We start from the raw sequence: 46,770 nt of genomic DNA on the forward strand, positions 1-46,770 counted from the left end.
ATCGGCCAGCTTGTAGTGCCTTGTCCCCTCGCACGAAGGGCATCGCTTCATGACCAAATCCTCGTTGATCTGGTCCGGTTTGGCTAGGAATTACCCAAAAGAAAACGCCGGCGCGGGCCGGCGTTTTCCCTGTGCGCATGCGGGATCGGGTCCCGGTCGCGTCGCGATTACTTCTGGATCAGGAACTCTTCCAGCTTGCGGCCCGCAGCCAGTTCCCCGGCCAGCCAGCGCGGCGGGCGCCCGCGGCCGGTCCAGGTTTCCTTTTCGTTCGCCGGATTGCGGTACTTCGGCGGCACCTTGCCAGCGCTACGCTTGGCGGCGGCCTTGCGCGGCTTCTTCGCCGCGGCCGGCACGCTGCTACCGCCGGACTTGCCGTACAGCTCCTCGAAGGTCCAGCCGGCGCTTTTCAGCAGTTTGGCCACCGCGGCCTTGGTTTGCGCGGCGGGCTTGCGCTTGGCCAGCAGTTTCTTGCGCTTGTTGGCGCGCGCGATCAGGGCGGCCAGTTCCTGCGGGCTGAGAGTGTCGATATTCATGCTCATGGTGGGTTTCGACTTTTTGGAATGAAGGGAGTATCCAGTCCGTTGGATGCGCGGATCATACTCCGATTCATTCCATCCGCGCAGATTCTTCCGGGAATCCCGCGGGATTCCCGGAATATGCGTTCAGGAAGCCGTGGAGGCTGGGTTCAGGCGCGGAGCTTTTCCAGCAGCGCGGCGCGGTCCAGCTGTTCGGATTCACTGGCGGTGCGCGCGCGGTATTCGAACGTGCCGGCATCCAGCCCGCGCGCGGAGACCACCACCCGATGCGGAATGCCGATCAATTCGATATCCGCGAACATCGCGCCGGGGCGCAGGCCGCGGTCGTCGAGCGCGGCATCCAGCCCGGCCGCGTTCAATTCCGCATACAGCGCTTCCGCCGCGGCGGTCACCGCCGGGTCATTCTTGGGATTGATCACGCATACCACCACCCGCCACGGCGCCATCGCCGGCGGCCACACGATGCCGGCCGCGTCGTGGTTCTGCTCGATCGCCGCGGCCACGATCCGCGAGACGCCGATCCCGTAGCAGCCCATCGCCGGGGCCACAGCCTTGCCGGCCGCGTCCAGCACGCTGCAGTGCATCGCTTCGGAATACTTGCGGCCAAGCGCGAACACATGGCCGACCTCGATCCCGCGCGCCATCCGCAGCACGCCCTTGCCGTCCGGCGAGGGGTCCCCCTCGACCACGTTGCGGATGTCCGCCACTTCGGGTTCGGGCAGGTCGCGGCCCCAGTTGACGCCGGCCAGGTGGAATCCGGGCTTGTTGGCGCCGACCACGAAATCGGCCATCGCCGCCACCGTGCGGTCGGCGATCACCCGGATCGGCCGGCGCGGCTGCAGCGGGCCGAGGAAGCCCGGTTCGCAGCCGAGGTATTCCAGGATCTCCGCCTCGCTCGCCAGCCGGTAATCGGCCAGCCCCGGCAGTTTCGCCAGCTTGATTTCATTCACCACGTGGTCGCCGCGCACCAGCGCCAGGGTGAATTGCGGCGCGCCGTCGTCGCCCGTGCCCATCACCGCCACCGATTTCACCGTGCGCGCCAGCGGGATGCCCAGCAGCGCGGCGACGTCCTCGCAGGTTTTCTGCGTCGGGGTGGCGACTTCGCGCAGGGGTTCGCCCGCGGCCGCGCGCGGACCAGGCGCCACCGCTTCGGCCAGCTCCACGTTGGCCGCGAAATCGGAGGCATCGCTATAGGCCAGTGCGTCCTCGCCGGAATCGGCCAGGACCTGGAACTCGTGCGAGGCGCTGCCGCCGATCGCGCCGGTATCCGCCGCCACCGCGCGGAACTTCAGCCCCAGCCGGGTGAAGATGCGCGAATAGGCGTCGTACATGTTGCGGTATTCGACGCGCAGCGAATCCTCGTCGATATGGAAGGAATAGGCGTCCTTCATCAGGAATTCGCGCGCACGCATCACCCCGAAGCGCGGACGGATCTCGTCGCGGAACTTGGTGGTGATCTGGTAGAGATTCACCGGCAGCTGCTTGTAGCTGGAGAATTCCTGGCGGAAGAAATCGGTGACCGCTTCCTCGGCGGTCGGGGTGAAGCAGTATTCCTGCTCCTTGCGGTCGCGGATCTTCAGCAGCTGCGGGCCGAACTTCGCCCAGCGCCCGGTTTCCTCCCACAGCTCCTTCGGCTGCACCGAGGGCATCGCCATTTCGATCGCGCCAGCGCGGTCCATTTCCTCGCGCACCACGGCCTCCACCTTGCGCAGCACGCGCAGGCCCAGCGGCGACCAGGTGTACAGGCCGGCGGCCAGCTTGCGGATCATGCCGGCCTTGAGCATCAGCTTGTGGCTGACGATCTCGGCTTCGGCCGGGGTTTCCTTTTCGGTGCGGAGGTGGAACTGCGACAGGCGCATGCGGAGGACTTCGACACGGGGCGGAACGCGCATTTTGCCATGCGCGCGCACCGTGGACCCTGCGAGCGTCCACCCTGGGCCTGCGGAAGGGCGTGCAGGGCGGGTATCCCGTCCGTGGTTCGACAGGCTCACCACGAACGGGATGCGGCTCCCCCGGCGACAGGCGTGTCGCATTCCACGTGCGGGGGTATGGCGCGCCGCGAACGGGGGATGGTCTGTGCGCGAACCGGGCTGGACGGGCGCCCGCGCGATCAGCGCGTGCCGTCGACCTCGATGCCGTCCTTCGGGGTCTTGCGGATGCGCTCGTAGCGGTGGTTCTTCGGCGGTTCGTCGCTGACGTGCAACGTGCCGTCGTCGTCGCGCCAGCGGTACAGCGCGTCTGCGCGCTCGGCCTGGATCGCCGCGGCCTCGGCGGCGGCCTCGCGCTCATGCGCCCGCCGCGGCATCTCGACCGTGTACCACCAGCGGGCCGCGGCCGCCGCGGCCACCGCCAGCAGCACCATCCAGAACCACTGCTTCATACGGGCCTCAGGACTTGCCCGGCGGGCAGAACGCCTTCACCGCGGCCGCGTTCAGCTCGGTCTGGGCCTTGCGCTCGTCGGCGCTGAGGTTGCGGTCGGGCTTGCCGTCGCCGTTGCTGTCGTAGCCGATCGGCTCCCCGCTCTGCAGGCGCTTGAGATTGGCGCGGGCATTGGTGCACTGCTCGCTCTCGGCGGCCTGCTTGGGCTCGCTGGGCGCGGTGGTGCCGGTGCGTACGTCGATGTCGCGGGTCTGGTGGGCGCTGCTGGGCGGGGTGTCGGTGTAGTGGGTGACGCCGCTGGCGTCCTTCCACTGGTACACGCGCTGCTGCTGCTGGGCCGTGGCCGGCGCGGCCAGCGCGGCGGCCAGCACGGACAGGACGAGGAAACGGGCGAGGGTCATGGCGGGCTCCGGGGGAATGCCGGCCGATTGCAGCACCGCGCCGGCTCCACCGCAACCCCGTAAACTGGGGTCATGGATGAAAATCTCGACCCTTCGCCGCGCCCGCGCGGCCGCGGCATCTACCTGCTGCCCAACCTGTTCACCACCGGCGCCCTGTTCGGCGGGTTCTATTCGATCATCGCCGCCTCGCAGGGGCGCATCGAGGCGGCCTGCATCGCGATCTTCATTTCCGCGGTGCTGGACGGGCTGGACGGCCGGGTCGCGCGGCTGACCAACACCCAGAGCGAATTCGGGGTGCAGTACGACTCGCTGTCCGACCTGATCAGCTTCGGCATGGCCCCGGCCATGCTGATGTACCACTGGGCGCTGGTGTCGCTGAAGCTGGACGGGCCCACCCTGGGCAAGATCGGCTGGCTGGGCGCGTTCCTGTACGCGGCCTGCGCGGCGCTGCGGCTGGCGCGGTTCAACAGCCAGGTGGGCACGGTGGACAAGCGCTGGTTCATCGGCCTGGCCAGCCCCGCTGCGGCCGGGCTGGTGGCCAGCTTCGTCTGGGTCTGCCACGAGTTCGGCGCTTCCGGGGTGGAACTGCGCTACGCCGCGCTGGCGGTGGCGGTGGTGGCCGGCCTGCTGATGGTCAGCCGCATCCGCTACAACAGCTTCAAGGGCAGCCGCCAGGGGCCGAAAGCCGACCGCGTGCCGTTCTTCGTGCTGGTGCTGGTGCTGGCGGGATTGATCGCGCTGTGGGTCGCCCCGGCGATCACCCTGCTCGGCGGCACCACCCTGTATGCGCTGTCCGGCCCGCTGCTGTGGTTCAAGCGCCGGCGCCTGCCGCCGGAGGTCGCCGGTTGAGTTGGGATCCGTTCCAGCGCGCGGTGCTGGCCGAGCTCGGCCACGACGCCTACCGGGTGGCCGTGGCGCCGTCGGGCAGCGCGCCGGTTGCCGTGGCGGGGCAATCCGCGCCGGAGGAGGCCGGGTCGGGCGCCGGCATGGAGATCGATGCCCGCGATGCCGCCCTGCTGGCGAAGCTGGCGCAGGCGGCGCGGCTGTCGCCGCAGACGCTGCGGGCGCAGGCCGGGATCGCCGACCTGCTGCCGCGGTTGCGCACCGATCCGGCAGCCAAGCGGGCGCTGTGGCCGCGCCTGCGCGCCCTGCGCCGGGGCCGCGCATGAGCACCGCGGCCGAGGCCTATGCCGCCGCGGCCCAACCCGGGCTGCGGCCCATGCGCGAGGCCGACCTCGAGGCGGTGATGGCGATCGAGCGCCGCGCCTATCCATTCCCGTGGACGCCCGGCATCTTCCGCGACTGCCTGCGCGCCGGCTATGCGATGTGGGTGCTCGAGTGCGCGGACGGCGGGCTGGCCGGCTACGGCGTGCTCAGCATCGCCGCCGACGAGGCGCATGTGCTGAACCTGTGCACCGCGCCCGGGCACGAGGGCCGCGGCCTCGGCCGGCGCATGCTGCAGGCGCTGCTGAAGATCGCGCGCGGCCACGGCGCGCAGCGGGTGTTCCTCGAAGTGCGGCCGTCCAACCGGCGCGCGATCGAGCTCTACCAGCGCAGCGGCTTCAACGAGATCGGGCGCCGCCCGCGCTACTACCCGGCGGTCGGCGGCCGCGAGGACGCGATCGTGATGGCGATGGAGCTGTTGCCGGACTGATCGCGCCGGGTGCGCGGGCCGCGCCCGTTCATCCTTCGACAGGCTCAGGACGAACGGGCTCTCGACTTCAACAGGCTTAGGACGAACGGCTTCGTGCCCCGGCAGGCGCGGGACGAGCGGGCTTCAGCCTCCGACAGGCGCAGGACGCAGGTGTGGCCTGCGTCCCGGGATCACCCCAACCGCGCGCGCTGTTCGGCCAGTGCGGCGAGCTTGGTGCTCCAGTCGGCCAGGCGCTGGCGTTCCTGTTCCACCACCGCCTCCGGTACGCCGGGGCCGAACCTGGCCAGCTTGGCCTCGCTCTTGGCCTTCTCCGCGCCCACCTTGGTCAGCTCCTTGTCCAGGCGCGCGCGCTCGGCGTCGAGGTCCACCAGCCCTTCCAGCGGCACGAACAGCTGCAGCTCGCCGACCACCGCCGGCGCGGCGGCCGGTGGCTCGCCGGTGATCGCCTCGACCCGCTCCAGCTTGCACAGGAAGCGCAGCGGGGCGTCGAAGCGGGCGATGCGCGCCGCATCCTCGGCGTTGCCGCCGCGCACCAGCAGGGCCACCTGCTTGGCCGGCGACACGCCGAGCTCGCTGCGGATGCGGCGAACCGCGCCGATCATCGCCTTCAGCCACTCGATGTCGGCCTCGGCCTGCGCGTAGGCGCCGGCATCGATCGCGCCGGGCTGCGGGTACGGCTGCAGCATCAGGCTGCCCGACTTGCCGAGCCGGGGCGCGACCGCCTGCCACAGCTCCTCGGTGATGAACGGGATCAGCGGGTGCAGCAGGCGCAGCAGGGCCTCCAGCACATAGACCAGCGTGTGGCGGGTGCTGTGGGCGGCCTCGGCATCGTCGCTGTTGAGCGCGGGCTTGGCCAGCTCCAGGAACCAGTCGCAGACCTGGTTCCAGGTGAACTCGTACAGGCACTGCGCCAGCAGGTCGAAGCGGTAGCTGGCGAAATGCGCGGCGGCCTCGGCGCAGGTGCGGTCGAGCTGGGCGAGGATCCAGCGCTCGGCGTCGGTCTGCGGCTGCGGCGCGCCGGCGAACGTGGCCTCGCCGACGTTCATCAGCGCGAAGCGCGTCGCGTTCCACAGCTTGTTGCAGAAGTTCTTGTAGCCCTCGGCGCGCGCGAGGTCGAACTTGATGTCGCGGCCCGGGCCGGCCAGCGCGGCCATGGTGAAGCGCAGGGCATCGGCGCCGTGCGGGTTGATGCCGTTCGGGAATTCCTTGCGGGTGGCCTTCTCGATCTTCTCGGCCATCTTCGGCTGCATCAGCCCGGTGGTGCGCTTGGCCACCAGCGCATCCGCGCTGATGCCGTCGATGATGTCCAGCGGGTCGAGGATGTTGCCCTTCGACTTCGACATCTTCTGGCCGTCCTTGTCGCGCACCAGGCCGGTGATGTACACGTCGCGGAACGGCACCCGGCCGGTGAGCGCGTCGGTCATCATGATCATCCGCGCCACCCAGAAGAAGATGATGTCGAAGCCGGTGACCAGCACATTGCTCGGCAGGTGGGCATCGAACCCGCGCTCGCGCATGGCCTGTGCGTCAGGCCAGCCCAAGGTCGAGAACGGGAACATCGCCGAGGAGAACCAGGTCTCCAGTACGTCCGCGTCCTGCCGCAGCGGCGCATCGCCCAGGCCGTGCTTTGCGCGCACCTCGGCCTCGCTGCGGCCGACATAGATCTTGCCGGTCTCGTCGAACCACGCCGGGATGCGGTGGCCCCACCAGAGCTGGCGGCTGATCGTCCAGTCCTGGATGTTCTCCAGCCAGTGGCGGTAGGTGTTGATCCAGTTCGGCGGGACGAACTTCACCTCGCCGGACTCCACCAGTTCGAGACCACGCTTGGCGAGGCCGTCCATCTTCACGAACCACTGGTCGGTGAGGAAGGGCTCGATCACCTGGCCGCTGCGGTCGCCGCGCGGCACCTGCAGCCGGTGCGGCTTGATTTCGACCAGCAGGCCGGCGGCCTCGAGGTCGGCCACGATCACCTTGCGCGCGTCGAAGCGGTCGAGGCCCTGGTACTTTTCTGGGATTCCGATATCTCCAGCAAGATCAGTTACGGAGAAGGCGCGGTTGCGATTCTCCCATCGATTGCTGGTCGTCATGTTCATGTGCCAGTCGGAAGCGGCATTGCTTACGATCTTGGCTTCTTTTGTGAAGATGTTAATCAGTCCGAGGCCGTGGCGCTGGCCCACCGCGTAGTCGTTGAAGTCGTGCGCCGGGGTCACCTTCACCACGCCGGTGCCGAAGTCGCGGTCCACGTAGGCGTCGGTGATGACCGGGATGCGGCGGCCGGTCAGCGGCAGCCGGATGGCCTTGCCGTGCAGGTCGAGGTAGCGCGGGTCTTCCGGATGCACCATCACCGCGCTGTCGCCGAGCATGGTCTCGGGGCGGGTGGTGGCCACCACCACGTAGTCGCGCACTTCGCGCAGGGTTTCGTGGCCGTCGGCGTCGTGCTCGACGTATTCGAAGGTGGCGCCGTCGGCCAGCGGGTAGCGGATCGACCACAGGTGGCCGTTTTCTTCCTCGTTGACTACCTCGAGGTCGGAGATCGCGGTCTGCAGCACCGGGTCCCAGTTGACCAGGCGCTGGCCGCGGTAGATCAGGCCCTGCTCGTACAGGCGCACGAAGGCCTCGGTGACCGCCGCGCTGGCCATCGGGTCCATGGTGAACACGCTGCGCGACCAGTCGCCGGACGCGCCCAGGCGGCGCATCTGGCGCTCGATGGTGTCGCCGCTGTGCTGCTTCCACTCCCACACTTTTTCGATGAACTTCTCGCGTCCCAGCGAATCGCGGGTCTCGCCCTTGCCCTCGATGGCGAGGTTGCGGCTGACCACCATCTCGGTGGCGATGCCGGCGTGGTCGGTGCCCATCTGCCACAGGGTGCGGTAGCCGCGCATGCGGTGGTAGCGGATCAGCGCATCCTGCAGGGTGTGCTGGAACGCATGGCCCATGTGCAGGGTGCCGGTGACGTTCGGCGGCGGCAGCAGGATGGTGTAGGCCGGGCCGTCGCCCTGCGGTGCGAACGCGCCGCTGGCCTCCCACTGCTGGTACAGGCGGGATTCGAAGGACTTGGGGTCGTAGCCGGGGGCGAGGGATGTCATTGCGGCGGGATTACATGTCGTATTTGTTGAGTGCAAAGCCGAGCGCCTGGTAGTGCTTCCAGCGCGTGCGCAGCGGGCCGCGCGCGGCCGGTTCGGCCGGGACCACTTCCAGCACGCGCTCGAACGCGCCCTGCGGCGGATCGTCGCGCAGGTTGATCAGCAGCGGGCGCAGCGGCGCGTCGATCTCCGGCGGCGCGATCAGGACCGGGGCCTCGTCCTCGTCCTCGTCCTGCCCGGCGATCTGGTGCGGCAGGTATTCGTCCGGATCGAAGGCCCACAGCAGGTCGTCCAGCGCCTCGGCCTGGGCCTGGTCGCGCGCCAGGATGAGGGTGGGCTGGCCGCTGGCATGCGCCTTGCGCGCCAGCTCGCACACCAGCAGCAGCGGCTGCTCGCGGAAGCGCGGCTTGTCGATCAGGTAGAAATCGGCGCGCGGCATCGGCGCTTATGCCACCCGGTCCAGCAGCCACTGGCTGAGCATGCCGACCGGGCGGCCGGTGGCCATGCCCATCTTGCCGTCCTCGGAGGCGCTGCCGGCGATGTCCAGGTGCACCCAGCGCTGGCCCTCGGTGAAGCGCGACAGGAAGCAGCCGGCGGTGATCGCGCCGGCCCAGCGGCCGCCGATGTTGTAGACGTCGGCGAACGCGGAATCCAGCAGCGGCTGGTAGTCGTCCCACAGCGGCAGCTGCCAGCCGCGGTCGTGCGCGGTCTCGCCCGCGTCCAGCAGCTCGCGCGCCAGGTCCTGGCTGGTGGTGGTCATCACCCCGGTGGCGGGCTTGCCCAGTGCGATCACGCAGGCGCCGGTGAGGGTGGCCACGTCGACCAGCGCCGCCGGCTGGAAGCGCTGCGCATAGGTGAGCGCGTCGCACAGGATCAGGCGGCCCTCGGCGTCGGTGTTGCCGACCTCGATGGTCTTGCCGGACATGCTGGTGATCACGTCCGAGGGGCGGTAGCTGTTGCCGTCGATGGCGTTCTCCACCGCCGCGGCGATGCACACCAGGTTCAGCGGCAGCTGCATCTCGACCGCGGCCACGAAGGTGCCGAGCACGCTGCCGGCGCCGCACATGTCGTACTTCATTTCCTCGATGCCGCCCTGCACCTTGAGGTTGACGCCGCCGGTGTCGAAGGTGATGCCCTTGCCGACCAGCACGTAGGGCTTGGCCTCCCCGCCGTTGCTGTACTTGAGCACGATCAGGCGCGGGCGCTGCGCGCTGCCGCGCGCGACCGCCAGCAGCGCGCCCATGCCCAGCGCCTGCATCGCCTCCTCGTCCAGCACCTCGCATTCCACCTTGGCGTGGGTGGCGGCCAGCGCCTGCGCCTGCTCGGCCAGGTAGGCCGGGTTGCAGACGTTGGGCGGCAGGTTGCCCAGCTCGCGGGTGAAGGCCACGCCCTTGGCGATGGCGATGCCCCGGGCCAGCGCGGTGGCGTCGTCGCCGGCCAGCTGCAGCCGCGCCAGCCCCTTGTGCTCGCGCTTCTTGCTGGCGCTGCCGAGGGTGGCGGTGTAGCGGTAGCAGGCGTGGTCGGCGGCGATCACGGCCTGGCGGATCGCCCAGGCGGCGTCGCGGTCCTTCACCGCCACCTCGCACAGGGTGAGCAGGGCGGATTCGACCGGGCCGGTCTTCAGCGCGCGCGCGGCGTCGCCGACCGCCTTGAGGTACTGCGCCGGGCCGAACTTGCCGGCCTCGCCCAGGCCCACCACCAGCACCCGCGGCGCGGCGATGCCGGGCAGGTCGTGCAGCAGGGCGGTCTTGCCCGGCTTGCCTTCCACGTCGCCGCGTGCCACCAGCGCCGCGAGGCGGCCGCCGCAGGCGGCATCCAGCTGCTGGCCGGCGGCGGTCAGGCGGCCATCGGCGAAGGCGCCGACCACCACGCAATCGACGGCGGCAGTGGCGGGGGCGGTCTGGTTCAGGCTGAATTCGAGGCTCATCGATCAACGTACCTGTTGTGTGTGCGGGTCTGCGGGCGGGGTCGTGCGTGGGCGTGCATGGAAGCGAGTGACACCGGGCCCGGTGCGCCGGGCAGGGTGGCATGGGCGGCGTGGCATACAATGCGCGGCCTGCGCTCGGGCGGCGATGCCGCGCGAAAGTGGATTTCCGATTCTAAAGCAACCGGGCCCGATGCCGAAGCTGGACCGCTACCTGAGTGCCGAATTCGCGCGTGCCGTGGTGGCGGCGCTGGTGGTGCTGGGCATGGTGAGCCTGGGCGGGCTGTTCGCCGACCTGATCGGCGAGATGGCGCGCGGCAAGCTGCCGCCGGCGCTGCTGCTGTCGCAGCTGGGCCTGCGCCTGCTCGGTTACCTGCCGATGATCCTGCCGCTGGCGCTTCTGCTGGGCCTGCTGCTGGCGGTCGGGCGGCTGTACAGGGATTCCGAGATGTACGTGCTGGCGGCGGTCGGGGTGGGCCCGGCGCGCGTGCTGCGACCGCTGGCGGGGGTGGTGCTGCCGGTGCTGCTGGTGATCGCGGGCTGTTCGCTGTGGCTGGGGCCGTGGGCCAACCGGCTGGCGCGCGGGATGGTGATCGAGGCCAACAAGAACCTGCTGGTGGCCGGACTGGAGCCGGGCCGCTTCACCCCGCTGTCGAACGGCGGCGTGGCCTATGCCGGCGAGATGTCGAACGACGGTACCAAGCTGGCGCGGGTATTTTTGTTCCGCGAGCGCGGCGACCGCATCGACGTGGCCACCGCGCGCAGCGGTGAGCTGTACCGCGACCACGGCGCGCGCGTACTGGCGCTGCTGGACGGATTCCGGGTGGAAGGCCCGGCGGCTGGCCCCGACCTCGACTACCGGCTGATGCGCTACCGCCGCAACGAGATGGAGCTGCCCACCGCCGACGACACCCGCCAGCTCAACGATCCCGAGCTGCTGCCGACCCCGGCCCTGCTGGGCAACCCGGCCCCGGCGGCGCAGGCCGAGCTGCACTGGCGGATCGCCCCGCCGCTGCTGGCGCTGGCGCTGGCGCTGCTGGCGGTGCCGCTGGCGCGCAGCGGGCCGCGGCAGTCGCGCTACGGCGCGATGCTGCTGGCGTTTCTGGTGTATCTGGTGAGCCTGTTCCTGCTGGTGCTCGGCACCCAGTGGCTGGCGGAAGGGCGGATCCCCGCCGCCGCCGGCCTGTGGTGGCTGCTGCTGCCGCTGCTGGCGCTGGCAGCCTGGCTGTATGCCCGCGACGGCCGCCTGGCGCGCCCGAAGGGGGCGAAGTGAAGCGCTGGCCGCGGCTGCACGATCTCTACCTGGCGCGGGTCGTGTTCGGCGGCGTGCTGCTGGCCTGGGGCGTGCTGCTGGGGCTGGACGTGGTGCTGGCCTTCGTCGGCGAGATGGGCGAGCTGGGCCGCGGCGGCTACACCATCAACCACGCCATCGCCGCCACCGGGCTGACCATCCCCAGCCGCGCCTACGTGCTGTTCCCGACCGCCGCGGTGATCGGCATGCTGCTGGGCCTGGGCCAGCTGGCGGCCACCTCCGAACTCACCATCCTGCGCGCGGTGGGGATATCACGGCCGCGGCTGGCGGCCTCGGTGCTGTCGGCGCTGGCGCTGGTGACCTTGCTGATGGTGGTCAACGGCGAGACCCTGGCACCGTGGGGCGACGACCGCGCGCAGGCGATCAAGGCGGTGCGCCACAGCGACATGGCGGTGTCGCGCTACAGCGGGCTGTGGGCGCGCGAGGGCGACATGTTCCTGAACGCCCACGGCGGCGAGGAGAAGCAGCGCGGCAACGAGCGCTGGCTCGAGCTGCGCGGGGTGCGCCTGTTCCAGTTCGGCGAGGACGGCCGCCTGCTGTCGATCGCCAGCGTGGACATGGCCGAGCACCGCGACGGCCAGTGGCTGCTGCACGGGGTGGAGCGCACCGTGTTCGGGCCGAAGTCGGTGCAGCGCAGCCGGGTGGCGCAGGAGCGCTGGGATTCGAAGCTGGACCAGTCCGTGCTGGCCTCCAGCATCACCCGCCCCGGCAACATGAGCAGCAGCGAGCTGCGCGCCAGCATCGACTACCGCCGCCGCAACCACCTGGATTCGGCCGACTTCGAGAACGTGTACTGGAGCCGCTGGTTCTATCCGTTCAACGTGCTGGCGCTGTGCCTGGCGGCGATGCCGTTCGCGTTCGGCTCGCTGCGCAGCGGCGGTTACGGTAAGCGGGTGTTCGTCGGGATCGTGTTCGCGCTCGGCTTCTGGATGCTCCAGATGATCGCGTCCAAGCTGGCCGGCATCTACCGCTTCGATTTCCGGATCGCCTATGCGTTGCCGCCATTGGCGATGCTGGCGCTGTCGTGGAGCCTGTTCCGCCGCCGCAGCCGTTGAGGCGTGCGCCTCACGCCGCCGGGGATGCCCGCCCGCGCAGCAGGCGCGTGCGGCTGAGGCGGTCGTGCCAGGTCAGGCGGTCGCGGTCCAGCCACGCCCACCAGAAGCCGAGCCCGCCGGCCAGCAGCGACACCCCGCCCAGCGCGTAGCGCAGCCACAGCGCGCGCCAGCCGGGGCGGCCGCCGTCGGCCGCCACCAGGTGCAGCCGCCACGGCCGCATGCCAATGGTCTGGCCGCCGCGGTGCCAGCTCCAGGTCGCGTACAGCCCCGCCACCAGCCACAGCGCGGCGAACTCCAGCAGCCCCAGCGTGCCGCCGCGCACCGCGTCGCCATGCGCCAGGGTGAAGGCCGCAGCGACCACGAACCACAGCGCCAGCGCCGGGAACAGGTCGTATAGCAGCGCCAGCAGGCGCCAGCCGATGAGGGGGGAAGGGCGGTCGGGCATCGCCACAGGATACAGACGGCGCGCGTGGCGGCCGCTACCCTTGGGCGATGCCGAGCGCCGCCGACCGCCGCCGCGACATCCACCGCCTGCCGCCGCTGGACGCGGCGGACGCGCAGGCGATCGAGCGCTTCCTGGACGCGCTGTGGGCCGAGCGCGGGCTGGCCGCCGCCACCCTGGCCGCCTACCGCGCCGACCTGCAGGCGTTGGCGCGCTGGCTGCGCGGCAGTGGCCGGCCGCCGCTGCTGCAGGCCGATCGAGGCGCCCTGTTCGACTATCTGGCGATGCGCGCGCAGGCCGGATACGCGGCGCGCAGCACGGCGCGGCTGCTGGCCTGCCTGCATGCGTTCTACGCGCATGCGCTGCGCGCGGGGCTGCGCGGCGATGACCCGTGCGCGCTGCTGCAGGCGCCGGCGCTGCCGCGGCTGCTGCCGAAGGCGCTGTCCGAGGCGCAGGTGGCGGCCCTGCTGGAAGCGCCCGACACCGGCACCGCGCTGGGCCTGCGCGACCGCGCCATGCTCGAGCTGATGTACGCCTGCGGGTTGCGCGTGAGCGAGCTGGTGGCGCTGCCGGGCACGGCGGTGAACCTGCGCCAGGGCCTGCTGCGGGTGCGCGGCAAGGGCGACAAGGAACGCCTGGTGCCGCTGGGCGAGGAGTCCCGCCATTGGCTGGAGCGCTACCTCGCTGAGGCGCGGCCGCAGCTGCTGGCCGGGGCGCGCGCCCCGGCCGCGGTGGCGGTGCTGTTCCTCGAACCGGGCGGCAGCGCACCCAGCCGGCAGGCGTTCTGGGCGCTGGTGAAGCGGCATGCGGCCGCGGCCGGGATCGATCCGGCGCGGGTCAGTCCGCACGGGCTGCGCCACAGCTTCGCCACCCACCTGCTCAACCACGGCGCCGACCTGCGCGCGCTGCAGATGCTGCTGGGCCACAGCTCGCTGTCCACCACACAGATTTACACCCTCATCGCGCGCGACCGCCTGCGTCGGCTGCACGCGCTGCACCATCCGCGGGCCTGAGCCGCGGGTCTGAGCTGCAGGTCTGGGCCGCCTCGGGCCCGGGCGGCGGCGTGCGACAATGCGGAACCCGCGCGCCGGCGTCGGGTCCAAGCCTGCCCCGGTGGCCCGCGCCCGCGGCCCGCCCCTGCGTTCCGGAGTGCCGATGAAACAGCTCGTCCTCGCCCTGTTGCTGGGCTTCAGCCTGTCCGCCTGCGCCCAGTCCAACGGCGGCGCGACCGCCGCGGCCGCCAAGCCCGATGCCGACGTGCCGTCCGCCGACCTCGGCAAGATCGCCGACGGCAGCCCGGAGGCGCGTGCGCGCGAGGCGGTGCAGTCGCTGGGCGAGGGCGTGCGGATCGAGAGCATCGGCCCGGCGCCGCTTCCCGGCTTCCGCCAGGTGGTGGCCGGCGGCACCGTGCTGTACGTCAGCGACGACGGCAAGTACCTGTTCCAAGGCGGGCTGGTGGACGTGGCCAAGCGCCAGGACATGAGCGAGGCGGCGATGGCGCAGGTGCGCAAGGGCATCCTCGCCTCGCTGCCGGAGGCCGACCGCATCGTGTTCGCGCCCAAGGGCACGCCGCGCCACACGGTGGTGGTGCTGACCGACATCGAATGCGGCTACTGCCGCAAGTTCCACTCCGAGATCGATCGCTACAACGCGCTCGGCATCCGGGTCGAATACCTGGCCTTCCCGCGCGCCGGGCTGGGCAGCGACGACTACCGCAAGATGGTCGCGGTGTGGTGCGCGCCCGATCGCCGCAAGGCGCTGACCGACGCCAAGAACGACCGCCCGGTGGCGCTGGGCGCCTGCCCGCGCACGCCGGTGGACATGCAGTACCGCGCCGGCCTGCGCATGGGGCTGGAGGGCACGCCGATGATCCTGGCCCTGGACGGGCGCATGGTCGGCGGCTACCTGCCGCCGGAGCGGCTGGCGCAGCGGCTGGACGCGCTGGACGCACCCTGAGCGCGGCGCCCGCGCCGGCGCGGGCGGTGGGGGCTCGGCTACAATGGCGGGCCGTCCACACCGATTGCCGGACATGATCGTCCTCGAGGGCGCCTCCGCCCTGTCGCCGTTCCGCCGCGACCGCCTGCAAGACCGCCTCCAAGCGCTCGTCCCCGGCCTGCGCATCACCGGGGCCTGGCATGGCTACTGGGTCGATCCCGAACCGGGCGCCGCCCCGGACATGGACGCGCTGCGCCGCATCCTGGAGGCCGGCGAGGGCTTCGCCGCGCCCGCGCCAGGCACGGTCAGTCGCTACGTAGTGCCGCGCCTGGGCACGCTCTCGCCGTGGGCCAGCAAGGCCACCGAGCTGCTGCGCGGCGCCGGCCTGCCGGTGCGCCGGGTCGAGCGCGGGATGCGGATCGACCTCGCTGGCTGGCCCGCCGATGCCGCCACCGCCGCGGCCTTGGGCAAGCTGTTGCACGATCCGATGACGCAGTCGCTGCTGGAGGCGCGCGAGGCCGGCGCGGCGCTGTTCGCGGCACCGCCCGCGGGGGCGCTGGAAGTGGTGCCGCTGGCGCGGCTGGAAGAAGCCAATGCGCGCCTGGGCCTGGCCCTGGCCGAGGACGAGATCGCCTACCTGCGCGCGCGCTACGCCGAGCTCGGGCGCGACCCGCACGACGTCGAGCTGATGATGTTCGCGCAGGCCAATTCCGAGCACTGCCGGCACAAGATCTTCAATGCCAGCTGGACCATCGACGGCCAGGAGCAGCCCACCTCGCTGTTCCGCATGATCAAGCACACCCAGGCGCGCACTCCGCAGCATGTGCTGTCGGCCTACAGCGACAATGCCGCGGTGGTGGAGGGCTATCCGGCGGCGCGCTGGCGCCCGGACCCGGCGACCCAGCGCTACCGCAGCGAGCCGCTGGCGGAGTCGGCGTTCTGCATCAAGGTCGAGACCCACAACCACCCGACCGCGATCGCGCCGTTTCCCGGCGCCTCCACCGGCGCCGGTGGCGAGATCCGCGACGAGGGTGCCACCGGCCGCGGTGGCCGCCCGAAGGCGGGCCTGGCGGGGTTCTCGGTCTCGCACCTGCGCATCCCCACCCTGCCGCAGCCGTGGGAAACCGCGCGCCCGCTGAATCCGCGCATGGCCTCCGCGTTCGAGATCATGCGCGACGGCCCGCTGGGCGCGGCGGCGTTCAACAACGAATTCGGGCGGCCCAACCTGGCCGGCTATTTCCGCAGCTTCGAGCTGCACGAGGCCGACGGCCTCACCCGCGGCTATGACAAGCCGATCATGCTCGCCGGCGGCCTCGGCGCGATCGACCGCGGCCAGGTGGAGAAGCGACGGCTGTCGCCGGGCGACGCGGTGGTCGTGCTTGGCGGCCCGGCGATGCTGATCGGCCTCGGCGGCGGTGCCGCCAGCTCGGTCGCCTCCGGCGATTCCGCCGAAGACCTCGACTTCGCCTCGGTGCAGCGCGACAACCCGGAGATGGAGCGGCGCGCGCAGGAAGTCATCGACCGCTGCGTGGCGCTGGGCGCGGACAACCCGATCCTGTCGATCCACGACGTCGGCGCCGGCGGCCTGTCGAACGCCATTCCCGAGCTGCTGCACGATTCCGGCGTGGGCGGCGTGATCGACCTCGGCCAGGTGCCGAAGGACGATCCCTCGCTGTCGCCGATGCAGCTGTGGTGCAACGAGTCGCAGGAGCGCTACGTGCTGGGCATCCCGCAGGCGCGGGTGGCCGAGTTCGCCGCGCTGTGCGAACGCGAGCGCTGTCCGTTCGCGGTGGTGGGCACCGCCACTGCAGAGCAGCACCTGCGCGTCGGCTACGCCGGGCAGCCGCCGGCGATCGACCTGCCGATGGACGTGCTGTTCGGCAAGCCGCCGAAGATGCACCGCGACACCGCGCACCCGGCGCCGCCGCGCTGGCCGCAGGCCGACACCGACGCGCTCGACTTGCGCGAGGCAGGCCTGCGCGTGCTCGCGCATCCCACCGTCGCCGCCAAGTCGTTCCTGGTCACGATCGGCGACCGCAGCGTCGGCGGCCTGACCGCGCGCGACCAGATGGTCGGCCCGTGGCAGCTGCCGGTGGCCGACTGCGCGATCACCCTGTCGGGCTTCGACGGTTTCGCCGGCGAGGCGATGAGCGTGGGCGAGCGCACCCCGCTGGCGCTGCTGGACGCCGCCGCGGCGGCGCGGATGGCGGTGGGCGAGGCGCTCACCAACCTGATGGCGGCGCCGCTGGAGGCGCTGGACCGGATCAAGCTGTCGGCCAACTGGATGGCGGCGGCCGGGCATCCCGGCGAGGACGCGCGGTTGTACGACGCGGTCAAGGCGGTCGGGCTGGAGCTGTGCCCCGAACTGGAGCTCGGCATCCCGGTCGGCAAGGATTCGCTGTCGATGCAGGCGCAGTGGACGCATGCCGGCGGCACCCACACATCGGTGTCGCCGGTGTCGCCGGTGGTCTCGGCGTTCGCGCCGGTGGCCGACGTGCGCGCCCAGCTGACCCCGCTGTTGCGCCGCGACGTGGAGTCGGAGCTGTGGCTGCTCGGCCTTGGTGGCGGGCGCCAGCGCATGGGCGGCTCGGTGCTGGCGCAGTGCCATCCCGACGCCAATCGCGGGGCCACGCTGCCGGCATTCGGCGGCGAAGTGCCCGACCTCGACGATCCCGAGCGCCTGCGCGCGCTGTTCGAGCTGGTGCGCGAGGCGCGCGCAGAAGGCCTGCTGCTGGCCTACCACGACCGTTCCGACGGCGGCGTGTTCGCCACCCTGTGCGAGATGGCGTTCGCCTCGCGGGTCGGGCTGGACATCCGCCTCGACGGTTGGGGCGATGGCCGCAGCGACGACCCGCTGCGCGCGCTGTTCAACGAGGAGCTGGGCGCGGTGGTGCAGGTGCCGGTGGCGGAGCGCGCCGCGTTCGCCGACCTGGTCGCGCGCCACGGCCTGATCGAATGCGCGCAGCGGATCGCGGTGCCGACCACCGCGCCGGTGGTGCGGATCGCGGACGGCGAGGCCGAGCTGGCGCAGTGGCGCTGGGACGAGCTGTTCGATGCCTGGTGGTCGGTCACCCATGCCATCCAGCGCCTGCGCGACAACCCCGCCTGCGCCGATGCCGAGCGCGAGGCCGCGCGCCGGTTCGACGCGCCGGGCCTGCAGCCGGTGCTCACTTTCGATGCCGCGGAGGACGTGGCGGCACCGTTCATTGCCACCGGCGCGCGGCCGAAGGTGGCGATCCTGCGCGAGCAGGGCGTCAACAGCCAGATGGAAACCGCCTACGCCTTCGATCGCGCCGGCTTCGACGCGTTCGACGTGCACATGAGCGACCTCATCGCCGGCCGCTTCGACCTCAAGGACTTCCACGCCCTGGCCGCTTGCGGCGGCTTCAGCTACGGCGACGTGCTCGGCGCCGGTCGCGGCTGGGCCACCTCGATCCTCGAGCGCCCGGCCCTGCGCGCGATGTTCGCCGCGTTCTTCGCGCGCAGCGACAGCCTCGCGCTGGGCATCTGCAACGGCTGCCAGATGCTGGCGCAGCTGCGTGACATCATCCCCGGCGCGGAGCACTGGCCGACCTTCCAGCGCAATGCCAGCGAGCAGTACGAGGCGCGGCTGGCGCTGCTGGAGGTGGGCGAGTCGCCGTCGGTGTTCCTGCGCGGCATGGCGGGGTCGCGGATCCCGGTGGCGGTGGCGCATGGCGAGGGGCGGGCGGTATTCGCCAGCGCAACCGATCAGGCCGCGGTGGACGTGGCCGTGCGCTACATGGACGGCGCTCGCGTCGCGGAGCACTACCCGGCCAACCCGAACGGCTCGCCCGACGGCATCGCCGGCGTCACCAGCCGCGACGGCCGCGCCACGATCCTGATGCCGCATCCCGAGCGCACCCTGCGCAGCGCCAACTTCAGCTGGGCCCCGGCCGACTGGCCGGAGGAGTCGCCGTGGCTGCGCATGTTCCGCAACGCCCGGGTGTGGCTGGGGTGAGCGGGGCTTTCGAGCGGCGCTAGCCGCGAGCCCGCGAACGCCCGGCGGCCTGCCTGCCGACGGGCCGGGGGTGCCGCCGAGCGGCGCTAGCCGCGAGCCCGCGAACGCCCGGCGGCCTGCCCGCCGACGGGCCGGGGGTGCCGCCGAGCGGTGCTGGCCGCGCACGCGCGCGCGGCCGTCCCGGCGCCGGCTCGGCCTGCTAAAGTCCGCTGCGGATCGCAGGAGTCGCAGGCGTGAATGCAGTGCCCAGCCCGGTGGAAACGATGCAGGACGATGCCGCAGGGCGTGTGGTGGCGCTGTTGCTGCAGCGCGAGAAGCTGAAAGAGGCCGACCTGGCGCGCGCGCGCCGGCTGCAGGAGCAGGACGGCGGCGATCTGCTGGTGCTGCTGGCGCGGCTGGGGCTGGTGGCCGAGCGCGACCACGCCGAGGCCTGCGCGGCCGCGCTGGGCCTGCCGCTGCGCAGCGCGCGCGACGTGCCCGAGCTGCCGCCGGACGAGGTCGCGCTGGGCCTGAAGTTCATGAAGCAGCACCACGTGGTCGCGGTCGCCGCCGACCCCGAGGGGGTGGACGTGCTGCTGGCCGACCCGCAGGACAGCTACGTGCTCGACGCGGTGCGGCTGGCCCTCGGGCGCCCGCTGCGCCCGGCGGTGGCGCTGCGCGCCGAGATCGACGAGCTGATCGAGCGCTGGCACGGCCAGGGCCGCAGCGCGATGGAGGGAATCGTGGAGGGCGCCGGCGCCGAGGCCGACCTCGACGACGTCGAGCACCTGCGCGACCTCGCCTCGGAAGCGCCGGTGATCCGGCTGGTCAACCTGATCATCCAGCGCGCGGTCGAGCTGCGCGCCTCCGATATCCACGTCGAGCCGTTCGAGACCCGGCTGAAGCTGCGCTACCGCATCGACGGCGTGCTGGAGGAAGGCGAGAGCCCGCCGGCCAACCTCGCCGCCGCCATCGTCAGCCGCATCAAGATCATGGCCAAGCTCAACATCGCCGAGCGCCGGCTGCCGCAGGACGGCCGCATCGTCATGCGGGTGCAGGGCAAGGAGCTGGACCTGCGCGTGAGCACGGTGCCGACCGCGCACGGCGAGTCGGTGGTGATGCGCCTGCTCGACCGCGAGACGGTGGTGCTGGACTTCGAGCGCCTCGGCTTCGGCCCGGCGTTCATGCCGCGCTTCCAGAAGGTGCTGGAGCAGCCGCACGGCATCCTGCTGGTGACCGGCCCCACCGGCTCGGGCAAGACCACCACGCTGTACACCGCGCTGTCGAAGCTCAACACGCCGAAGGTGAAGATCATCACCGTCGAAGACCCGGTGGAGTACCAGATCGAGGGCATCAACCAGATCCAGGCGCGGCCGGCGATCGGGCTGGATTTCGCCAACGCCCTGCGCAGCATCGTGCGCCAGGATCCGGACATCATCATGATCGGCGAGATGCGCGACCTCGAGACCGCGCGCATCGCCATCCAGTCCGCGCTCACCGGCCACCTGGTGCTGAGCACGCTGCACACCAACAACGCCGCCGGCGGCATCACCCGCCTGCTGGACATGGGCGTGGAGGACTATCTGCTGACCTCGACGGTGAACGGCATCCTTGCGCAGCGCCTGGTGCGCCGGCTGGAGCCGACCCACGCGCAGGCGTACCCGGCCTCGCCGGAGGAGATCGAGAAGTTCGGCCTGCGCCGGTTCCAGCCGCAGGGCGAGATCCTGCTGTACCGGCCGGTGCCGTCGCCGCTGTCGCCCACCGGCTACCTCGGCCGCACCACCATCATGGAACTGCTGGTGATGGACGACGAGCTGCGGCGCGCGGTGATGCGCCACGCCGGGATGGACGAGATCGAGAAGCTCGCGCGCCAGGCCGGGATGGCGACCATGTACGAGGTCGGGATCGCCAAGGCGCTGCGCGGCGAGACCACGATCGAGGAAGTCCTGCGCGTGACCGAGGACGCCTGAACCCGTGCCGACGTACCGCTACAAGGCGCTGAACGCGCGCGGCGAACTGCTGGAAGGCCGGATGGAGGCCGCCGGCGAGGCCGAGGTCGCCACCCGCCTGCAGGAGCAAGGGCACCTGCCGGTGGAGGCGCGAGTCGATACCGGCGAGGGTGGGCTGCCGGCGCTGCGCGCGCTGCTGCGGCCGCCGCCGTTCTCCGGCGACCACCTGGTGCGCTTCACCCAGCAACTGGCCACCCTGCTCGGCGCCGGGCAGCCGCTGGACCGCGCGCTCGGCATCCTGATGGACCTGCCCGACGATCCGCCCTCGCGCCGGATCGTGGCCGACGTGCGCGAGGCGGTGCGAGGCGGCGCGCCGCTGTCGGTGGCGCTGGAGCGCCAGCACGGCGCGTTCGGGCGGCTGTACGTGAACATGGTGCGCGCGGGCGAGGCCGGCGGCAGCCTGGCACCGACCCTGCAGCGGCTGGCCGAGTACCTGGAGCGCTCGCGCGCGCTGCGCACGCGGGTGGTGAACGCGCTGGTGTACCCGGCCATCCTGCTGGCGATGGTGGGGCTGTCGCTGCTGTTCCTGCTGGCCTACGTGGTGCCGCAGTTCGCGGCCATGTACGCCAGCCTGAACGCCGAGCTGCCGTGGTTCTCGCGCAGCGTGCTGGCGGTGGGGCAATTCGTGCGCGCGTGGTGGTTCGTGCTGCTGGCGCTGCCGCTGCTGGTCCTGCTCGGGTTCGAGCGCCTGCGCCGCGACCCGGCCTTCATGCGCCGGCTGGACGGCTGGCTGCTGCAGCGCCGCCTGCTGGGCCCGCTGCTGGCCAAGCTGGAGACCGCGCGGCTGGCGCGTACGCTCGGCACCCTGCTGCGCAACGGCGTGCCGCTGCTGGTGGCGCTGGGGATCGCGCGCAACGTGCTTGCCAACCGCCTGCTGGCCGAGGACGTGGAGGCCGCGGCCGAGGCGGTAAAGAACGGCGTCGGGCTGTCGGCCGCGCTGGCGCGCGGCAAGCGCTTCCCGCGCCTGGCCCTGCAGATGATCCAGGTGGGCGAGGAATCCGGCACGCTGGATGGCATGCTGCTGAAGACCGCCGATGCCTTCGACCAGGACACCCAGGCCGCGATCGACCGCCTGCTGGCGGCGCTGGTGCCGGCGGTGACGCTGGTGCTGGCGCTGGTGGTGGGCGCGGTGATCCTCTCGGTGCTCGCGCCGATCTACGATCTCACCAACGTGGTGTCCTGAGCGCGATGTCCTGAACGCCCGTCCCTTCCATTTTTCGCGGAACCCTGCCATGTCCCAGCTTCGTCCGTCCTCCCGCCTGCAACCGCGCGCGCCGCGCCTGTCCCCGAAATCGGCCCAGCGCGGCTTCTCGCTGATCGAGATCATCGTGGTGGTGGTGCTGATCGGCGGGATCGTGGCGTTCGCGGCCTCGCGCATCCTCGGTGGCGGCGACCGCGCCAAGGTCAAGCTCACCCAGGCCCAGCTGCAGACCGTGGCCGAGAAGATCCAGCAGTACCAGATGGACACCGGCCACCTGCCGCCGACCCTGGACGCGCTGGTGGCCGCGCCGGCCGGGGTGTCCGGCTGGCTTGGCCCGTACGCCAAGTCGGCCGACCTCAACGATGCCTGGATGCACCCGCTGCATTACAAGGTGCCGGGCGACGGCGGGCGTCCGTTCGACCTCAGCAGCGATGGCGCCGATGGCCGCCCGGGCGGCGACAGCGTCAACGCCGACCTCAAGTACGAATAAGCGGCGCGGCGGGCCAGCGATGCACGCACGCGCGCCGGCGCCGGGGTTCACCCTGCTGGAGATGCTGCTGGTGCTGGTGCTGATCGCCGCGGCGATGGCGCTGGCGATGGCGGCGTTCAGCGGCAGCCTGCCCGGCATGCGCCTGCGCGCGGCGGCGAAGGACGTGGCGGCGCAGCTGCGCTTCACCCGCGCCCTGGCGATCAGCAGCGGGCAGCCGCAGGACTTCGTGCTGGATGTGCGCAGCCGCCGCTGGCTGGCGCCGGACGGCCGCCACGGGCGGCTGCCGGAGGTCGGCGAGCTGCGCTTCCACGGCGCCAGCGCGGCCCAGCTCGGCGGCGGCCCGGAGGCGGCCGCGCGCGGCATCGTGCGGTTCTTCCCGGACGGCGCGGCCACCGGCGGCCAGCTGCGGCTGGCGGCGGCCGGCGGCGGCTGGGACGTGGACGTGGCCTGGCTGACCGGCGAGGTGCGCCTGCACCGCATCGGGGAGGCGCCGTGAAACGCGCCGCGGCCGGCTTCACCCTGATCGAGATCCTGGTCGCCTTCGGCATCCTCGCGCTCGGCCTGACCCTGCTGCTGGGCACCCTGTCCGGTGCCAGCCGCCAGCTGCGCGAGGGCGGCGATGCCGGCACCGCCGCGCTGCATGCGCAGTCGCTGCTGGCCGAACGCGCGCTGCTGCCGCGCCAGCCGGGGCGGGCGCAGGGCGAATTCGAAGGCGGCCGCTACCGCTGGCAGCTGCAGGTCACGCCCTGGCAGGACCCGCGCCAGCGCGCGGTGGAGGACGCCGATCCGCGCGCCGCGCGGCTGCTGCAGGTGCGGCTGGACGTGGCCTGGGGCGAGGGCGGGCCGCGCCAGCGACTGCGGATCGACAGCCTGCGCCTGGCGCTGCCGGGCGGCGACGGGGCCGCGCCATGAGGCACACCGCGCGCGGCTTCACCCTGATGGAGGTGCTGCTGGCCACCACGCTGCTGGCGGCGGCGCTGGCGCTGGCCTTCGGCGTGCTGCGCGCGGCCGGGGCCACGGTGACCCGCGGCGAGCTGGTGAGCGCGCGCAACGAGCACGTGCGCGCGGTCTCCGGTTTCCTGCGCAGCCGGATCGGCGGCGCGCTGCCGATGGTGTTCGCGCTGGATCCGCGCAGCGGGCGTTCGCTGCGCTTCGAGGGCGGGCCGCAGTCGCTGCGGTTCGTGGCCGAGCTGCCGGCCTACCTCGGCCGCGGTGGCCCGCAGGTGCACCAGCTGGCGCTGCGCGAGACCGCCGGCGGCAACGCGCTGATGGTGGAGTTCCGGCCGCTGCAGGCGGGCGAGGCGGGGCCGCCGCTGCGCGCGCCGGAGCCGCTGGCGCAGGGGCTGCGGCGGTTCGAGCTGGGCTACCGCACGCTGGATGCGCAGGGGCGCTGGATGCCCTGGCAGTCGCGCTGGGAGACCCCGGAGGCGCTGCCGCTGCAGGTGCGGGTGCGGATCGCCGATGCCGGCGGCGAGTGGCCGGAGCTGGTGGTGGCGCTGCCGCTGGCGAACGCCGTCGCCGGGGGGGCGCAGCCATGAGGCGGACGCACGCCGGCGCGGCGCTGCTGCTGGTGCTGTGGATCGTGCTGCTGCTGTCCACCCTGGTGGCCGGCTACGCCCTGAGCGCGCGCATCGAATCGCTGCAGGGCAACGGGGGGGCACGCACGCTGGCGGCGCGCGAGGCGGCACGCGCCGGCATCGAATACGCGGTGTACCGCCTGCTCGATCCGGACCCGGCCCGGCGCTGGCCGGTGGATGGCCGCCCGCAGGCGTTCGCGTTCGCCGGCGCGCAGATACAGGTGAGCGTGCGCGACGAAGCCGGCAAGATCGACCTCAACGCCGCTTCGCCCGAGCTGCTGCGCGATTTCTTCCTCGCCCTTGGCCAGGCGCCGGAAGCGGCCGCGCGACTGGCCGGTGCGGTGGTGGATTTCCGCGACCCCGACAGCCTGACCCAGCCGATGGGCGGCGCCGAGGACGCCGATTACGCCGCCGCCGGGCTGGCCTGGGGCGCCAAGGACGCGCCGTTCGAGGACGTGTCCGAACTGCAGCAGGTGCTGGGCATGACCCCGGCGCTGTATGCGCGCGCCGCGCCGCACCTGACCGTGTATTCCGGGCAGGGCACGCCGGATGCGCGTTTCGCCGATCCGCTGGTGCGGCGTGCGCTGGGGCTGCCGCCACGGCCCGAGCCGCAGGCGCCGGATGCGCCGCCGCCGGTAGGCAGCGGCACGTATAGTATCGACAGCCGTGCCCGGCTCGCGGATGGACGCAGCGCGGGGCTTGCGGTGGTCATTCGCTTGGGGGGAAGTGGTTTGCCGGGTTCGACGTACACGCCGCTGCGCTGGCAGGCGGAAGGAGCAATGCCGTGAGCGCACAGGCGGCGCGGGTGTCCGCATGGACGCGCTCGGTGCACGGCTGGCGCGGCTTCTTGGGATGGTGGCGGGCGGGCCTGATGGCCTGGCTGCCGCCGCGCCTGCGCCAAGCCCTGGCCGGGGGCGATCGCCTGCTGCTGCAGGTGGACGGCGACGGGGTGCGGGTGCAGGCGGCCACTGCCGGCGGCGTGCGCGAACTGGCGCTGCTGCCGCTGCCGCTGGACGGCGAATCTGATCCCCTGGCGCGACTGCTGCGCGAGGACGTGGCCGAATGGCCGCGCTGGCTGCTGCTGCCGGCGCGGCTGGGCCTGCGGCGTCCGCTGCTGCTGCCGGCGGCGGCGCGCGATCGCCTGCGCGAGGTGCTGGCGTTCGAGATCGAGCGCCAGACCCCGTTCGCCGCCGGCGAAGCCCTGCACGACGGCCGCCTGCTGCAGGTGCAGCCCGACGGCCGCCTGCAGGTGGAGCTGGTGGTGCTGCCGCGCCGCGATTACCAGGCGGCGCTCGCGCGGCTCGGCGGCGCGGCCGGCAGCCTGGCCGGGCTGGACCTGGTGGACGCCGCCGGCACGCCGCTGGGCGTGAACCTGCTGCCGCCCGCGCAGCGCCGGCGTGCGCGCGATCCGTGGCGTGGCTGGAACCTGGCGCTGGCCGGGCTGGCGCTGCTGGCGCTGTTGTTCGGCATGGCGCAGCTGCTCGACAACCGGCGCGCCGCCGCCGCCGCGCTGCAGGCCGACATGGCCCGGCGCGAGGCGCAGGCGCATGCGGTCGCCGCCCAGCGCCAGCACCTGCTGGACGCGGTGGAAGGCGGCGCCTGGCTGCGCGCCCAGCGCAACGGCCGTCCCTCCGCGGTGGAGGTGATGGATGCGCTGGCGCAGCGGCTGCCGGACGGTACCTATCTCGAGAAGCTCGCGATCGATGGCGACCAGCTCACCCTGATCGGCCTGTCCAACCAGGCCGCGGCGCTGGTCGGCAAGTTGGAAGGCGCGCCGCAATGGAGCGCGCCGGCGCTCAGCGGCGCGTTGCAGCAGGATCCGCGCACGCGAATGGACCGCTTCACCCTGGTCGCGCAGCTGCGGCGGCAGGTGCCGCCGGACGCCGCGCCGGCCACCCCGGCGGGAGGCGCGCCATGAGCGCCGCACCGGGCGCGCGACTGTCGCCGGCGCAGCGCGACCGCTGGCTGGCGCTGGCCTTGCTGCTGGGCCTGCTGCTGCTGGCGCTGGCGCTGCTGTGGCCGCTGCTGGGCACCCCGCTGCAGGCGGTGGATGCGCGGATCGCCGACCTGCAGGCGCGCGATGTCCGCCTGCGCGGCCTGTTGCAGCAGCGCCCACAGGTGGAGCAGCGGCTGGCGGCGCTGGACGCGCGCGGCGGCGGCCAGCCGGAGTTCCTGCTGGAGCCGACCGCCGAGCTGGCGACCGCGGCGCTGGTGCAGCAGCTGGAAACGGTGGTTGCCCAGGCCAGCCCGGGCGGGCGCGGCTGCGCGCTGGTCAACCGCACGCCGCTGGACGACGCCAGCCAGCCCGGGCGCTACCGGCGGGTGACCGTGCAGGTGCGCCTGCGCTGCGGCAACGCCGAGACCCTGGCGGTGCTGCACGCGCTGGAGTCGGCGCGGCCCTACCTGTTCGTGGATGCGCTGAACATCACCGCGCAGCGCTATTTCGCGGTACCCGGCAGCGCGCAGCCGCAGGAGGGCGGGCTGGATGTCGGCTTCAACCTGTCCGGCTACCTGCGGCCGTCCGCGGGGGGTGCGCATGGCGATTGAGCAGGGCCTGCTGCAGCGCTTCCGGCGCGCCGGCCTGACGACCTGGCTGCTGGCCGCCGCCTGCGCCTGGGCGCTGCTGCTGTGGCTGGGCGCGGCGCTGGGCATGGGCGGGCGCCTGGCCACGCCGGCCGCGGTGCCGCCGGGGCCCTTGCCGCAACCGGCCGCGCCCGCGCCGGACCGCATCGGCCCGCTGGCGCAGTACGCCGAGGCGGCCACGCGCCCGCTGTTCACCGAGGACCGCCGCCCGCGCGCGTTCGTCGCGACCACCGCCGACCCTGGCGACGGCGGCAGCGGCAATGCCTTCGACTACGTGCTGACCGGCGTGCTGATCAGCCCGCAGGTGCGGCTGGCGATCCTGCAGCCCGGCAACGGCGGCCCCGCCCAGCGCGTGCGCGAAGGCGCTGCCCCCGAGGGCGCGGCCGGCTGGCGGCTGGTCGAGGTGCAGCCGCGGCGGGCGCTGTTCGATGGCCCCGGCGGGCGGATGGCGCTCGACCTGCGGGTGTTCGGCGCGCCCGCGCCGCCGCCGGCCGCCAGCGTCGAGGCCGCGCCCGCGGCGGAGCCGGACGCCGACAAGCCCGGCGACGAGCAGCGCCGGATCGACGACCTGCGCCGGCGCATCGAGGCGCGCCGCGCGCAGCTGCAGCAGCAACAACCTTCCACCCCGGCCGATGCCAGCGCCGGTCCCGCACGGCCGCTGTCCGGCCCCGGCAAATGACGAAGAAGACCCACTGCCCATGAACCGGCTCATGAACCGCACGCCGTCGCTTCCCTCCGCACGCCCGTTCCTGCTGGCCCTGGCGGCCATGCTGCTGGCGGCCTGCGCCAGCGTCCCGCAGCCGCAGCTGCACCGCGGCGCGCAGGCCGCGCAGGGCGCCGCCGCGGCCCAGGACCTGCGCAGCGAGGTGATGCAGGAACTCGGCAGCGCCGGCCCGCAGCCGGTGATCCGGCGCGGCAGCGGCGAGGTCATCAACCGCGCGGCCGCGAGCGCGCCGCCGCCGGCCATCCTCAGCAGCGGCCAGGCCAGTTTCAATTTCGAGGGCGAATCGTTGCAGGCGGTGGTGAAGGCGATCCTGGGCGACATGCTGGGCCAGAGCTACAGCATCGCGCCGGGCGTGCAGGGCACGGTGACGGTGGCCACCCAGAAGCCGGTGGGCGCCGCCGGTGCGCTGAGCCTGCTGGAGCAGGTGCTGGCGCAGAACGGCGCGCGCATGGTGTACAGCGACGGCCGCTACAACATCGTGCCGGCCGACCAGGCGCTGCAGAGCGGCGCGGTGCCGCGCAACGTCTCGCCGGCGCTGGCGCGCGGCTTCGAGTCGCGGGTGGTGCCGCTGCGCTACATCGCCGCCGCCGAGATGGAGAAGATCCTCAAGCCGTACGCGCGCCCGGGCGCGATCGTCAGCGTGGACGGCGCGCGCAACCTGATCACGATCGCCGGCAGCCGCGCCGAGCTGGAGAACTACCTGCGCACCATCCAGGTGTTCGACGTGGACTGGATGGCGAGCATGTCGGTGGGCGTGTTCCCGCTGCAGAGCGGGCGCGCGGTGGACGTGGTGCAGGACCTGGAGCGGGTGTTCGGCGAACAGGGCAAGACCCCGGTGGCTGGGATGTTCCGCTTCATGCCGCTGGAATCCACCAACGCGGTGATGGTGATCACACCGCAGGCCAGCTACCTCGACGAGATCCGCCAGTGGATCGACCGCATCGAGGGCGGCAGCGGCGACAACCAGCTGTTCTCCTACGAGCTGAAGTACATCAAGGCGCGCGATCTGGCCGACCGCCTGGCCGAGGTGTTCGGTGGCAGCGGCGGCGGGCGCGACGAGGCCGGCGCGCTGATGCCCGGGGTACAGGCGACCGACCTGCGCAGTGGCGGCGGCGATGCGCGCGCGCAGGACGCGATGAACGCCGATGCCGGCGCCCAGGGCGCGTCGGCCGGCGGCCTCGGCCAGGGCGCGGCGCTGCCGCAGGCGCGGGCCGGCAACGGCCGGGTGACCCTGAAGGTGGGCGGCGCCGAGGTCGGGGTGTCGGCGGTGGAGGACACCAATTCGCTGCTGGTGCGCGCCAGCCCGGCGCAGTGGAAGTCGATCCGCGACGTGATCGAGCGCCTCGACGTGATGCCGATGCAGGTGCAGATCGAGGCGCAGGTGGTCAGCGTGGCGCTGAAGGGCGCGTTGCAATACGGCGTCAGCTGGTACTTCGACAATGCGCTGGCCGGCCAGGGCCTGCCGTACCCGACCGGCCGCAACAGCTACGGCAGCTACAGCGGCAGCCTGGGCCCGATGGCGAACGGCGGCGGCAACCTGCTCAGCTGGACCTTCCTCGGCAGCAGCGCGGCGGCCATCATCCAGGCGCTGGACAACGTCACCGACGTGCGCACGCTGTCCTCGCCCAGCGTGTTCACCCAGAACAACAAGGAAGCGGTGCTCAACGTCGGCCAGCGCATCCCGGTGGCCTCGGTCAGCTTCAACCCGGCCGGCGGCACCACCGGCACCTACAGCCAGGTGCAGTACCTCGACACCGGCATCATCCTCAAGGTGCGCCCGCGCATCACCCGCGACGGCATGGTGTTCCTCGACATCGTGCAGGAAGTGAGCAAGCCCACCGGCACCGCCGACGCCAACGGCAACGTGCGGATCGACACCAGCAAGGTCACCACCAGTGCGGTGGCGCCCAGCGGCGAGACCATCGTGCTGGCCGGCCTGATCAGCGACGGCAGCAACCGCAGCTCCACCGGGGTGCCGGGGCTGAGCCGGATCCCGATCGTGGGCAGCCTGTTCGGCCAGCAGGGCAGCGAGAAGACCCGCGACGAACTGGTGGTGCTGATCACCCCGACGGTGGTGCGCAACCCGCTGGAGGCGCGCAACCTGACCGACGAATACGGTCGCCGCTTCCGCGCGCTGGATCCGATTTACGCGCCGAAGAAGAAATGAGCCGCGCAGGCGCCGCCCTGCCGATCGTGCTGGTGCCGGTAGGCACCGACGAAGAGGCGCTGGATGGCTGCCTGGCGGCGCTCGAGACCGCCACCCCGCCAGGCACCCGGGTGTGGCTGGCCGACGATGCCCAGGCCGGCCCGCGCGGACTGGCGATCCTCCAGCGCTGGCTGGCGCAGACCCGGCTACAGGCCGCGCATACCCGCCGCAGCGCGCCGCTGGGCGAAGCGGCCCACGTGGCGCAGGCGCTCGCGGCCTGCGGCGAGGAAGACGTCGTCGTGCTGGCCAGCGATGCCCGCCCCACGCCCGGCTGGCTGGAACGGCTGGCGCAGTGCCTGGCGGACGATCCGGAAATCGCCACCGCCACCCCCTGGTGCAATGCCGGTGAAGTGGTGGCGTGGCCGCGGATCGGCGAGATCACCCCGCTCACGCTGGCCCCGGCGCGGCTGGCGCAGGCCTGCGCGCAGCTGGCCGGCGGCGCGTGCCCGACGCTGCCCTCCGCGGTCTCGCATGCGGTGCTGCTGCGCGGGCGTGCGCGGGTCGCGGCCGGCGGCGTGGATGGCGAGAGCTATCGCGCGTGGCCGGCGGCGCTGGCCGACCTGTCGCTGCGCCTGGCCGGCCTCGGTGGCCGCAGCGTGCTGTGCCCGGGTGCGTTCGTGCTGCGCGAGCGCGAGGGCGAGCCGCATCCCGGCGATGGCGACCTGCTCGCGGCGCGCTGGCCGGGTTGGCATGCCAGCATCGCGCACTTCCTGATGCAGGACCCGCTGCACGCCCTGCGCGCGCAGCTGCACGCGGCGCTGGCGCGGCTGGAGCAAGCGCCGCCGCAACCGGATTTGTTCGCAGGCGGTGCATGAGCCCCGGCATCGCGGTGGTCATCGTCACTTGCAACAGCGAGGAAACCCTCGACGAGTGCCTGCTGCGCGTGCGCGCCGCGGAAGGCGTGGTGCAGGTGCGGGTGGTGGACAACGGCTCCGCCGACAGCAGCCTGTCGATCGTGCAGCGGCACGCCCTGGCGGATGCGCGGGTGCGCTTCATCGCCAATGCCGACAACCCCGGTTTCGCGGTGGCCTGCAACCAGGGCGCGGCCGATTGCGATGCCCCGTGGCTGGCCTTCCTCAACCCCGACTGCTTCCTCCCGCCCGACGCCCTGGCCCGCCTGCGCGCGCACGCGCAGGCCGCGGGCGGCGCGCTGGTCGGTGCGGACCTGGTGGATGCCGAGGGCCGCCGCGATCCGGCCGCGCGCCGGCGCGATCCCATATTTGCGGCGATGCTGTTGCACCCGCACCGCGCGCGCCTGGCGATCGCGCCCGATCCCGCCCAGCCGCTGCAGCCGGTGCCGGCGATCTCCGGTGCGCTGATGCTGCTGCCGCGCGCGGCGTTCGCGCGGCTGGGGGGGTTCGACCCCGGCTATCGCCTGCACGTGGAGGACCTCGACCTGTGCCGGCGCGCGCGCGAGGCGGGCATCGTGGTGGCCTGCGCCAACGACGTGCAGGTCGTGCACCTGCGCGGGGTGTCCTCGCGCGGCCGCCGGCTGTTCGTGGAATGGCACAAGCATCGCGGGTTCTGGCGGTATTTCCGCCGCTTCGAGGCCGCTACCCGCCCGCGCTGGCAGCGCGTGGCGGTGGCACTGGGAATTTGGCTGCATTTCCCGCTGGCGCTGCTGCGCCGCGGCCGGGCCGGTGCCGCCGCCACGGGTGGGGCGGCGTAGGATGGCGGCCCCTTCCCCTGCGAGCGCCGCGCCCATGCACACCGGTTCCTGTCTCTGCGGTTCCATCCGCTACACCGTGGACGGCGCGCTCGGCCCGCTGGTGTTCTGCCACTGCGCGCGCTGCCGCAAGGCGAACGGCACCGCCTTCCTGGCCGCGGTGACGGTGGAGCCGGCCACGTTCACCGTCAGCGATCCGCACGCGCGGCTGGCCAGCTACGAATCCTCGCCGGGCGTGTTCCGCAAGTTCTGCGGCCACTGCGGCTCGCCGCTGTTCAGCCACCGCCCGGGCCCGCCGGAGGTGATCCGCCTGCGCCCGGGTACGCTGGACAGCGCATTCGCCGGCCCGGTCACCGCCCATATCTTCCACCGCGACCGCGCCGCCTGGCTGGAGGGCGCCGAACACGCCCCGACGTACGACGAGCGGCCATAGCTCAGCCCTGGGCGCCGCCTGGGCGCATTGCGTGCACGATTGTTGCGTGATGCGCAACATGCTAGGGTGACGGCATGATCAAGTCATTCCGGCACAAGGGACTGCGCCGATTGTTCGAAACCGGGGTCGCCTCCGGCGTGCAGGCCAGCCATGCCAGGCGGCTCAGGCTGCAGCTGGCGGCCCTGGATACCGCCCGGACCGTCGAGGACATGGACATCCCGGGGTTCCGCCTGCACGCGCTGAAGGGGGCGATGCGGGGGCGCTGGTCGATCACCGTCAGCGGCAACTGGCGGATCACCTTCGAGTTCAGGGACGGCAATGCCTACGTGCTGGATTACGAGGATTACCACTGATGAGCATGCACAACCCTCCCCATCCCGGCGAATTCATCGTTGGCGTCTACCTCGAGCCGAACGGCATCAGCGGGCGCGAACTCGCGGAGAAGCTGGGGGTGGCACCTTCCACCCTGAGCCGGGTCCTCAACGGCAGCAGCCGGGTGACCCCGGAGATGGCCCTGCGCCTGTCCAAGGCGATCGGCCGCTCCCCGGAGAGTTGGTTGGCCATGCAGGACATGTACGATCTCTGGGTCGCCCGCCAGCACGTGGACCTGGCCGGCGTCGGCAGGCTTCGGCTGCAGGCCGCCTAGGCCTGAGCGCGGTGGGCCGGCATTCCGGAGGCCTGCCAGGACTCCCCGAATCCATTTTCCCGGGAGGACACCATGGACATGCGGACGATGGCGGCCCACGCGGCCGCGCTGGCGGTGGCGGGGCTGGTCGCGGGCTGCGCCGCGACGCCGGTGGCGGCGGACAGGCCGGTGACCAACGACGGTTCGCCGCAGGACCGCGAGGTGGCGTTCACCTGCAGCAACGGGCCGGACCTGTCGGTGCGGTTCTTCCCGGCGCAGGGCGTGGCGGTGCTGGTGCGCGGCGGGCAGACCACCGAGCTGCAGCAGGAGCCCAGTGGTTCCGGCTTCGTCTATGCCAGCCGCACCACCACCATCCGCGGCAAGGGCGACGACCTCACCGTGGAGATCGGGCGGATGGCGCCGCTGCAGTGCAAGGCCAAGCCCTGACGGCCTCGCCCTCACCTCCGCGTGGCGCCTCGGTCACAGGCCGAGGTTGTTGCCCTCGAGCACGCGTTCGGCGCGGTAGCTGGAGCGCACCAGCGCGCCGGCCACGGCTTCGCGGAAGCCCTTGGCCAGCGCCAGTTCGCGGTAGCCGCGGAACTCCTCGGGGGTGACGAAGCGCTGCACCGGCAGGTGGTGCTTGCTGGGGCGCATGTACTGGCCCAGGGTGACGATGTCCACGTTCGCCGCGCGCATGTCGTCCAGCGCCTGCTCGATCTCCGCATCGGTCTCGCCCAGGCCCAGCATCAGGCTGGTCTTGGTGAGGGTGGCGGGTGCGTGGCGCTTGGCGAAGGCCAGCACGTCCAGGGTCTGCCGGTAGCCTGCGCGCGGGTCGCGCACCGCGTGGGTGAGCCGTTCCACCGTTTCGAGATTCTGCGCGAATACCGCCAGCCCCGCGTCCAGCACGGTGGCCACGTGCGCCTCGACGCCGGAGAAATCTGGCGTCAGCGCCTCCACCGCGGTGTCCGGGCAGCGCGCGTGGATGGCGCGGATGCAGGCGGCGTAGTGGCCGGCCCCGCCGTCGGGCAGGTCATCGCGATCGACCGAAGTCAGCACCACGTACTTCAGGCCCATCAGCGCCACCGCGTCGGCCACGTGCGCGGGTTCCTCGGGGTCCAGCCAGCCGCGCGGGTTGCCGGTGGCCACCGCGCAGAACTTGCAGGCGCGGGTGCACACCGCGCCCATCACCATCAGGGTGGCGGTGCCGTTGCTCCAGCATTCGGCGATGTTCGGGCAGCGCGATTCGGCGCACACGGTGTTGAGTTTGTGGGTGCGCACGATGTCGTGCACCGACTCGTAGGCGGCGCCGCTGGGCAGCTTGATCCGCAGCCACGGCGGCTTGCGGTCCACGTCGGGGATGCTGCTGTTGGCATTCGGCTTGATCCCGCTCTTGATCGCGCGGGTGCCCTGCGGGCTGATGTACTTGCTGCCGTCGGGGACGTGCGGTTGGCTGGACATGGGGGTTCCAGTGGCGGCGCCGGTCAGCGCCAGCGGTTGATTGTATCGCGCAGCTCGCGCGCGGCCTGCGCGGCGGCCTCGGCATAGCCCTCGCCGGAGGCGGCGTACAGGATCCCGCGCGAGGAATTGATCATCAGCCCGCTGCCGTCGGCGGTCTTGCCGTTGCGCACCACGGCCTCGACGTCGCCGCCCTGCGCGCCCACGCCGGGGATCAGCAGCGGCATGTCGCCGACGATCGCGCGGATCTCCGCCAGTTCGCGCGGGTAGGTGGCGCCCACCACCAGCGCGCAGTTGCCGTCGGCGTTCCAGTCGCCGGCGATGGTGCGCGCGATGCGCCGGTACAGCGGCTCGCCGTCCACCGGCAGTTCCTGGAAGTCGCGCGCGCCGGGGTTGGAGGTGTGGCAGAGGAAGATGCAGCCGCGGTCGTTGTACTGCAGGAACGGCTGCGCGGAGTCGCGGCCCATGTACGGGTTCAGGGTCACCGCGTCGGCGCCGTAGCGCTCGAATGCCTCGCAGGCGTACTGCTGCGCGGTGCTGCCGATGTCGCCGCGCTTGGCGTCGAGGATCACCGGCACCTGCGGATGGGCGGCGTTGATGTGCGCGATCAGCCGCTGCAGCGCGGCCTCGCCGCCGTTGTGGGCGGCGAAGTAGGCGATCTGCGGCTTGAACGCGCAGGCGAACTCGGCGGTGGCGTCGGCGATGTCGCGGCAGAACCCGAACAACGCCTCGCCCTCGTCCAGCGCATCGCCGGCGAGGAAACGCTCGGGCAGCCGCGCCAGGTCGGGGTCGAGGCCGACGCAGAGCAGGGTGTCGGCGTCACGCCAGCGGGCGCGCAGTTTGTCGATGAAGCCCATGTCTCCTCCTGCGGCACGGGCGCCCGCGTGGCCGCGGGCGCCCCGGTGTCACTTCAGCGCCTTGAAGCGCAGCCGGCGCGGGCCGGCGTCGTCGCCGAGGCGGCGCTTCTTGTCTTCCTCGTACTCGCGGTAGTTGCCCTGGAAGAACTCCACATGCGAGTCGCCTTCGAAAGCGAGGATGTGGGTGGCGATGCGGTCCAGGAACCAGCGGTCGTGGCTGATCACGAAGGTGTTGCCGGGGAACTCCAGCAGCGCGTCTTCGAGCGCGCGCAGGGTCTCGATGTCGAGGTCGTTGGAGGGCTCGTCGAGCAGCAGCACGTTGCCGCCCTGCAGCAGGGTCTTGGCCATGTGCAGGCGGCCGCGCTCGCCGCCGGACAGCGAGCCGACCAGCTTCTGCTGGTCCTGGCCCTTGAAGTTGAAGCGGCCGATGTAGGCGCGCGACTGGATCTCGATGCCGTTGATGTTGAGGATGTCCAGCCCGCCGGAGACTTCCTGGAACACCGTGTTGTTCGGGTTCAGCGCGCCGCGGCTCTGGTCCACGTAGGCCAGGTTTACGGTGGGGCCGATGAGGATCTCGCCGGAATCCGGCTTCTCCTGCCCGGTGATCATCTTGAACAGGGTGGACTTGCCGGCGCCGTTGGGGCCGATGATGCCGACGATCGCGCCCGGCGGCACGATGAAGGACAGGTCGTCGATCAGCAGGCGGTCGCCGAAGCGCTTGGAGACGTTGCGGAACTCGATCACGTTGTTGCCCAGGCGCTCGCCCGGCGGGATGAAGATCTCGTTGGTCTCGTTGCGCTTCTGGTATTCGATCGACTGCAGCTCGTCCAGCCGCGCCAGGCGCGCCTTGCCCTTGCTGCGCCCGCCCTTGGCGTTCTGGCGGGCCCATTCCAGTTCCTTCTGGATCGCCTTCTGGCGCGCCTTCTCCTGGTTTTCCTCCTGCTTCAGGCGCTCTTCCTTCTGCACCAGCCATTCGGTGTAGTTGCCCTTCCACGGGATGCCGCGGCCGCGGTCGAGCTCGAGGATCCACTCGGCGGCGTTGTCGAGGAAGTAGCGGTCGTGGGTCACCGCGACCACGGTGCCGGTATAGCGGTGCAGGAACTGCTCCAGCCATTCCACCGACTCGGCGTCGAGGTGGTTGGTGGGTTCGTCCAGCAGCAGCATGTCGGGCTTGGACAGCAGCAGCCGGCACAGTGCCACCCGGCGCTTCTCGCCGCCCGAGAGCTGGCCGACGATGGCGTCCCACGGCGGCAGGCGCAGCGCGTCGGCGGCCACTTCCAGCTGCTGCTCCAGGGTATGCGCATCGCCCGAGGCGAGGATCGCCTCCAGCCGCTCCTGCTCCTTGGCCAGCGCGTCGAAGTCGGCGCCGTCCTCGGCGTAGGCGGCATACACGCGCTCCAACTCGGCCTGCGCCTGCAGCACCTCGCCCACGCCTTCCTCCACCGCCTGGCGCACGGTGTGCTCGGGGTTCAGCTCCGGCTCCTGCGCCAGGTAGCCGACCTTGATCCCGGGTTGCGGCCGGGCCTCGCCCTCGAAGTCGGTGTCCACCCCGGCCATGATCTTGAGCACGGTGGACTTGCCGGCGCCGTTCAGGCCCAGCAGGCCGATCTTCGCGCCCGGGAAGAACGACAGCGAGATGTCCTTGATGATCTGCCGCTTGGGCGGGACCACCTTGGACACCCGGTTCATGGTGTAGATGTATTGCGAGGACATGCGGGAAGCTCCGTGAGCGCGCCCGCGCCTGCGCGCAGGGCGCGGGCGGCGGCGGGGATTGGGATGCGCGAATTATACCTGCCACCCCGAAGCGACCGCGGCCAGTGGCGGGTGAACCGCGCCTGTCGCCGGGGGCGTTGCCGTGGTAAAAGCCAGTGCAGGTTCAGCCGGCGCCGGCATGATCGGCCCCAGGCCCACCCGACGAAGGAAAACGACGATGAAGCGCAGCTTGTTTGCCCTGGCATCTGCCCCGCTGCTGCTGGCCCTGCTGTCCGGGCCTGCCGCCGCCTACGATGGCCACGGTCATGGCCACGATCGAGATGATCGCCGCGACGAGCGCTGGGAGCGCCACGACGACCGCGGTTGGCACCGTGGCCCGCCCAAGAAGGTGAAGGTGATCCACGATCGTGAAGTGGTGTATCGCCCGGTGCCCCCGCGCGTGGTGTATCGCCCGGTGCCCCCGCCGCGCTGGGAGCGCGGGGTACGCTACTACGGCCCCGGCTACGGCCCGACCTACGTAGTGGATGACTGGCGCTACTACCGCCTGGCCCCGCCGCCGCGTGGCTATTACTGGCGGCGCAGCGATGCCGGCGACTTCCTGCTGGTGGCGGCGGCAACCGGCATCATTGCGGACATCATCCTGCACCATTGAGCCGCTTCCTCCGGCTTGAACGCGAAGGCGCCTGCGGGCGCCTTCGCTTTTGGGCGGACCGGCACGGGCCGGGATGCCCGCAGGGCAGGGGGCCTTTCAGGCCTGACGCAGCAGCGCCTGCACCAGCAGGCTGCTGGTGGCCACCGCGAACCAGGTGCCCAGCCCCAGCAGCAGCGGGCGTGCGCCGGTGGCGGCCATCCGCCGCAGGTCGGCGGACAGCCCGATCGCGGTCAGCGCCAGCACGATCAGGAACTCCGCGGCCAGGTGCAGCGGCCCCAGCAGCGTGGCCGGCACCAGCCCCGCGCTACGCAGCGCGGAGGCGGCGAGGAAGCCGAGGATGAACCACGGCACGATCCCGCCCAGGTCGGGACGGCCGTCGTCGCGGCCGCGCGCGCGCCACAGCTGCCAGCCGGCCAGGGCCAGGCAGATCGGGATGATCAGGGTGGCGCGCGCCAGCTTGACCACGGTGGCGATGTCGCCGGCGGCATGGCTGTAGTGGTAGCCGGCGGCCACCACCGAGGAGGTGTCGTTGATCGCGGTGCCCGCCCACAGCCCGAAGCCGGCGTCGCTCAGCCCCAGCAGGTGGCCCAGCGGCGGGAACAGCAGCACCGCCAGCAGGTTGAACAGGAAGATGGTGGACATCGCCAGCGCGGTGTCGTGTTCGTCCGGGCGCAGGATCGGCGCCACCGCGGCGATCGCCGAGCCGCCGCAGATCGCGGTGCCGACCCCGATCAGGGTGCCCAGCACGTGGTGCACCTTCAGCAGCCGCGCCAGCGCCCAGGCGGTCAGGAAGGCAACGCTCAGCGTCGCCAGGGTCACCGCCAGCGAGGACAGCCCGGTCTGCAGCACCTGGTGCAGGTCCAGCCCGAACCCGAGCAGGATCACCGCCGCTTGCAGCAGGACTTTGCTGCTGAAGCGCACCCCGGGCGCGGCACTCGCCGGCAGCGGCATGAGGTTGCGCACCAGCAGCCCGAGCACGATCCCCAGCACCGCGCCGCCGACCAGCGGCAGCGCGCGGCCAAGCGTGAACGCCAGCGCCGCCAGCCCGAGGCTGAGTGCCAGTCCGGGCAGCAGGCGGCCGTGGCGGCCGTGGCGCAGGGGCGTGGTGGCGGCGAGGGGCATGGCGGCGGTGCCGGATGGAAGGTGGCACCAGTCTGCGCCCGCCATTGCATCATTGAAACTTTGAACATTTGATCCATGCAATAAGCTGAACTTAATATTGCCGGATGCACCACGTCCCCCCGCGCCAGTTGGAAGTGTTCGTGCGCGCTGCCGCTGCCGGCAGCCTGCGCCAGGCCGCGGCGCAGCTGCATCTCACCCAGCCGGCGGCGAGCATGGCACTGGCCGAATTGGAGCGACTGCTGGGCGCGCCGTTGTTCGACCGCGTGCGCGGCCGCCTGCACCTGAACCCACGCGGGCGCGCCCTGCTGCCGCTGGCGCAGGACCTGCTGGAACGCCAGGCCGCGTTCGTGCGCGCCGCCACCGCCAGCGACGGCGTGCTGTCCGGCGAGCTGCGCATCGGCGCCAGCAATACCGTCGGCAATTACCGGGTGGAGGAACTGCTGGGCGATTTCGTGCGCGCGCATCCGCAGGTGACGGTGCGATTGCAGGTGGGGAACACCACGGCGATCGCGCGCGCGCTGGCCGAACACGCGCTGGACGTGGCCTGCGTGGAGGGCCCGGTGCTGCATCCGGAGCTGGAGGCGGTGCCCTGGCGCGAGGATGCGCTGCGGCTGGTGGCGCCGGCCACGCACCCGCTGGCCGCGCGTCGGCGGCTTTCCGCGTCCGATTTCATCGATGTCGATTGGGTGGTGCGCGAGGCCGGCTCGGCCACCCGCGCCTTGACCGAGCGTTTGCTGGAGCGGCTGCCGCCGCCGCGCCGGCAGCTGGAGCTGGCGCAGACCGAGGCGATCAAGCAGGCGGTGGTGGCCGGGCTGGGCATCGCCCTATTGCCGGAAGTAGCGGTGCGCGCGGCGCTGGCGGACGGCCGCCTGCGCGCGCTGCTGGTGCCGTTCCTGCAGCCGCTGCTACAACGTCGGCTGGCGCTGCTGCTGGCCCGCGGGCGCTACCGCGGCGGGGCGCTCGCGGCCTTCCTGCGGGCTACAATCGGCGAATTCCCCACGCCTTCCCCGGAGCCGCCCGAATGTTCTCCCGTGCCGACACGCTTGCCGCTTTCGACCCCGAGCTCGCCCAGGCGATCGCCGCGGAAAACCGGCGTCAGGAAGACCACGTCGAGCTGATCGCCTCGGAGAACTACGCAAGCCCCAGGGTGATGGAAGCGCAGGGCAGCCAGCTCACCAACAAATACGCGGAAGGCTATCCCGGCAAGCGCTACTACGGCGGCTGCGAATACGTGGACATCGCCGAGCAGCTGGCCATCGACCGCTGCAAGCAGCTGTTCGGTGCCGACTATGCGAACGTGCAGCCGCATTCCGGCTCGCAGGCCAACCAGGCGGTGTACTTTGCGTTGCTGCAACCCGGCGACACCATCCTCGGCATGTCGCTGGCGCACGGCGGGCACCTGACCCACGGCGCCAAGGTGAATGCCTCCGGCAAGCTGTTCAACGCGGTGCAATACGGCGTCAACGATGCCGGCCTGATCGACTACGACGAGGTCGAGCGCCTCGCGCTGGAGCACAGGCCGAAGATGGTCGTGGCCGGCTTCTCCGCCTACTCGCAGGTGGTGGACTGGGCGCGCTTCCGCGCCATCGCCGACAAGGTGGGCGCGTACCTGTTCGTGGACATGGCGCACGTGGCCGGCCTCGTCGCCGCCGGCGTGTACCCCAGCCCGCTGCCGCACGCCCACGTGGTGACCTCGACCACCCACAAGACCCTGCGCGGCCCGCGCGGCGGGATCATCGTCGCCAGCCGCGCCGGCATGGGCGAGCAGGCGGAAGAACTGGAGAAGAAGCTGCAGTCCATCGTCTTCCCCGGCATCCAGGGCGGCCCGCTGATGCACGTGATCGCGGCCAAGGCGGTGGCGTTCAAGGAGGCGCTGGAGCCGGCGTTCAAGGACTACCAGCAGCAGGTGGTGAAGAACGCGCAGGCGATGGCCAAGGTCATCATTTCCCGCGGCTACAAGATCGTCTCCGGCGGCACCCGGAACCACCTGATGCTGGTGGACATGATCGGCAAGGACGTGTCCGGCAAGCAGGCCGAGGAGGCACTGGGCAAGGCGCACATCACCGTCAACAAGAACTCGGTGCCGAACGACCCGCGCAAGCCCTTCGTCACCTCCGGCCTGCGCATCGGCACGCCCGCCGTGACCACGCGTGGCTACAAGGAAGCCGACTGCGAGGCGCTGGCCGGATGGATCTGCGACGTGCTCGACGCCCCCGAGGACGAGGGCGTGATCGCCGGCGTGCGCGCCAAGGTCGAGCAGCAGTGCCGGCAGTTCCCGGTCTATCGTTGATCCATTCCCGCAAGGACATCGCCATGCCCAAGTTCCGCTTCCTGCTTGCCGCTGCCACCGCCGGGCTTGCCGCGGTCGCCGCCGCCGCGCAGTCGCAGTCGCCCGCGCCGCGCTGGAGCAGCAATACCGATTACAGCACCCCCGGCGCGCGCGACCTGCCGGTCACCTGCCGCCGCGGCGACCTGCAGCCGTTCGAGGGCAAGACCATGGCCCAGGTGTTCGGCGATGCCTGGCCGGCCGCGCCGGAGATGACTGCCTCGCACACCCCGCCGAAGGTCGTCAGCAGCGCCAAGGTGATCCCGCCGCGCGGGCTGGAAGGCAAGCCGGCCACGGTGGTGGTGGCGGTGCTGGTCGGTGCCGACGGCAAGCCGCTGGCGTCGGAGGCGGTGTGCATCTCCGACAACGCGTTTACGATCGCTGCCAAGCGCGTCCTGCGCAACGCCAGCTTCGAGCCGGCCACGATCGACGGCAAGCCGGTCACCAGCGTGCTCGCGGTGCCGATCTCGTTCCGCCCGGTCCGGCGCGGTGGCGGTGATTCCGGCGGCGGCAGCGGCGGCGATTCCGGCAGCGGTGGCGGCAGCCAGGAGTGACCGCGGCCGATGCACTGCCCGTTCTGCCAGCATGCCGATACCCGCGTCCTTGACTCGCGGGTCAGCGAGGACGGCGCCACCATCCGCCGCCGCCGCGGCTGCGAGGCCTGCGGCGAGCGCTTCTCCACCCTCGAGACCATCGAGCTGAAGCTGCCGGCGATCATCAAGAGCGACGACCGCCGCGAGGCGTTCGACGCGCGCAAGCTGCGCGCCGGCTTCGACCGCGCGCTGCAGAAGCGCCCGGTGTCGGACGAGCAGGTGGAGGCGGCGGTGCGCGCGGTGGTGCACGCGGTGCGCATGAGCGGCGAGCGCGAGCTGCCCTCGCGCCGGGTCGGCGAATTCGTGATGGAACAGCTGCGCAAGCTCGACCACGTCGGTTACGTGCGCTTTGCCTCGGTGTACCGCAGCTTCGAGGACGTGGCCGATTTCCGCGAGGAGCTGGACCGGCTGGAGCGCGAGGTGCCCGGCGAAGGCCAGCTGCCGCTGCTGGACGGCGAGCCCGCCGCGGCCGCACGCGGCCCCGAACGGCCGCGCCGGCGATGAGCTTTTCCGCCGCCGACCATGCGTTGATGGCGCGCGCCCTGCGCCTGGCCGAGCGTGGCGCCTACACCACCCGCCCGAACCCGATGGTCGGCTGCGTGATCGCGCGCGACGGCGCGGTGGTGGGCGAGGGCTGGCACCAGCGCCAGGGCGGCCCGCACGCCGAGGTGTTCGCACTGCGCGAGGCCGGCGCGGCCGCGCGCGGGGCCACCGCCTACGTCACCCTCGAGCCCTGCGCCCACCACGGCAGCACGCCGCCGTGCGCGGACGCGCTGGTGGAGGCCGGGGTGGCGCGGGTGGTGGCGGCGATGCGCGACCCGTTCCCGCAGGTGGACGGCGCCGGGTTCGAGCGCCTGCGCGCGGCCGGGATCGTGGTGGAACACGGCCTGCTGGAAGCGCAGGCGCGCGAACTCAACCGCGGCTTCCTGTCGCGCGTCGAACGCGGCCGCCCGTGGCTGCGGGTGAAGCTGGCGATGAGCCTGGACGGCCGCACCGCGCTGGCCAACGGCGAATCGAAATGGATCAGCGGCGAGGCCTCGCGCCGCGACGTGCAGCGCTGGCGCGCGCGCAGCGGCGCGCTGCTGACCGGCGCCGGCACCGTGCTCGCGGACGACCCCCACCTCACCGTGCGCCTGGACGACGGCAGTGCCTTCGTGCCGCCGCTGCGGGTGGTGCTGGATGCCGGCCTGGCCACCCTCGCGCGCGGCCACGTGCGCGAGGGCAGCGCGCCCACCCTCTACCTGCATGCGCCGGATGCCAAGCTCCCGCACGGGCTGGCGATCGAGCATGCGCCCGCGCCGGTCCATGGCACCCGCTTCGACCTCGATGCCGTGCTGCGCCTGCTCGCCGCGCGCGGCATCAACGAGGTGCAGGTGGAAGCCGGTGCCACCCTCGCCGGCGCCTTCCTCGCCGCCGGCCTGGTGGACGAGGTGCTGCTCTACATCGCCCCGGTCCTGCTCGGCGACACCGCCCGCCCGCTGTTCGCCGGCCTGTCGATCGCGCACATGGCGCAGCGCTTCCAGCTGCAGCCGGTCGACTGCACCCTGCTCGGCGAGGACCTCCGCCTGCGCCTGCGGCCGCTGGCGCGCGCAGCCGCGGCGGCCGCCTGAGCCGGCGGCGGCGCCCGCGCAACCCTGTGTTCCACCGGCCCTGCGGACTCGGGCCGGCCGCCGCGCGGTGCTAGACTTGCCCGCGCCGGTTCGCCGGCACCACATCATTCACGAAACGTCTTCAGGGCGGGGTGGAAGTCCCCACCGGCGGTAGGCGCGGCGTTCCCTCGGCGAGGGGCGGCCCGCGCGAGCCCGCGAGCGCTTCCCGGCCGGGCTGGCGGGAAGGTCAGCAGACCCGGTCGCATGCCGGGGCCGACGGTCACAGTCCGGAAGGAAGAAGACGCACCCGCGCGGCCAACCGCCGCGCGTCTGCGCGCGCCTTGCCGGCGTTTCCCGTGCCATGCGGGAGACTTGCGGACATGTTCACAGGATTGATCGAGGGCGTCGGTGCGCTGCGGGCGCGCGAGCCGCGGGGGGGCGATGCGCGCTTGATTATCGAAGCCGGCACGCTGCCCTTCGATGACGTGCGGCTGGGCGAGAGCATCGCGGTCAACGGCTGCTGCCTGACGGTGGTGGCGTTCGATGTGGACAGCTTCGCGGTGGATGCCTCGCGCGAGACGCTGGCGCTGACCACGCTGGGCCAGCTGCCGCTCGGCGCGCCGCTGAACCTGGAGCGCGCGCTGCGGCCGTCCGACCGTCTCGGCGGGCACCTGGTCAGCGGCCACGTGGACGGGCTAGGGCAGGCCGAGGCCTGCTGGGAGGACGCGCGCGCTGTGCGCTGGCGCTTTTCCGCACCGCGCGGGCTGCTGCGCTACATCGCGCACAAGGGCTCGGTGTGCGTGGACGGCGTCAGCCTGACCGTGAACGCCGTGGACGAGGCCGGCTTCGAGGTCGCGCTGATCCCGCACACGGTGGCGCACACCGCCTTCCACGCGCTGCGCGTGGGCGATGCGGTGAACATCGAGGTCGATCTGCTGGCGCGCTACCTGGAACGCCTGCGGCAGACGGAGGGTTGGGCATGAGCTTTGCGAGCATCCCGGAACTGCTGGACGAACTGCGCGCCGGGCGCATGGTGGTGGTGGTCGACGACGAGGACCGCGAGAACGAGGGCGACCTGATCATGGTCGCCGAGCTGGTCAAACCATCCGACATCAACTTCATGGTGACCCACGCGCGCGGGCTGGTGTGCCTGTCGCTGACCCGCGAGCGCTGCGCGCAGCTGGGCCTGAACCCGATGGTGCGCGACAACACCTCGCCGCACCACACCAATTTCACGGTTTCGATCGAGGCCGCCGAGGGCGTCACCACCGGCATTTCCGCCTACGACCGCGCGCACACCATCCGTACCGCGGTGCGCCCGGACGCCAAGCCCTCCGACCTCAGCCAGCCCGGCCACATCTTCCCGCTCACCGCGCAGCCCGGCGGCGTGCTGACCCGCGCCGGGCATACCGAAGCGGCCTCGGATCTCGCCCGGCTGGCGGGCTTCGAGCCGGCCGGGGTGCTGGTGGAGATCCTCAATCCCGACGGCAGCATGGCGCGCCGGCCCGAGCTGGAGGTGTTCGCGCGCACGCACGGGCTGAAGATCGGGTCGATCGAGGACCTGATCCGGTACCGGCTGGAAACCGAGCACACGGTGGAGCGCATCGACAGCCGCCCGATCGAGACCGACCACGGTGCGTTCACCTTGCACACCTACCGAGACCGTCTCACCCGCGGCCTGCATTTCGCGCTGGTGCGCGGGGACGTTGCCGGGGACGCCCCGGTGCTGGTGCGGGTGCAGGCGCAGAATCCGCTGGCGGACGCGCTGCACTGGCGGCGCGCCGATTTCGGCCCGCTGGTGGGCGACGTGCTGGCGATGATCGCCGGCGAAGGACGCGGGGTGCTGGTGCTGCTGGGCGAGGCCCCGGATGCCGAGGCGGTGCTGGCGCGCATCCGCGAGCAGCCGGCCCCGCCGCCCTCGAAGGCCGGCGCGCTGGCGCAGTGGCGGCGCACCGGCGCCGGTTCGCAGATCCTGGCCGACCTCGGCCTGCACCGGCTGCGGGTGCTGGGCACGCCGCGGCGCCAGGTCGGGTTGGCCGGCTACGGGCTGGAGGTGGTGGAGTACGCGGCCCTGCCGGCGCGGTAAACTGCACGGCCCCATTGCCTGTCCACGCCGATGCCGCACCTCGAAGGCGACCTGCGCATCCATCCGGGTGCGCGCTTCGCGATCCTTGCCAGCCGCTGGAACCCGCGCATCGTGGATGCGCTGGTGGAGTCCGCGCGCGCCACCTTCCTCGCCAACGGCGTGCCCGAGGCCGGGATCGACGTGGTGCGGGTGCCGGGCGCGTGGGAGCTGCCGGTGGCCGCGCGCGCGCTGGCGCTGGCCGGCCGCCATGCGGCGATCGTCGCCCTGGGTTGCGTGGTGCGCGGCGATACCCGTCACTACGCGCAGGTGGCCGACGGCGCCTCCGAGGGCCTGATGCGGGTGGCGCTGGATACCGGGGTGCCGGTGCTGAATGGCGTGCTGGCGGTGGAACGCTTCGAGGATGCCCTGGCCCGCGCCGGCGGCAGCCACGGCAACAAGGGCGAGGAGGCGGCGCTGGTGGCGATCGAGATGGCCGACCTCCGCCGCAAGCTCCAGGAGCTGGTATGAACGAACACCATCGCCGCCGTCCCGACGGCATCGACCCCGTGGCCCGCTCGCGTTCGCGCCGGCGTGCACTGCAGGCGATCTACGCCTGGCAGATCAACCGCGCCGACGAGCGCAGCCTGCTGGCCCAGTTCGCGCACGAGCAGGCGCACGAAGTGGCCGACCTCGAATACTTCGAGGATCTGGTGCGCGGCGTGCTGCGCCACGTCGATGCGCTGGACGCGGCGCTGGCCGGGCACCTGGACCGCGGCATCGCCGAGGTGGACCCGATCGAGCGCGCCGCGCTGCGGATCGCCGCCTACGAGCTCATGCACCGTCCGGACGTGCCGTACCGGGTGGTGATCAACGAGGCCATCGACTCCACCAAGCGCTTCGGCTCCGAGCACGGCCACACCTACGTCAACGGCGTGCTGGACAAGGCCGCCGCGATGCTGCGCGGCGTGGAAGCGAAGAAGTAATCCGCCCCGCGCGGGCCGTGCCGGAAGCCGCATGTCCGAGGGTGAATTCGACCTGATCGCGCGCATCCGCCGGCGCATCGCCGCGCGCGACGACGTGGCCCTGGGGATCGGCGACGACTGCGCGCTGCTCGCGCCGCCTCCGGGCATTCAGCTGGCGGTGACGATGGACACCCTCAACGCGGGGGTGCATTTCCCCCCAGAAACGGCGCCTGCCGACATCGGCTGGAAGGCGCTGGCGGTCAATCTTTCCGACCTTGCCGCGATGGGCGCGCAGCCGGCCTGGTGCACGCTCTCATTGACGTTGCCGCATGCCGACGCCGCCTTCGTGGATGGCTTCTGCGATGGCTTCCTCGCCCTCGCTGCGCAGCACGACGTGGCGCTGGTCGGCGGCGATACCACCCGCGGCCCGCTGTCCGTGTCCATCGCTGCGCACGGGTTCGTACCGGCGGGCGCGGCCCTGCGCCGCGACGGCGCGCGCGTTGGCGATGAGGTCTGGGTCAGCGGCACCCTGGGCGATGCCGCCGGCGCGCTGGCGCAGTGGCAGGCGGGCACGGCGATCGCGCCGCCGTTGCGTGCGCGGCTGGACCGCCCCACGCCGCGGGTGGCGCTGGGGCTGGCCCTGCGCGGGATTGCATCGGCCTGCATCGACATCAGCGACGGCCTGCTGGCCGATCTTGCCCACATCTGCCGGGCCAGCGGCGTCGGTGCCGAACTCGAGGCCGATACGCTGCCGGCCAGCGACGCACTGCGCGGCGCGTTTGCGGCCGATGCGCGGCGCGTATTGCAGGCCACCGGCGGCGACGACTACGAGCTGTGCTTCACCGCCGCGGCCGCGCAGCGCGAGGCAGTGCAGGCGCTGGGCGCGCGGCTGGAACTGCCGCTGACGCGGATCGGCCGCATCGTTGCCGGCAGCGGCGTCCACTGCGCCGGCCTCGACGACCTCGCGCCGGGCTACCAGCACTTCGCCTAGGAAGTCGTCTCTGAAGAATTGATTTTCAGATCGCAATGGCCGGATACAGGGCTCGCGATGACATGGAGCGCACCGCCAATATCGCCGATAGCCAGGCACAAAAAAGCGCGATCCAGCGCAGCAGCCAGCGCAGGTTGTAGCCCGCGGCACAGGCGATGGTCTCCACCACCACCTGCCCCTGCCGGTCATACCCGTACCCCAGCGTGCGCGCGGGCAGCAGCGTGTCCGGCGTCATCGTCTCCGCCGTCAGCA

General features: G+C 72.1%; 49 protein-coding genes and 1 riboswitch. Of the genes, 36 read left to right on the top strand and 13 right to left on the bottom strand.

Going from position 1 to position 46,770, the window contains the following annotated elements:
• Positions 1–167: 167 nt before the first annotated feature.
• From EDC34_RS11270 to EDC34_RS11285, 4 genes are all read right to left on the bottom strand, one after another.
• On the bottom strand, positions 168–539 hold the full coding sequence (locus EDC34_RS11270) for an H-NS histone family protein (protein ID WP_114961016.1): 372 nt from the start codon (positions 537–539) through the stop codon (positions 168–170).
• Positions 540–685: 146 nt separating this feature from the next.
• Positions 686–2,395, bottom strand: coding sequence for a proline--tRNA ligase (locus EDC34_RS11275; protein ID WP_114961015.1), 1,710 nt, complete (start codon positions 2,393–2,395; stop codon positions 686–688).
• A gap of 251 nt (positions 2,396–2,646) precedes the next feature.
• Positions 2,647–2,916, bottom strand: a complete 270-nt coding sequence (locus EDC34_RS11280) for a DUF4124 domain-containing protein (RefSeq protein WP_114961014.1) — start codon at positions 2,914–2,916, stop codon at positions 2,647–2,649.
• Between the two features lie 7 nt (positions 2,917–2,923).
• On the bottom strand, positions 2,924–3,316 hold the full coding sequence (locus EDC34_RS11285; protein WP_114961013.1) for a DUF4124 domain-containing protein: 393 nt from the start codon (positions 3,314–3,316) through the stop codon (positions 2,924–2,926).
• Between the two features lie 72 nt (positions 3,317–3,388).
• On the opposite strand from EDC34_RS11285, the gene pssA reads away from it, so the two are divergent.
• The 3 genes from pssA to rimI are packed head-to-tail and all read left to right on the top strand — an operon-like array spanning position 3,389 to position 4,970.
• Positions 3,389–4,165: a CDP-diacylglycerol--serine O-phosphatidyltransferase gene (gene pssA / locus EDC34_RS11290; RefSeq protein ID WP_114961012.1), complete on the top strand. Its 777-nt coding sequence runs from the start codon at positions 3,389–3,391 to the stop codon at positions 4,163–4,165.
• Positions 4,162–4,485 (top strand): hypothetical protein, encoded by a 324-nt coding sequence (locus EDC34_RS11295; protein ID WP_114961011.1) that lies wholly within the window; start codon positions 4,162–4,164, stop codon positions 4,483–4,485. Before pssA ends, EDC34_RS11295 begins: the two co-directional genes overlap by 4 nt.
• A complete protein-coding gene (gene rimI, locus EDC34_RS11300; RefSeq protein ID WP_114961019.1) occupies positions 4,482–4,970 on the top strand; it encodes a ribosomal protein S18-alanine N-acetyltransferase in 489 nt (162 codons plus the stop codon). Before EDC34_RS11295 ends, rimI begins: the two co-directional genes overlap by 4 nt.
• Positions 4,971–5,140: 170 nt before the next feature.
• On the opposite strand, the gene EDC34_RS11305 is transcribed toward rimI, so the two are convergent.
• Genes EDC34_RS11305 through EDC34_RS11315 form a run of 3 tightly spaced genes read right to left on the bottom strand, consistent with a single transcriptional unit; the run spans position 5,141 to position 9,980 of the window.
• Positions 5,141–8,056: a valine--tRNA ligase gene (locus EDC34_RS11305; protein WP_114961010.1), complete on the bottom strand. Its 2,916-nt coding sequence runs from the start codon at positions 8,054–8,056 to the stop codon at positions 5,141–5,143.
• A gap of 10 nt (positions 8,057–8,066) precedes the next feature.
• Positions 8,067–8,492, bottom strand: coding sequence for a DNA polymerase III subunit chi (locus EDC34_RS11310; RefSeq protein WP_114961009.1), 426 nt, complete (start codon positions 8,490–8,492; stop codon positions 8,067–8,069).
• A gap of 6 nt (positions 8,493–8,498) precedes the next feature.
• Entirely contained in the window at positions 8,499–9,980 is a 1,482-nt protein-coding gene (locus EDC34_RS11315) for a leucyl aminopeptidase (RefSeq protein ID WP_114961008.1), read from the bottom strand.
• Positions 9,981–10,170: 190 nt separating this feature from the next.
• Here EDC34_RS11315 and lptF point away from each other — a divergent pair, with 190 nt between their 5' ends.
• Positions 10,171–11,250, top strand: coding sequence for an LPS export ABC transporter permease LptF (lptF, locus tag EDC34_RS11320; RefSeq protein ID WP_114961007.1), 1,080 nt, complete (start codon positions 10,171–10,173; stop codon positions 11,248–11,250).
• Positions 11,199–12,344, top strand: a complete 1,146-nt coding sequence (gene lptG, locus EDC34_RS11325; protein ID WP_205388087.1) for an LPS export ABC transporter permease LptG — start codon at positions 11,199–11,201, stop codon at positions 12,342–12,344. Before lptF ends, lptG begins: the two co-directional genes overlap by 52 nt.
• A gap of 10 nt (positions 12,345–12,354) precedes the next feature.
• Here the strand turns inward: lptG and EDC34_RS11330 are convergent, their stop codons facing one another.
• Positions 12,355–12,789 (bottom strand): RDD family protein, encoded by a 435-nt coding sequence (locus EDC34_RS11330; RefSeq protein ID WP_114961005.1) that lies wholly within the window; start codon positions 12,787–12,789, stop codon positions 12,355–12,357.
• A 47-nt stretch (positions 12,790–12,836) separates the two neighbouring features.
• Here EDC34_RS11330 and xerD point away from each other — a divergent pair, with 47 nt between their 5' ends.
• The 20 genes from xerD (at position 12,837) to EDC34_RS11430 (ending at position 32,640) form a co-directional block, all read left to right on the top strand.
• The gene (xerD, locus tag EDC34_RS11335) at positions 12,837–13,799 is read left to right on the top strand and encodes a site-specific tyrosine recombinase XerD (RefSeq protein ID WP_114961004.1); all 963 of its coding nucleotides are present in this window, start codon (positions 12,837–12,839) and stop codon (positions 13,797–13,799) included.
• Positions 13,800–13,941: 142 nt separating this feature from the next.
• Positions 13,942–14,742 (top strand): DsbC family protein, encoded by an 801-nt coding sequence (locus EDC34_RS11340; protein WP_114961003.1) that lies wholly within the window; start codon positions 13,942–13,944, stop codon positions 14,740–14,742.
• A gap of 73 nt (positions 14,743–14,815) precedes the next feature.
• Positions 14,816–18,700 carry a phosphoribosylformylglycinamidine synthase gene (gene purL, locus EDC34_RS11345; RefSeq protein ID WP_205388085.1) on the top strand — a complete coding sequence of 1,295 codons (3,885 nt, stop codon included), beginning with the start codon at positions 14,816–14,818 and terminating at the stop codon, positions 18,698–18,700.
• Positions 18,701–18,933: 233 nt separating this feature from the next.
• Positions 18,934–20,649 carry a type II secretion system ATPase GspE gene (gene gspE, locus EDC34_RS11350; RefSeq protein ID WP_205388084.1) on the top strand — a complete coding sequence of 572 codons (1,716 nt, stop codon included), beginning with the start codon at positions 18,934–18,936 and terminating at the stop codon, positions 20,647–20,649.
• Between the two features lie 4 nt (positions 20,650–20,653).
• A complete protein-coding gene (gene xpsF, locus EDC34_RS11355) occupies positions 20,654–21,871 on the top strand; it encodes a type II secretion system protein XpsF (RefSeq protein WP_114961000.1) in 1,218 nt (405 codons plus the stop codon).
• Between the two features lie 49 nt (positions 21,872–21,920).
• Entirely contained in the window at positions 21,921–22,379 is a 459-nt protein-coding gene (locus EDC34_RS11360) for a type II secretion system protein GspG (protein WP_114960999.1), read from the top strand.
• Positions 22,380–22,398: 19 nt separating this feature from the next.
• A complete protein-coding gene (gene xpsH, locus EDC34_RS11365; RefSeq protein ID WP_114960998.1) occupies positions 22,399–22,875 on the top strand; it encodes a type II secretion system protein XpsH in 477 nt (158 codons plus the stop codon).
• Positions 22,872–23,291 (top strand): type II secretion system protein XpsI, encoded by a 420-nt coding sequence (xpsI, locus tag EDC34_RS11370; protein WP_114960997.1) that lies wholly within the window; start codon positions 22,872–22,874, stop codon positions 23,289–23,291. The genes xpsH and xpsI overlap by 4 nt, the downstream gene beginning before the upstream one ends.
• On the top strand, positions 23,288–23,917 hold the full coding sequence (locus EDC34_RS11375; RefSeq protein ID WP_114960996.1) for a prepilin-type N-terminal cleavage/methylation domain-containing protein: 630 nt from the start codon (positions 23,288–23,290) through the stop codon (positions 23,915–23,917). Before xpsI ends, EDC34_RS11375 begins: the two co-directional genes overlap by 4 nt.
• Positions 23,914–24,744, top strand: coding sequence for a type II secretion system minor pseudopilin (locus tag EDC34_RS11380; protein ID WP_114960995.1), 831 nt, complete (start codon positions 23,914–23,916; stop codon positions 24,742–24,744). The genes EDC34_RS11375 and EDC34_RS11380 overlap by 4 nt, the downstream gene beginning before the upstream one ends.
• A complete protein-coding gene (locus EDC34_RS11385; protein ID WP_114960994.1) occupies positions 24,741–25,874 on the top strand; it encodes a PilN domain-containing protein in 1,134 nt (377 codons plus the stop codon). The genes EDC34_RS11380 and EDC34_RS11385 overlap by 4 nt, the downstream gene beginning before the upstream one ends.
• On the top strand, positions 25,871–26,503 hold the full coding sequence (gene gspM / locus EDC34_RS11390; protein ID WP_114960993.1) for a type II secretion system protein GspM: 633 nt from the start codon (positions 25,871–25,873) through the stop codon (positions 26,501–26,503). Before EDC34_RS11385 ends, gspM begins: the two co-directional genes overlap by 4 nt.
• Positions 26,493–27,218: a hypothetical protein gene (locus EDC34_RS11395; protein WP_132982891.1), complete on the top strand. Its 726-nt coding sequence runs from the start codon at positions 26,493–26,495 to the stop codon at positions 27,216–27,218. The genes gspM and EDC34_RS11395 overlap by 11 nt, the downstream gene beginning before the upstream one ends.
• 19 nt (positions 27,219–27,237) lie before the next feature.
• A complete protein-coding gene (gspD, locus tag EDC34_RS11400) occupies positions 27,238–29,430 on the top strand; it encodes a type II secretion system secretin GspD (protein ID WP_240311133.1) in 2,193 nt (730 codons plus the stop codon).
• Complete coding sequence (locus tag EDC34_RS11405; RefSeq protein WP_114960991.1) at positions 29,427–30,284, top strand: glycosyltransferase family 2 protein; 858 nt, start codon at positions 29,427–29,429, stop codon at positions 30,282–30,284. Before gspD ends, EDC34_RS11405 begins: the two co-directional genes overlap by 4 nt.
• The gene (locus EDC34_RS11410; RefSeq protein ID WP_114960990.1) at positions 30,281–31,138 is read left to right on the top strand and encodes a glycosyltransferase family 2 protein; all 858 of its coding nucleotides are present in this window, start codon (positions 30,281–30,283) and stop codon (positions 31,136–31,138) included. The genes EDC34_RS11405 and EDC34_RS11410 overlap by 4 nt, the downstream gene beginning before the upstream one ends.
• Before the next feature lie 34 nt (positions 31,139–31,172).
• Positions 31,173–31,568, top strand: a complete 396-nt coding sequence (locus EDC34_RS11415) for a GFA family protein (protein ID WP_162797723.1) — start codon at positions 31,173–31,175, stop codon at positions 31,566–31,568.
• Positions 31,569–31,642: 74 nt separating this feature from the next.
• A complete protein-coding gene (locus tag EDC34_RS11420; RefSeq protein WP_114960988.1) occupies positions 31,643–31,921 on the top strand; it encodes a type II toxin-antitoxin system RelE/ParE family toxin in 279 nt (92 codons plus the stop codon).
• Complete coding sequence (locus EDC34_RS11425; RefSeq protein WP_114960987.1) at positions 31,921–32,214, top strand: HigA family addiction module antitoxin; 294 nt, start codon at positions 31,921–31,923, stop codon at positions 32,212–32,214. Before EDC34_RS11420 ends, EDC34_RS11425 begins: the two co-directional genes overlap by 1 nt.
• 72 nt (positions 32,215–32,286) lie before the next feature.
• The gene (locus EDC34_RS11430; protein WP_205388083.1) at positions 32,287–32,640 is read left to right on the top strand and encodes an MliC family protein; all 354 of its coding nucleotides are present in this window, start codon (positions 32,287–32,289) and stop codon (positions 32,638–32,640) included.
• Positions 32,641–32,673: 33 nt separating this feature from the next.
• On the opposite strand, the gene lipA is transcribed toward EDC34_RS11430, so the two are convergent.
• The 3 genes from lipA to ettA are packed head-to-tail and all read right to left on the bottom strand — an operon-like array spanning position 32,674 to position 36,218.
• A complete protein-coding gene (lipA, locus tag EDC34_RS11435) occupies positions 32,674–33,651 on the bottom strand; it encodes a lipoyl synthase (protein WP_114960986.1) in 978 nt (325 codons plus the stop codon).
• 23 nt (positions 33,652–33,674) lie between these two features.
• Positions 33,675–34,505: an orotidine-5'-phosphate decarboxylase gene (pyrF, locus tag EDC34_RS11440; protein WP_114960985.1), complete on the bottom strand. Its 831-nt coding sequence runs from the start codon at positions 34,503–34,505 to the stop codon at positions 33,675–33,677.
• 48 nt (positions 34,506–34,553) lie between these two features.
• Entirely contained in the window at positions 34,554–36,218 is a 1,665-nt protein-coding gene (ettA, locus tag EDC34_RS11445; RefSeq protein ID WP_114960984.1) for an energy-dependent translational throttle protein EttA, read from the bottom strand.
• Between the two features lie 217 nt (positions 36,219–36,435).
• Between ettA and EDC34_RS11450 the strand changes: the two genes are divergently transcribed.
• Positions 36,436–36,870 (top strand): RcnB family protein, encoded by a 435-nt coding sequence (locus EDC34_RS11450; protein ID WP_114960983.1) that lies wholly within the window; start codon positions 36,436–36,438, stop codon positions 36,868–36,870.
• A 96-nt stretch (positions 36,871–36,966) separates the two neighbouring features.
• Here EDC34_RS11450 and EDC34_RS11455 read toward each other — a convergent pair whose 3' ends face one another.
• Complete coding sequence (locus tag EDC34_RS11455; protein ID WP_114960982.1) at positions 36,967–37,992, bottom strand: YeiH family protein; 1,026 nt, start codon at positions 37,990–37,992, stop codon at positions 36,967–36,969.
• Positions 37,993–38,096: 104 nt separating this feature from the next.
• Here EDC34_RS11455 and EDC34_RS11460 point away from each other — a divergent pair, with 104 nt between their 5' ends.
• The 10 genes from EDC34_RS11460 (at position 38,097) to thiL (ending at position 46,518) form a co-directional block, all read left to right on the top strand.
• Complete coding sequence (locus EDC34_RS11460) at positions 38,097–39,110, top strand: LysR family transcriptional regulator (RefSeq protein WP_114960981.1); 1,014 nt, start codon at positions 38,097–38,099, stop codon at positions 39,108–39,110.
• A complete protein-coding gene (glyA, locus tag EDC34_RS11465) occupies positions 39,014–40,282 on the top strand; it encodes a serine hydroxymethyltransferase (RefSeq protein ID WP_114960980.1) in 1,269 nt (422 codons plus the stop codon). Before EDC34_RS11460 ends, glyA begins: the two co-directional genes overlap by 97 nt.
• A gap of 23 nt (positions 40,283–40,305) precedes the next feature.
• Complete coding sequence (locus EDC34_RS11470) at positions 40,306–40,872, top strand: energy transducer TonB (RefSeq protein WP_162797722.1); 567 nt, start codon at positions 40,306–40,308, stop codon at positions 40,870–40,872.
• A 9-nt stretch (positions 40,873–40,881) separates the two neighbouring features.
• Entirely contained in the window at positions 40,882–41,415 is a 534-nt protein-coding gene (nrdR, locus tag EDC34_RS11475) for a transcriptional regulator NrdR (RefSeq protein WP_114960978.1), read from the top strand.
• Entirely contained in the window at positions 41,412–42,521 is a 1,110-nt protein-coding gene (gene ribD / locus EDC34_RS11480; RefSeq protein WP_114960977.1) for a bifunctional diaminohydroxyphosphoribosylaminopyrimidine deaminase/5-amino-6-(5-phosphoribosylamino)uracil reductase RibD, read from the top strand. The genes nrdR and ribD overlap by 4 nt, the downstream gene beginning before the upstream one ends.
• Before the next feature lie 113 nt (positions 42,522–42,634).
• Positions 42,635–42,807: riboswitch (FMN riboswitch) on the top strand.
• Between the two features lie 73 nt (positions 42,808–42,880).
• Positions 42,881–43,483 carry a riboflavin synthase gene (locus tag EDC34_RS11485; protein ID WP_114960976.1) on the top strand — a complete coding sequence of 201 codons (603 nt, stop codon included), beginning with the start codon at positions 42,881–42,883 and terminating at the stop codon, positions 43,481–43,483.
• Positions 43,480–44,586, top strand: a complete 1,107-nt coding sequence (ribB, locus tag EDC34_RS11490) for a 3,4-dihydroxy-2-butanone-4-phosphate synthase (protein ID WP_114960975.1) — start codon at positions 43,480–43,482, stop codon at positions 44,584–44,586. Before EDC34_RS11485 ends, ribB begins: the two co-directional genes overlap by 4 nt.
• A gap of 30 nt (positions 44,587–44,616) precedes the next feature.
• The gene (gene ribH / locus EDC34_RS11495; protein WP_114960974.1) at positions 44,617–45,093 is read left to right on the top strand and encodes a 6,7-dimethyl-8-ribityllumazine synthase; all 477 of its coding nucleotides are present in this window, start codon (positions 44,617–44,619) and stop codon (positions 45,091–45,093) included.
• Positions 45,090–45,548, top strand: coding sequence for a transcription antitermination factor NusB (nusB, locus tag EDC34_RS11500; RefSeq protein WP_114960973.1), 459 nt, complete (start codon positions 45,090–45,092; stop codon positions 45,546–45,548). The genes ribH and nusB overlap by 4 nt, the downstream gene beginning before the upstream one ends.
• Before the next feature lie 31 nt (positions 45,549–45,579).
• Positions 45,580–46,518, top strand: a complete 939-nt coding sequence (gene thiL, locus EDC34_RS11505) for a thiamine-phosphate kinase (protein WP_114960972.1) — start codon at positions 45,580–45,582, stop codon at positions 46,516–46,518.
• Between the two features lie 25 nt (positions 46,519–46,543).
• Here the strand turns inward: thiL and EDC34_RS11510 are convergent.
• Positions 46,544–46,770 (bottom strand): hypothetical protein (locus EDC34_RS11510; RefSeq protein WP_207899937.1); only part of this gene is annotated, 227 nt, incomplete at its 5' end.

It is taken from the genome of Thermomonas haemolytica (assembly GCF_004346265.1).
Lineage (GTDB): Bacteria > Pseudomonadota > Gammaproteobacteria > Xanthomonadales > Xanthomonadaceae > Thermomonas > Thermomonas haemolytica.

Coding starts and splice junctions, on each gene's coding strand:
- EDC34_RS11270 (WP_114961016.1), bottom strand. CDS start 539: ATGAGCATGAATATCGACACTCTCAGCCCGCAGGAACTGGCCGCCCTG.
- EDC34_RS11275 (WP_114961015.1), bottom strand. CDS start 2,395: ATGCGCCTGTCGCAGTTCCACCTCCGCACCGAAAAGGAAACCCCGGCC.
- EDC34_RS11280 (WP_114961014.1), bottom strand. CDS start 2,916: ATGAAGCAGTGGTTCTGGATGGTGCTGCTGGCGGTGGCCGCGGCGGCC.
- EDC34_RS11285 (WP_114961013.1), bottom strand. CDS start 3,316: ATGACCCTCGCCCGTTTCCTCGTCCTGTCCGTGCTGGCCGCCGCGCTG.
- pssA (WP_114961012.1), top strand. CDS start 3,389: ATGGATGAAAATCTCGACCCTTCGCCGCGCCCGCGCGGCCGCGGCATC.
- rimI (WP_114961019.1), top strand. CDS start 4,482: ATGAGCACCGCGGCCGAGGCCTATGCCGCCGCGGCCCAACCCGGGCTG.
- EDC34_RS11305 (WP_114961010.1), bottom strand. CDS start 8,056: ATGACATCCCTCGCCCCCGGCTACGACCCCAAGTCCTTCGAATCCCGC.
- EDC34_RS11310 (WP_114961009.1), bottom strand. CDS start 8,492: ATGCCGCGCGCCGATTTCTACCTGATCGACAAGCCGCGCTTCCGCGAG.
- EDC34_RS11315 (WP_114961008.1), bottom strand. CDS start 9,980: ATGAGCCTCGAATTCAGCCTGAACCAGACCGCCCCCGCCACTGCCGCC.
- lptF (WP_114961007.1), top strand. CDS start 10,171: ATGCCGAAGCTGGACCGCTACCTGAGTGCCGAATTCGCGCGTGCCGTG.
- EDC34_RS11330 (WP_114961005.1), bottom strand. CDS start 12,789: ATGCCCGACCGCCCTTCCCCCCTCATCGGCTGGCGCCTGCTGGCGCTG.
- xerD (WP_114961004.1), top strand. CDS start 12,837: ATGCCGAGCGCCGCCGACCGCCGCCGCGACATCCACCGCCTGCCGCCG.
- EDC34_RS11340 (WP_114961003.1), top strand. CDS start 13,942: ATGAAACAGCTCGTCCTCGCCCTGTTGCTGGGCTTCAGCCTGTCCGCC.
- purL (WP_205388085.1), top strand. CDS start 14,816: ATGATCGTCCTCGAGGGCGCCTCCGCCCTGTCGCCGTTCCGCCGCGAC.
- EDC34_RS11360 (WP_114960999.1), top strand. CDS start 21,921: ATGTCCCAGCTTCGTCCGTCCTCCCGCCTGCAACCGCGCGCGCCGCGC.
- xpsH (WP_114960998.1), top strand. CDS start 22,399: ATGCACGCACGCGCGCCGGCGCCGGGGTTCACCCTGCTGGAGATGCTG.
- EDC34_RS11375 (WP_114960996.1), top strand. CDS start 23,288: ATGAGGCACACCGCGCGCGGCTTCACCCTGATGGAGGTGCTGCTGGCC.
- EDC34_RS11380 (WP_114960995.1), top strand. CDS start 23,914: ATGAGGCGGACGCACGCCGGCGCGGCGCTGCTGCTGGTGCTGTGGATC.
- gspM (WP_114960993.1), top strand. CDS start 25,871: ATGAGCGCCGCACCGGGCGCGCGACTGTCGCCGGCGCAGCGCGACCGC.
- EDC34_RS11395 (WP_132982891.1), top strand. CDS start 26,493: ATGGCGATTGAGCAGGGCCTGCTGCAGCGCTTCCGGCGCGCCGGCCTG.
- gspD (WP_240311133.1), top strand. CDS start 27,238: ATGAACCGGCTCATGAACCGCACGCCGTCGCTTCCCTCCGCACGCCCG.
- EDC34_RS11405 (WP_114960991.1), top strand. CDS start 29,427: ATGAGCCGCGCAGGCGCCGCCCTGCCGATCGTGCTGGTGCCGGTAGGC.
- EDC34_RS11410 (WP_114960990.1), top strand. CDS start 30,281: ATGAGCCCCGGCATCGCGGTGGTCATCGTCACTTGCAACAGCGAGGAA.
- EDC34_RS11415 (WP_162797723.1), top strand. CDS start 31,173: ATGCACACCGGTTCCTGTCTCTGCGGTTCCATCCGCTACACCGTGGAC.
- EDC34_RS11420 (WP_114960988.1), top strand. CDS start 31,643: ATGATCAAGTCATTCCGGCACAAGGGACTGCGCCGATTGTTCGAAACC.
- EDC34_RS11425 (WP_114960987.1), top strand. CDS start 31,921: ATGAGCATGCACAACCCTCCCCATCCCGGCGAATTCATCGTTGGCGTC.
- EDC34_RS11430 (WP_205388083.1), top strand. CDS start 32,287: ATGGACATGCGGACGATGGCGGCCCACGCGGCCGCGCTGGCGGTGGCG.
- lipA (WP_114960986.1), bottom strand. CDS start 33,651: ATGTCCAGCCAACCGCACGTCCCCGACGGCAGCAAGTACATCAGCCCG.
- pyrF (WP_114960985.1), bottom strand. CDS start 34,505: ATGGGCTTCATCGACAAACTGCGCGCCCGCTGGCGTGACGCCGACACC.
- ettA (WP_114960984.1), bottom strand. CDS start 36,218: ATGTCCTCGCAATACATCTACACCATGAACCGGGTGTCCAAGGTGGTC.
- EDC34_RS11450 (WP_114960983.1), top strand. CDS start 36,436: ATGAAGCGCAGCTTGTTTGCCCTGGCATCTGCCCCGCTGCTGCTGGCC.
- EDC34_RS11455 (WP_114960982.1), bottom strand. CDS start 37,992: ATGCCCCTCGCCGCCACCACGCCCCTGCGCCACGGCCGCCACGGCCGC.
- EDC34_RS11460 (WP_114960981.1), top strand. CDS start 38,097: ATGCACCACGTCCCCCCGCGCCAGTTGGAAGTGTTCGTGCGCGCTGCC.
- glyA (WP_114960980.1), top strand. CDS start 39,014: ATGTTCTCCCGTGCCGACACGCTTGCCGCTTTCGACCCCGAGCTCGCC.
- EDC34_RS11470 (WP_162797722.1), top strand. CDS start 40,306: ATGCCCAAGTTCCGCTTCCTGCTTGCCGCTGCCACCGCCGGGCTTGCC.
- nrdR (WP_114960978.1), top strand. CDS start 40,882: ATGCACTGCCCGTTCTGCCAGCATGCCGATACCCGCGTCCTTGACTCG.
- ribD (WP_114960977.1), top strand. CDS start 41,412: ATGAGCTTTTCCGCCGCCGACCATGCGTTGATGGCGCGCGCCCTGCGC.
- EDC34_RS11485 (WP_114960976.1), top strand. CDS start 42,881: ATGTTCACAGGATTGATCGAGGGCGTCGGTGCGCTGCGGGCGCGCGAG.
- ribB (WP_114960975.1), top strand. CDS start 43,480: ATGAGCTTTGCGAGCATCCCGGAACTGCTGGACGAACTGCGCGCCGGG.
- ribH (WP_114960974.1), top strand. CDS start 44,617: ATGCCGCACCTCGAAGGCGACCTGCGCATCCATCCGGGTGCGCGCTTC.
- nusB (WP_114960973.1), top strand. CDS start 45,090: ATGAACGAACACCATCGCCGCCGTCCCGACGGCATCGACCCCGTGGCC.
- thiL (WP_114960972.1), top strand. CDS start 45,580: ATGTCCGAGGGTGAATTCGACCTGATCGCGCGCATCCGCCGGCGCATC.